We start from the raw sequence: 54,480 nt of genomic DNA, 5'->3' as shown, positions 1-54,480 counted from the left end.
GATTGTAAATCAAGATAGTGGTATTGGAAGGTTTCTTTGGATGAGCTTCAGCGAACACACAAGGTACATCGAAATCATTCCAGACCGTCGCATCGGCACCAAAATCAGTTAGTAACTTTTTCAAAAATTCAGCTGTCTCCGGTTGAGCTTGCTTCTTCGCAGAAACTGATGGTAACGCAATATACTCTTTTAATTGATTAATTGATTCTTGAATTAATGGGTCTGATAATTTTGACATTCGAGTCCCTCCACATTACTTAAAATCGTAATTCCAGGCTGGGTAAGTGGAGCCTTTGTACACTTCTTTAATCTTCTTGGCGATAAATTCAGTTTGATAAGCTTTAACAACTTTCTTGTAAGTCTTGTTGTCTTTCTTATCTTTTGTAGTGGCGATGATATTTACATAAGGTTTTGAATCTTTATTGATAACTTCCTTGTATATAGCATCTTCAGGTTTTAAGTTGGCATCTTGCGCAACATCGTTATTAACAACCGCTGCTGCTACATCAGAAAGTGAGTGAGCTGTTTGTGCAGCATCTAAAGGAGTAATTTTCAAATTCTTCTTGTTCTCACTAATATCTTTAGTTGTATACATGTTAGCTTTTTTTAACTTAATAACGCCAGCTTGTTGAAGGACACGTAAGCCACGATCTTCATTGGTAGCATCACTAGGAATTGTGACTTTGTCACCCTTCTTCAACTCACTTAAACTCTTAATTTTATTTGAGTAAATACGTTGTGGTGCGATGTAAGTATCACCAATTGAAACGACATTTCCGTGATTAGCTTTGTTCCAATCATTCATGAAATGATAATTTTGGAAAGCATTAATGTCTAATTCTCCTTGAGTCAATGCCTTGTTAGGAGTGTTGTAGTCATTAAACTCTACAAGCTTTAACTTAATCCCTTGCTTCTCCAACTTGGATGCTAATGGCTTCCAGATTCGATCATCTGACCCGTAGATTCCCACCTTAACTGTTTTCTCATTGGAATTATTGTTGCTACAACCTGCGAGTACGAAAAAAGCTAATGCTGCTGATAAAACCAAAAATATTTTTCCAAACTTATTTAACCTTTTCATTTAATCCACCCCTGAATTATTTAAGGTTAAGATTCCAAGCTGTTACCGCATTATCACCGTAAATCTTGTGAATTTCTTTGGCGGTTTCTTTTGACTGGAATGCTTTAACCACTTTCTTATAGTTCTTATTATTTTGTTGCTTCTTGTCGGCCACGATAATATTGATCCATGGCTTAGACTGTTTTGTTATCTTCTCACGATAAACTGCATTCTTAGGATTAAACTTTGCATCTGCGGCAACGTTTCCGTTAACAACCGCGGCAGTTACATCATCCAATGATCTGGCAGTTTGTGCTGCATCCAAGGTAACAAATTTAATATTCAATTTATTTGAAATCACATCTTTAGTAGAGGGCAATTTCTTATTTTTCAATTTGATAAGTCCTGCAGATTCCAAAAGTTGAAGAGCACGAGCTTCATTTGAAGAATCATTTGGAATGGTTATTTTGGCATTCTTTTTGATTTGGCTGACTTTAGTAATCTTATGAGAATACATGGCCATCGGTTGAATAATTGTGTAACCAATTGGAACCAAATCTGTGTGATGTGCTTTATTCCAAGTATCTAAGAAGTAAGTATGTTGATAGGCATTCATCTCAAGTCCACCTTGAGCAAGAGCCATATTAGGCTGATTGTAATCATTGAATTCAGAAATCTTTAAATTGATTCCTTCCTTCTTAACTTTCTTCTTAACGACTTCCCAGATTGGATCATCTGATGGGTTAATACCAACTCTTACGGTATTGCCACTATGATTGTTTCCACATCCTGCTAAAATAACTAATCCAAACATTGCTACAAATAATACTAGTGAGATTTTCCATCCCTTTGAAATCTTGTTCATTGCGTTCCCCTTAATTCAATTACTATTACGATATTATCAATTCGAAAAAATGGTTCTTGGCGGTTTTTGCTAATTTTTGAATAATCAAATTCCTCCCCTTAAGAACTTTCATTCTCAAAGTTAGAAAATATTAGAAAACAAAAAAGTCGCTTCTAATCGAAATCCTATTTGAATTTCGTTCTAGAAGCGACTTAACGCGGTACCATTCTAATTTGAGATGAGTTTACACTCGTCTCCTCGTCAACGTACAAAAAGTGATTATACGCGTGTATTATAATGGATACCAGCCATTGCATCTTTATCATTTAAGACTCAGCGCACCAATCACAGGTCATTTTCATAAGAACCTTCCACTACCTCTCAGCAACTGGTAGCTTTCTGTGGTTCAGGATTCTAATTACTTCCCCTGATCGAGTTGTTTAAATTAATATTTTTCTAACTAATCGTTGAATTGATAATACAATTTGACAATAAAATTGTCAAATTTAAATAATAATAGTAGGAAACGAAATTTTTATTATAGCTTTAAATTCCAAGCAGGTAATGTTGTACCCTTGTATTGTTTCTTGATATTCTTAGCATTTTCTTCTGATTGATAAGCTTTAACAACTTTCTTGAATGTTGGATTATCTTTGTTCTTCTTATCAGTAGCAATAACGTTCAACCATTCTTTTGATTTCTTAGTGATCTTCTCCTTGTAAATAACTTCGTTGCTTGGAAGATTTGCACTAGCAGCAATGGTGTTATTAACAACGGCAGCATCTGCATCATTCAATGAATGTGCCGCTTGAGCAGCATCTAAAGGTGTGACTGTAATCTTAGTATTGTATTTAGTAATATCTTTAACTGTTGGTAATGCTGCTTTCTTAAGTTGAATCAAACCTGCTGTTTCAAGAAGCTGAAGCGCACGTCCTTCGTTAGTTGCGTCATTTGGAATTGTAACTTTATCGCCAGCTTTTAAGTCGTTGATTGACTTGAGCTTTGTTGAATAAACTCTGAGTGGTGCAATAACCGTCGTCCCAATTGAAACTAGATTTGTATTGTGTGTCTTGTTCCAATTATTTAAAAAGTAAATGTGTTGAAATGCATTAATATCAAGTTCTCCTTGCGACAAAGCTTGATCCGGTTGATTGAAATCGTTGAATTCAACAAGTTTTAAATTAATACCTTCCTTTTTCAATCTCTTCTGAATAGGTTTCCAAATTGGATCATCAGACGTCATTATGCCGACTTTAACCGTTTTTTCTGATGAATTATTTCCACAGCCAACTAGTGCAAACAGTGAAAATGCTGCAACTACTACTAATAAAACTCGACGTAACTTTTTCATGGTGAATCCTCCCTAATTTTTAAATTTAAAACTAAAAAAAACCGCTCCCAAAACAAAAATTAATTTGTTTTAGAAGCGGCTGCCCGCGGTACCATTCTAATTTAGGATAGACTTACATCTATCCCCTTAACAACGTACAGTAATTATACGCGTGTACTGTAATGGGTACCGGCCATTGCCACTTTGTCCTAACGGATTCAGCGCACCAATCACAGGTCATTTTCGTTTGACACTTCAGCTCTCTCTCAGCAAATGAAAGCTTTCTGTATATCCATGTCGAAACTACTTCCCCTGATCAATTTGTTTGGTTAATAGTTTTAATATTTAAGATGTGCTTAATGATAAACACTTAAAATTTAATTGTCAACAGTTTTATTAAAAATATTCTCATTTAATTGTGAATTGATTTAATTTTTCTAAAAAATCAAGTCATATCTTACCCATAATTTTCTATTATCTGGTATTCTTAACTTGTAATATAGATAGTGATTTAAGAATCTGAGGAGGTTCATTGGATGAGTAAAAAATTCACTCAATTTTTTCTCAATTATTTCAAATCTATTCACACTCCATTTTCACCGGTTTATATTTCATATCAGACTAAGATAATTCGTAACTCAAATAAAGCTTTCACAAAGGAGCCTCCCTAGAGAAGCTCTTACATGATGATGACATTTAAATAGTAAAGACCACTTCTTTTGAAGTGGTCTTTTTTGATAGATTCAACAAAAAAAGGAAATTCCCCTCAGATGGAATTCCCTTTTTCATAAATATTCAAATGTAATTAATTATCCAACAACTGAAACAGATGCTGTTGTAACACCGTATGAAGGAATACTTGAATTAGGCATAGCAACATCTAATTGTTGTGGATTGCTGTATGCAAATGTTCCTGTATCATTAACGGTTCTGTATAATACTTGTCCATCAGACAATGTAATCTTAAGTTGTGTTCCCTTAGGGAATACTGATAAGTTTGCGGCTACACCAGAGTAACCCATGTTTGAACCTAGTACTGCGGGATCATAGAAACTAATCTTAAATGAACCAGCTTGTTGTGTTGTGCTAGGTGCATATGTTTGAGTTGCAGGTTGTGCAGCTGCTTGTGTGTTTGCTTGTTGTGATTGTACATTTTGTTGTACGGCTGATGTTGTTGGCAATGTGATAGTTTCACCTGGATAGATGATATCGAATCCGCCAACTTCACGGCCATTTGCTTGCTCTAATGAAGCAATTGAAACACCGTTGTCTTTAGCGATGCTCTTGTATGTGTCACCGGCAACAACTGATACGTGACTGCTGTCTACTGTTGTAGCGGCTTGAGAAGTACTTGTTTTAATACCAAAGATTGTTAGGGCCATGGCACCAACAAATGCTAGTGATAATACTTTTTTCATAAATATAAATACATCCTAACTTTTTAAAGTTTAGCTCTTGGCTATGTGAAGTACTATAACAGCTCAATGTTACATAAATAATCCGTCAACGTTACATTTTATGATTTTTATGTAACCTTGGTAACATTATTGTAATATTGGGATATAATTTTTGATCTAAAAGTTGATTAATAGGCAATCACGTAACTTGCTCAATTTATCTCAAACATGCTATATTTAATAACATGAATAAAAATTATTTGAGAATTACCTGGAAAATAGTTCTAATGTTGATTTCATTAGAACTCATAGCACTTAGTATTAACATGTTTTTTGAACCAAGTAAGGTTGCAGCGGGTGGAGCAACTGGACTAGCAATTCTAGTATTTGAAGGATTTTCGATTCCAACTTCACTGACGGTTTTCTCCATTAATATCGTTATGTTAATCATTTCCTACTTCTTTTTGGAAAAAATGACGACAGTTAAATTGATTTTCGGAAGTTTTGTCTTACCACTCTTGTTATTTTTAACACCAGTCTTTGATATAATTTCGCCAGTATTTCCTTCCGTTGTAGTTGGAAGTGTCGTTTTTGGAATCGGATTAGCCATTTTGTACACCTTAGACATGTCAAGTGGTGGGACAACTGTTCCACCAATAATTATCCATAAGCATTTTGGTGTCGATCGCTACATTACACTATTTATCGTTGATGCCCTGGTTTGTATCGGAAACATCTTCGTAACTGGCTGGATAAATTTTGGATTAGCAGTAATGTCAGTCGCAATCTCCAGTGCGGTAATTAAATTCTGCACTATTATAGAAGAAAGATACTTGAATTTTTAACAAGTGACTTCGCTAATTTACTTAATAAATGAAAAATGCCTCGTAATATTCAGATTAAAATCTGAAATTACGAGGCATTTTCTTATTGATAAATACAATTACTTTTTGAAAAAGGTTTAACAAATAAATTGGCCTAGCTTCTTCATTTCATTGAAACGTTGTGCCTCTGATTCAGGAGTCACATTTCTCCAGTCCACTACCGAAACAGTATTACCTAAAATTCCTGTGTTATCGCTCAATATCAGAAAACCATGCGTATAATCAAGCTTCAGACCATCACTTACCAAGTAATCCTCATAAGATGCCATAGATAAGTCGAAATCAGCATTATTTTCTAACTCTACATTAAATTTAGAATCTGGCTGATTCACAATAATTAATTGAAACTTATCTGCCATTGCACAGGTAGCACCAATACTTGAATATTTATTTGAGCCATCGTCAGTCGTCAAAATCACTGTGCTTCCGGCTGGAATTTTATCACTTAAATATCGTTTTGCTTCAGGTTTTATTTCGATTTTCATCCTTGAATCCCTCCAGTATGTTTGTATATCCCAAAAATGAGATTTAACAAATCAATAATTCCAATTTAATTCAGAAGAGTCCAGGAATCAAATATTCTGATTGTAAGTTCTCTCTACCGAAAACAACATATCAATATTAATCCGTAAAAAAAACAAAACACCACCTCTAATACCTAGGTGATGTTTTGTTCATTTAAAATCATATTTCTACTTTAACTGTATTAGTTTCAATTAGGATGGCTAGTCAACTCGTCCATTATCACTTGAAACAAATTCATTTGTTGAAACTCGATAATGAAGTTTTCCGTTGATCATGAGTGATCGATCAGTTGCCCACTTAGTATTTGATGCTAACCCACGATTTTTGATTTTCTCTCCATTTGAATTTACTAGATCCGTAACCTTGTATTTAGGAGTAGTTAAGACCTTTGAAAAACCTGTATATACATATGCATCTTTTTCGCTCACCCATTCATTTGAAGAAACGCGATAATATTTGATACCATCATTAATTTTTTCTTTATCACTGCGCCAATCTGTTCCGCCTGAAAGTGATCTGCGTGTTGCCTTTTTCAAATCAGAATCATATAAAGAAACTGATTTTTTGGATGCGTGTATTGAGATTGTCTTATCAGAATTATTATCCAAATCAACCAAAATTTCGGTACCATCTGTTGTTGCTGCCATCGCTTGTGTAACGGCAGACTTCGTGTCATTTTTGTTACCAGATGGTTTAAATTTGATTGTTGCTAAACTACCGACAGACTGGTCATCAACACTTATTGTTAATTTCAATATATCATCGTCAATTGTTTGACGTAAAATTTTATTTCCGGATGCTGCGTTTAAGCTATCGACATTTTGACCATTTAGATCAATTCGCATATCCACTGCGTTAATTTTTCGATTTTTCAAGTTAGTTAATCCAAGTTCGACTGTATCACCCTGACGGGTTAATTGTACCGTTTCAACATTACGGTCCTTCTTCGTCAACTCAGATTGGCTTAAAAATGCTGATTCATCAAAAACTCGACTATCTAACATGTGTGATGGTTGTGGAACTTGTAGAGCATTCAGTACTAACGCAGTAATATCTGCATTACTACCACCTTGTAAACGGCGACCACTATCTACAGTTTCACCACCAACTGCCATGAAGATATTACGATCAGGCTCATCATTAGGACCATGGTTCGTCCCTGCTCCACCGTGATCGGCATTAGCAATGACTAAAGTATCATGAATATGACCAGTAGCTTCTAAGTTGTCCATAACTTTTTTGAACAGGCCATCATACTGTTGATATTTTTCCCAATAATTGTCATTATACCAGCCCTTGCTGTGGCCTTGACCATCCATATAATCACTTTGCATATAAACCATCGATGTATTCTGGAAGTCGGATGTGCCAATATAATCTGCAACGTCATCAAATGACTTCAAGGATGCTGATTGTTTCGTTGTAACTGCAGCATCTGGTTCAACAATAGAGTTAACAATTGGTCCCCATTCTGAAAAGGCAGCTGCTTTTTGAGTAGGATTATTCTTTTGTAAAACCTTAAATACTGAAGGGAAAAGTGGTGTTCCTTTTCCAAAGTCAGCAAAGTATTGTTGACCCATTGTTCCGTTAGTTCCTTGGTATGCCTTAGGCAAAGTATCCCATGGTCGACCATGTAACATGGAAATATAGTTTTGAGCAGAAATAGCTGGTACAACAGAATGTGCTGATGTACTCATCGCAAATTGCTTGTTAAATAAGTTCATCGTATAAGTATTTTTACGTTTCTTCATCAAATTAGGATCAGTCGTCCATACTGGTTTACCGGCTTCTTTACCAGTTCCAGTCGCATAAAAAATACCATTTGGATCCCATGGATTACCACCACCGTCGGTCGTCAAAACAATAACGTGCTTATATGGCTTGATCTCTGATCTAGCTGCAATTTCTGACTTTGTATTTTCTGGAGCTAAAGCGATATCGCCAACTCCAATAATACCGTCACCGTTATAGTCCAAAGGATCTTGTGCTTGTATGTCCACTGACATTGATGATCCTAGTTGAATCGTGCCTTGGTCTGTTGGTTGTTCAAAATGAATATCTGCTTTTCCAGTGGCGCCTTCTATTGCTCTAAAATTAATGTGTGCTAAACGTGTCTTAGCATAATACAAGAAATCAGCATCAGAAAGTTCAGCAGTTGTAGTAATTCTTAATCGACCATCATCTACTTTTGTAACTACTGTTTTGTTGCCCTTTAGTGTCCGATCAGAATTGATATAGGAAAATTTATTAGAATTATAGACTATGTCAAAGGACAAACTTCTAACTTTTTCTTCTTTCAATTGTCGCGCATGAACATTTAAGCCATAAATTGCACCGGCAGCAATTTGTTTAGGACCAACTAATCTAGTCTCCACAGTTTGTTCAACCGCCATTGGAGCTGATTGACGTCCCTGAATATCTTCATTAGTGAATGTAGTTGTTACCACATTAGTTTGATCTTCAGATTGTTGTGATGAAGGTGTATCCCCCATAGCGGCAGGTGTTTGCACAGTTGCCTCTGTTTCTGGTACTACTGCTGCAATTGCAGGAGTTACAGTAGTGGTTAAAGTTGCTGTACAAATTAATAATGTCGTTAAAATGCGAGGTTTCATTAAATTTATCTCTCCAAGTTTTCTTTTAAATTAAATTTGTTGACTAATGCTTTTTTCATTTGAACAAAAAATACAACTTTTAAGAATTAGATTTCGGTTATTGCTTCCAAAGGTAGATTTATGGCAGTCGAATCTGATTTCACTTTATTTATTCAGTCAATTATTGCTGAAAAGAACAGAATATATCAGCAATCGACCACCTGCAGTTATATTTAATCTCAAGGAAAGAACACCATAATAATTAAGTTTGTTTTCAGATATTTCTTCAAATGAAATTGTTTTATCATATCCTCCTTTAAATTATTTGTATAAATTAAATTTAGCATGCAGATAAACAATATAAAAATTTAAATTTCAATAAAATGTATAAGTGACAAAAATAATTTTGATAATATGCGAATAAAAACGTGTATTATTTTTATTTTGTTCGTATAACCACCCAATTGTAAGCGATTAGCACATTCCAAATATGTTGTGATAAATATTCAATTAGTCGTTTTTAGAAAAATAATATTTATTAAATATATAAACAAATAATATTAAAATACCTGGAATATCCACGATTCTGCGAATTTTAACGAAAAAAACCATACCTAACTTAATGTCAGATATGGATTTGAAAATTGTATTTAGATTTTTTAATTCCTAGAAAAATTTATTTCTATCCATTCAAATATTTGTCGACGGTGCTAATTATCGAAATACTTTAAGACTACATTCTTGTTGCCATAAATAAGTCTTACGAATAGTTGGTATTAATTGATTAAGAACAAGTTATCAGTTAATATAGAACAGTATCAATATTTCGGGGATGTTCTGGATTCGACATGTGTAATAGCGTGTGGGCCGCACTTCGTTTTTTTGGGTTCGTAAAACCAATCAGTTTAATTATAACTGCAAAAAATAATAATTCTTACGCTCTAGCTGCTTAATAACAGTCTAGGCGTGATCCGACCTGGTTTCGCTCAAGGGCCAGAATTGGGTCTCAAATTAATTGAGCTACGTTTAACTATCCCTTCTGAATAGCTAAAAAGAGACTTATCAGAATAGTCATTGTGGCTTGCCTTGTTGTACGGCGTTCACGGTGGCAAAACTTTAAATAGTATAACTATGAGTGTAGAAGTTTACATAGCATTATGCTTGGACAGGGGTTCGATTCCCCTCATCTCCATTTTTTAAATTTCATTACGTTTTATAAGGGCGCAAACCCTTGATAACACAACGTTTTTATTTTTTGAGGTTTTACGAAATTTCGTAGGATTTCATACTCATGGTACTCAAATGGTACTCAAAAAAATAGTAATGTGGGAACAGCGAAGCAATAGCGAATGAAAAACACGTCTAAAATAGGCGTGTTTTTTTGTTGTCAATTATTAAAATAACATTGCCTTAAAATTGATATCTTTTTGACTATCAATTATTAATCGATTTAACGGAACATCTTGAGAATTAAACGTCATATACTTTCCTTAAAAAAATAACCGCCCTTCAGATGAAAGACGGTCAATAATTTACGATACCGAATTGGAATAGTCTCCAATTGTGACTAGGGGTAGATTTAAGCCTCTACCTAGCAACGTAGCGTATCGCCAACTACATTATATACTGAATAACATTAAGCAAGAGGCATTTATAAACGACTTGCTTCAACAAACATATTAACAGGTAGTTAATCAAGTTTCAAATTTTTTTGATCATAAACGCTACACTGATGAACAAAAAAAATCAAGAAATTATCCTCAATTCAAGTTTAATAAAACTCTCATCACTTATATAACAAAAAAATACCCACACCTAAATTAATAGATGTGGGTATTGTTGCCGTTCCAAAGACTAGTATATCATGCTTATCCCTTAAATCCACTACCTTGCTGAAATTTAACTGGGATATATTCATCTGTGGAAACTTGGTAGCACCAGCCAACATTAGGTACTTTAAATAGTTCTTCACCGGTTGCCCATGAAGTGCCACCTTTAAATACTTGGTTGCTGTCTTTTATGCTTTGACCTTTAGAATTGTATGCATTAACTCCGTAACCGTCTAAATAGTTAATAACAATCTTGCCCGCCTTGTCAGTGACAGACTGTGGAATGTAAGTATCATTGCCGATTTTAAAGTATGCTTTTTTATCACGTACTAGAATATCAGCTGATTGCCATGCCGTGCCACTAAGGATATCAGTCCCAATATGAGGAACGCCTTTGCTACTTGTTGTGGTAAATGCTTTGAAGTAGTCAGCCGTCACAGTCACCACATTATTAATAGTGGCTTTCTTCTCTGGTTCGGGATCGTCATCAAATCCGTTTGCAAGGTCATATGCTAGCTGTGATTTAGTGATACCCATGCTTGCAAAGTAAGGGTAAGGATCAACGTGGTCACCGCCAAAATTATTAGTTACCCATTGATGTGTCTTGATTCCATTGCCCCCACTGTCTAGAGTGAGCGGGATACCGTAAGCATTAGCGTAGTAGCGAGCTACTTCCACATACAAACGATAGGCTTCTCTAAATTGGTGTTTGTCGCCAGTGCGGGCAAACTCGATTTGTACTGGTGCGTATGGATTAGCCGTTAATGCTCCCCACGATACGTAGCCTGGTTCACCGATTTGGTAAACTTGTGCCTTGCCGTCCATATAACCAACAAAAAACTGGACGTAAGCACTGCCATAGTTGTTATGCATATACTGAACCTCATGCAGTAACGCTTGTGGATCTCGTTTGTCGTTATCATTACCTGATTCGTGGAGGATAATAAAACGGTTAGAAGCTAGCCGTGTATCACCTTGATAATCGTCTAATGTGTATGTCTTATTAATGATATTAGGATTAAACATATTCTATCCTTTCATATCCAGATTTTTTTGTTCTTTGGTTGGTTTCCATTCGGTAGAATAACCACCCGCTACGCCTTTAAATCCTGTAAATAGTCCTGCTGTACTTGCACCAACTAAAAAGCCAGCAAATCCGCTTTGATAAAGACTTGAATCATTTTGCATAAAGCCGACAAACAGACCAATTAACACCCCCAAAATCATTGATACAAACGGTAAATACTTGTTTGCTAATTTAATCTTACTGATCTTGATTGCTTGAGTAATTGCATACACCGCAACACCAATCAATGTAAGTTCTCCTGCACTAATCAAATTTAAACCTAAAATATAATCCATGTTTTTTCCTACCTATTGTTATTTATTATTTTTAATACCACGCAAGCCAATCTGTCCAATTAATTGTGATTGCTCCTTTAACTCTTCAATTTGTTCGGAAAGTAAAGTAATTGAATGATTTAGCCGTGCAATTTCCGATTCTAATTGAACTATTTTTATATCCCGAGTTTGAATATCGGCTAGTTGTGCCTTTAATTTGTCGATAAGTTCACCATCGGTTTCCTTGTCCGGTGCCCTTTGGTTAATTTTCGCCACAATCACCCCCATAACGAGCGAGATAAGCATTCCCAAAACAGTAACCCAATCATGTTGCATTCTATCCACCCGCCTTTGCTGTATGAAAAATCAATACGATCACAAAGGCGGTTAATCCTGCACCGATCGAAAATTGATGTAACTCAATATCTATTTGAATAAATGTAATAAAAAAGAACACCCAGACGGTACTTAGTAGACCGACAAAAATGTTCTTTATGTCCCAAAGTCTTATATTCCAAATGGAAATTAAAATTCCCACAGTTGCTAGGCACATAAGTAAAGCAAACATGAACGATGTGTCTAATAATCCTATAAAGCCCAGCCATGGGGGTGCCTGACTTAAAATATCTCTCTGGCTTTTTACAAACAAACCCAAATATGCAGTACATATTGATAGCCAAAACCATATCCAGTTGCGTTGGTAATGTCTGCCAATATGTAACAATTGTTCTTTCATTGTTACCTCCTAGTCGATTGAGCTTAGATCAATTAAATTATTTTCTCCAACGTTAATTGTTACGATTTCCCCATCAGAATTTTTGATTTTGATAGCCCTAATTGTCTTTGTTGCTAATTCCGCAACCTTTGATAAATCGTTCATATTAGCCCTCCTAATAAACCGTTATGGAGTCGAGTAGGAAACTAACCAAGCCACTAGACGCCGAACTTGCAACGGCATTGAACTGATAATCAAGCATGAGTTTGCCGTCCTGTTCATGAAAATAGTAATCGAAATATGCAGACCTTATCGAAACCATTGCAATGTCTGGAACATCTTGCAAATACATGTAACTTCCTAAACTTGAACTCTCAAACGGATAACGAACACCTTTCCCGACCATAGTTTTAAGTTGAGTTTTTGTGAATGAAACTCCGTCATCAGTCAATGTTGGTAGACCCGACGTTGAGGAACTGATCGGGCTTTCTCGTGAAAATAGCTTTGAACTTGTGATCTCACAACCATTCAATGCTGAACCAACCAATATGTTTGTTTGTGCTTTGGAATGCTTGACGGTCAAACCATTAGGAATATTACTTAAATCAGACTTTATTCCTTTAAGTTCAACGGTTGCCATTTTGTTGTTTGATTGATAATCAAGAATGGTTGTCTGTGGAACTGCTACGCTGTCCCCTATGTTGATAGGTGTCGAGGTTGCAAAGTCGGATAAATCAAGAACTCCGTTTTGATCGGGTGTCCGAGTTATGATCGTACCTGCATTTTTTGGATCGTTGATTTTGACTCCAAACGCCGAACGAACCACTGCACGAGCCGTTGTTGTTAGATTATTCTCTGCCATATTAAACAGCTCCTAACGTATGAATTTTCGCCAAAACGTCTGGATCAGAAATTTTGTCGTCTGTGTCCAAGTCCATTTCGTTCACAATTCCCGTGATTACTTCTTGTGCTTCGGTTTTCTTGATAACATTATTGTCATCAATCAACTTTGTTATGTCCGCAAGTTTTGAGTCTAAATCGTCGATTTGCTTGCGAATATCTTCGGTGTCTAGTTCCGCATTCTTTGCTGTTTCTTGAATAGTCTGATACACGGAACTAATCTCATTGACAACGCTCTTTGCGTCTGAAATAAGCGAATTGCTTTCCGTACCGCCTACACCGTCCGCCCTCTGTACATAAATAATAAAGTTAGAGGTTGAGCTACCGTCAATTCTGAAATATGTTGCCGTTGTTGATCCGGAGGACTGATAAATCTCCGCAGGTAGTTTGTATGTAAACCCAATCGGCTTGCCTAAAATATCGTTGAATATTTCAAAGTTCGATTGTTCTTTGTCTTGTATGACTTGTTCATCAAATTTCGTGCAATCAAATTCAAATACACTGTCGGTTGTGATCGTGAGTCCCTCGTCCAATGTAACTTTGATCGTGTCTTGACTGTCGTCTTGTCTGATCCATACAGGTTGAGCGATATATCTTTTTGCTTTGCTATCATCTAGCGTTATCTCTGTAACTGTCATGCTTTACCTCCTATGAGTATTTTTTAATTCTTGTTCGGATCATATCCTCGATACCGCTTTGCCTTGCCTCTGGTGTGAGGGCAAATGTTGAGCCGGCAACAACGGTGGAATTGTGAATATTTAATAGATTTCTATTGATCTCTGTTATTCGTTCCTCGACGTAAACGTCTAGCCGTTCATCATACAAATAGATTGTGTCCCCAATTCCGACAGTCCCAATTTGATTGAACGACGTTTCTAATTTCCGTTTAGGTGTACACATTGTTAATAGTTTCATGTATGTTCTGGACAACAATCTTGATGAGAGGACTTCGTCATCAAATGTAACAACACCAATTCGTGGACTTCCGTCGCTGTACCCATAACTTGCGGTTGCGGACGGAACTTCCACATAGCCTTGACCTTTTGGTTTGTTGACTGGTGCCTTGGGACTTGTCCATTCAACTTGCGTGAAATCAACTATTCGCTCTGTGGTTGCCCCACCTGTCGAGGTTGTCGAGTTGTCCTCATCTGTGATTATTTCGTTGTCATCTTGTGCCGCTGTGAAATCAACATCAATGTAATTGACGTATTGGTTTGTAGACACTCGATAATACTTTTCGTGAGTGCTTGCCTTTTCCATATACATATCTGTACGCCATTCACTATCTTGTCCAAGTCGTCTGCCTGTGTATGGAACTAATTCACGGGTGTATAAAATAGCAAAGGTCTTATTTACCTTGACTGTTCCGGGGCTTGGTACGTCGTTCCATTGATCCGAAACGGGGGCGTCTGGTTCTTCTATTTTGAGTGTTGCTCCATAGCCGACCAACGCTGTATATATTCCCGACCTATCCTCGGTGTACTTTGATCCGGTCAAGTCTTTTCTTACGTCAAAATGTAGGTCGGTTCTATCTTCTCCTAATTGTTTGTACACGTTTATTGCTCGTTTTGTGATCGTGTTTCCTTGGAATTGATACACAAAATCAAACTCAAAGCCCCAATCTTCAACGGCTTTGCTAAGTACCGAGCTAACTGTTACGTCCTCATCATCAAACGACTGTGGTTCGTACTCGTCGTGATCGGGCGTAACTCCAACGATCCATGTTTTTTCATTCGGCAAAGCATAGATTAATTGATCCAGTAACTCATCAACGTACAACAACCCTGTGGTGTCGTCTTTTCCCCATATCTTGCCGACCCAAGTTGCTGTCATGTCCTCATACATTGTTTCAAAGCCTTTGAAATTGATTTCTGAAACTGTCATGTCAAAGGTGGTAATGGAATACAGGTGTGCAAAATCGGGGTCATTTGCATAAGTGGGAACTGCAACATACCGGCTTTTTTGAGCCAACTCACTATTTCTCTTACTAAACGGAATAGAACAATCTAATTCGTTTGCCTTGTTGATTTGAATTTTCTCTGTTCCACTAAGTTGACGATCAACAATTCCGAGTAGTGATTGAGTTTCGTCCAAAAAATAAAGTAATGTCATAACAGTTTCCCTCCTATTTTAATAGTGACCGAGCAATTTCGACTTGTAACAATTGTGCTACCTTTCTTTATTGCAAAGTCTTGTATTTGACTTATGTACATCAGTTTTGCAGGTGTTGGTTGTCCAAAGTAATAAACATATTTATTCTCTGGATCATTAGGAATAACCGTTACCTCGTCCCTATTTGAATATGAACCCTCAATAAATATTTCATGCCCGTTCCCGTCTTGAATGTATGTGTTTTGAACGTCGTCCGTATAATTGAACGTGATTTCTTGTGGTTGTGTGTAGTACGGAATTTCGTTTGTGATCGTGAACGTTCCACTTCCTGTGATTTCATACGGGTGTTTTGGATATTTGAACGGGTCAATACAAGTGATCGTGAATGTTGAAAAGCCCTCATTCACACCGGACGGAAATTCTTCCACGGCACTAACTGCACCTATCCAGTAATACTCTGGTTCATCACGGAAATAGAACTTGAAAACTTCCCGTGTAAACAATTGTTGGTTCAATAAATTAAAACTGTAACGGAACTCCGTCGAGTTCTTTGCAGCTAGTAGATATTTGACCTTTATTTCTCTTGTCGGTAGTCGTCTGTTTAAGATGAAACCGCCGTCGTAATAATCGCTCTCATGAACGTTTAATTCCGGCGTAGCTAATTCCCTACCACTTACTTGAACTGTCTGATAGCCATTCACAATGCTTTCAATCGGCAAGTCTGTGTCCATGAAATACATTGCCTCCGTCGGCATGAATAAATCGTCATCATTCGATACACGATCAAGATTTCTAAATTTATACATGAACTAGAACCCCCTCCCGAAACGTTGTTGAATGTTTAAATCTTGTTGACTTGTAATGTCATCAGTAAATGTTGAGAACGAAGAACCGCCCATTGTTAGGTTGATATATGCCGGTTGAGCTGCAAGAGTCATATCTCCACTAACACTTGCTTGCATTCCTGTTTGCAACTGTCTGTTTGCTGAATTGATGGCTCCGGAAATATTGCTAATCCCAATATCTGGTTGCATTAGTTCACTGATTCTATCTGCCATACCAGAAACATGGGATTTTACCTCTTTAAATCCATGGACTAATCCGCCATTTAATCCACCCATGATTGCATTACCGGCAGGAATTAACAGTTTTCTATCATACTGGATTGGACCCTTGTGATCTTTTATCCAACTACCAATACCACCGATAAACTTTTTGACACTTTCAAAAGCTGAACGCAGTCCCTTTTCAAAACTCTTGATAATTGCACGGCCTGCCTCTCCTAGATCTATATCACCTAATTTATCAAATAGTCTTTTTATCGAGTTTATAACATCAGAAACAATTTTCCTCATAGCATTCATTGCGTTAGATAGTGCCTCTTTCATACCACTCCAGACGTCCTGAGCAAATGATTTAATGCCGTTCCAGGTATTTGTCCAAAAAGTTTTAATTGAATTAAGGACTGCTGAGATGACAGACAGTACTGCAGTGATACTTGCTTGAATAACAGCTATAATTCCATCCCATATTGCTTGGGCAACAGACATTATCCCATTCCAAATACTCGACCAAATAGAGGCAATCGCACTTAACACAGAAGAAATGATGGAGACTATTGCACTTAAAACAGTAGAGATCACTGTGGAAATCATATTCCAAACCTCTGAAACAATAGAAACGAGTGCATTCCATGCTCCACCCCAATCTCCTTGAATTACTGCCATAACCAATTGAATCACGCTGGCAATTACATTCAATGCAGTTGAAACAACCGTACTGATAACTGTCCAAACGGATTGAACAACCACTACTAAAATCTGCCAACCCGTTTGGAAAATGGTTTGCATTATTGTCATGTATGTCTGTACTACGGTAACTATTGTTGTCCAAACCGTGGTAAATATTGTTGCTATCCCAGACCATAATGCCGTGAAGAATGGTGCAATCGGTGTCCATATCATTTGTATGAATTGAACTAAGGTGTTCCACAAGTTTTGAATGGAGCTAATTATTGGAGTTAGTCCTGTGACAATAGAATTCCAAACATTAGTAAAAAACTCACCAATGCTGGAAAACAGTGTTGTAAGAAAGTCGACTAACCCTTGCCAAGCCTGTTGAATAAACCCAACTGTGGTTGAAACTATTGTTTTGCCTGTTTTTGTTGTGGTTAAAAATGCAACTACGGCACCAACGGCACCCGCTATTGCAGTTACAATTAATCCAATTGGTCCAGTTAATGCAAATATTCCAGCCGCCAAAACAACTAATCCAGTTCCAGCTAAAATTAGCTGACCTTTCGTTGTCCCTAATAAATCGTTAAATAATTGGAATACACTAGTTGACGAACTAACATCTACTCCCATTGCTTGTAATCCACTTGATATACCTTGTATTGCACTGTCAAAGCCACCATGAATGGTCTTAGCAATGTTATCAATAGCCTGTCTAAATGGTTCTGACGTTGTGTAAGCCTTGTAAAAAGCAACCGCTAAAAGCGCAATTCCTGCCGCTATTAATCCAATTGGACTGAGAATAAAACTAAATGCTGAACCTAGGTTCTTTAATCCAATAACAGTTGCATTTAGTTGGGGAGCAATTGTACTAAATGCCATTAATCCCATGACACCAGTCGAAACCGCTGTTAATAAACCTGAAAGTGGTGAGAGTGAACCCCCAAAATTCTTAAAATTACTAATTACACCCGGAATAGATCCATTTAGTTTTTGAAAACCTGCGTCAATAAGATTTTGTCCCTTGTTAATGTTATCCGCCATTGTTGGGAATCCGTTGCTTGTCAATCCTTTATCAATTGCAGTAAGCATATTTGCCATACCACGAGTTACCGCATTTTGAAGGTTATCAAAACTTGTTTGAATACCTCCCGAAGCGGTCCGGGCTTGACTAGCGAAACCACTGACGCCACTGTCTAGTTCAACAAATTTTTGATTCAATTGATCCACAGTTATTGATCCGTCCTGTAAGGCGGCATATAAGTCATTTGTTGCACTTCTACCGGCATAACCGAATGCCTCAGCGACCTTTTTGAGTGCTGACGGCATGGTTTCTTGTAGCGTACGCCAGCTCATTAGATCTACCTTACCCGACGATAGCATTTGAGTATACTGCTGTAATCCACGGGCGGCGTCCGCTGCACTTGATCCACTCGCAAGGAAAGCGTCATTCAATGCGATTGTTGTCTTTGCAGCCGTGTCAACGTCCCCAGTGATAGAGGCGAATTGTTGCGTGGTTGAAACAACGTCATCAAGAGCGGTAGGCAAGCCTTTGATACCATTTTGCAAAGTGTCCATTGACTTGCTTACGTCCTTAGCTGAATAGCCCAATTGCTCCATTACCTTTGGATATTGGTTCAAGGTATCGAAACGGGAAATAGCTCCACTAACCGAGTTCTTAACCATATCAACCGCTTTACCGACAAGTTGCATTGCTCCGATACCTGCTGCAATGTTCAAAATTGAGCTACGAGCTTGATCGGCTTTTTGACTCAACCCGTCCATTGATCGGTTTGCACCGTCGAAACTTGATCCGGCATTCTTGCCGAACCCATTCAATGAGTTTGCAGCATTCTTCAATGTGTTTGAAAAGCCTTTGTCTTGTAGTGATAGAACACCCTCAACGTTAAAACTTTGACCCATAATTCCTCCTCTCTAGCAAAAAAGGGACAACACGAAATTTAATTCGGTTGCCCCTTTTGTTTTTGCTTCTCTTTTTGTTTTTCTCGTTCTCTGTATATTTGTAGTATTTCGTCCTGTTCCCTTTGTTCTGACTCATGTTCTGACTCATTAAGGGGAATGTAATTAGGATCAAAACTCTTGTGAACATTATTTTTGTAAGCTGTCGAGTCGAAAAATTCATCAAACTTCGTGTACTTCGGTTTAGGGTGCTTAGATGAACCCTTGGTTGCCTGTACTGTCTGATTGAGCCACGCTTGCAAAGCAATGTTCTCTTGTTCATCTATCCGTGTGATCTGGTACGCCTCTAAACGCAAGAAATACTCCTGTATGCTCATTTTGGATATTTCGACTAGGTCTGTTAGTCCAAAACGAGAAATTGCATTCAAGAGCATTTCCCTGTACGTTTGCTCGGAACTGATCGGCTTTTTATTGCCGTCTAGTTCTGTGTTAGCTTGTTGACTGAAAAGCGAACCACTGGCGATTTTTTTAGTTCTGCCAAAACGTCCGTGAATAGTTTTTCAATTTGCTTGTCTGTTTGTGATCCAACTGCATTTGCTACGTCGTCATAACTTGGACGAGGGTTATCGGCATGAGTTGCACAATAGAGAGCGTTAATCAATGCAAGCATGTCCCAACCTTTCAATGCAGGTAATGTTCTTGTGAGAGCCATTCCCATTGAAATGCCTTGCACGTCAACACCTGCAACCTTGTCGAGTTCTCTCAAAAAACCGATACCGAAATTCAATTCAAATTCTTTGTCGTTTACTTTAATGTTCATAATTGTTCTCCTAATTAGTTAGTTTTTATTCTGTGGCTGGTGCTTTTGGTTGGTTTGCTCCGTCGGCTTCTTCGTCGTACTTAGTACCGCCTGCGGTGTCGTTGTCGTCCTTAGCAATATCCAAACCACGGAAAATATAATCAAAGTCGGCTTGTTGATCGTCTGAAAGTGAAAGCCAACCGTCTTTTGGTGTGCCGTCAACTGTGAAAGTAACATCACGTGTTGAAAGGTCATCGGCGTCGTTGTCGTTGCTATCTTCGTTTACTGAACCTCTCATATACCATGCGTAAACTTCCTTTGTTGAACCGTCCGTATTTGTCTTGATACGGTCTTTGTTTACGATCCATGCCTCAACCTTGCGACCGTCAAATAATGCGTGTCTGATTTTATCAGCAATGAAATGGTTGTTGTTTACGAACTCAACTTCAAGTTCTGTCTCAACGCTTGATTGAGAGGAAACTGATCCATCTTTAGTAGCTGTTGAATCAGAGTCAACACTTGGGTCAAAACTCAATGATGTCTGATAAGGAACAAGTTGAGCCTCCATCTTTGCTTGGTCCTCTAAAAGACGGACAAACAATACTGCATTTTTACCTTGTAATTTAACTAATTGTTCTGCCATGTTTTAACTCTCCTTTAAATTATTTCAAAATGTAAATTCATGATTCCATGTAAGAGGATTTGACCCTCAACACTGTAATCTGTAACGAGTCTTGTTTCTGATCGTTGCATATCAAAAACAGTCGTGTAATTCTTGGTGCTTTTAATTTTTACCGCCTCATGTAAGAAGTCATTCATCATATTGGATATAACTGCACGATTGCTTGCGTTATTCCATAAATCAATATCAAGTTCTAAATTGCCATCTAAGCTGTTTTTCGTGCTATCAGGTGTAAGAGAAGTATCTCCAATAATAACGAACGGGTAAGGTACGTTTTCCTCTTCGGTAGGCAAATAGTCGTAGGTGTCAAACCCTTTATTTGTCGAATATTTAAAAAAATAATTGAATATTTCTAACTCTGGGGAAAATATCATGATCCCTCCGCCGCCTTTTTTATTCTTGATAGAAATACAGGGTAAACACTATCCAATGCAGGCTTTAGAGTCGGTTCTTTTGCCATGAAACGAGTTCCAAGTTCGACGTATTGGAAATATTCCGTTTCCGGTCTAATAATTCCCTTTAGTCCGCTGTCCTCAAAGTAGATATTTGTCATCTTCTTTGTTTGACCCGTTGAAATTCGTTTTCCTGCCTTGCTACCGCTCTTATACGTCTTGGTGTATGTAGTTCCCATATTCCGTTTGGTTTTCTCTTGTACCTCAACCGTGGACTTCCTAACGACACTGACAAACCTCTTCATGTCTGACTGTTCGGTTAGTTTGACCTTTGCTTTGTTCAGTCCGACAAACTTCACTTTCATTCCCATTAGGAAATACCAACTTGGAAACTCTTCACTTTTGAGGTGGAGGTTTTAGTTTTCTTGATCCAGTGTTGCGTATCATTCCCAATCAACAAAAAAGACCAGTTGAAATTGATACTTTCAACTAGCCTTATTGTTTTTGTTTGAATGTTATAGTTGCCGAACGTTTCAACATTACGTTGAACGCCGTTGTCTGTTACGTTTGCCCAACACTTGAACACTTCTGTTGGTGTTGAGTCATGTTGACCTGTTTCCGGGTTGTATTTGTTGCTCGGATCAGTGTAAAACGTGATCGGAGTATCAAATCGCATTAGTATTTCCTCCCGAATGAATACGGGTCAACAAACTTGATCGTAGGCAACGGGTTCTCTGAATGTTCTTTCAAATAGTCCGTAATGTCGTTTTCAAAGCCCGAAAAGTCATCATCACTAAACGTAATACTTTCTCCGTCCTGTGAATAAGAGGTCATGCCCTCGTTACTCATGCGGTTGTATCGTCTGATAGACACCTCAAACAATATAAATTCCAAAGAGCTTGGCACGTCCTCTGTGGTATGTAGTTTAGACTTCAATCGTTGAGTAGTTCGTTTAATGATTAGGTTTAACAGCTTATCACGATCATTATTTGAAATAGACAAGGCGGTTTTAATGTCATCTAGTAGCGTAGTTTCTTCTGCCATATTTCCACCTATCCTTTCGTCGTGAATGTTGATGAATGAATAACTTTGTTTCCTTTTCGTAATTCCATGACTTGCTCTGATCCTGCTTTAAGACCTGTCAAATGGACTGTATCTCCCAATTTAAAGTCTTTTTTAATTAGCTTGTCATTACAATATAAGTCTGCCATTTAAACACCCCTAACGTCTGCTGTTGTCTTTGTAGCGTTTGCTACTTCAACTCCGGCAACTTCGGGACTAGCTGGGAGAGTCTGTTCCTGCCTCTGCTGAAATAGTAGATACAATGATACCGTCCAAACGTTCTGGTAATAGCAAGAGAGCGTCTGCAACAACACTTTCGTATGATAGTGAGTCGTTCTTAGGTTCGTGAGCAATTCCAACGAGTCCTGTTTGATCGGTTGTAAAGTTGAATGCTTGTGAGAGTGATCCACCGTTCAATGTTGCAAAGTATAAGTTTAGGTTTTGTGAAGCTGTAACGTAAATTGTACCTGCTGGAACGTTGTTACTCATGATTAAAGTATTTACACCAAGGAAATTTTGAATGTAAGTCATACCGAATACTGTTTGAACTGTTACAGGTGCTGAACCAATGTAATCATAAAAATCAATAGGGTTGACTAATGCAACAGAGGTAACGTCCTCGTCCTCGAATGCAACTGCGAGTTGACCCAAGCCTTTTGCAAGTGATTGTTGAAAGCCTGCTCCTGTTGCCTTACCAGTTCCGTTTGCAAATTCGTCGAACAATTCTTTCTTGATATTCTTTTGAATTGCTTTGAGTAGTTCGGAGTCTGTGTCTGCAACTGCACCTTGAAATCCACTTGATTGAATTGCTTCCGCAGTTACATTCTTGCGCCATTTGTTAAAGGTTAATTCCTTAGTGTCTGATAGTTCTTTTTTGACTTCTGATAATGGAATAACTTCGCCCTCTGCAACCTTTTCGTCTGCAAGAGTAACTGTTGACTTGTAAATCTTCACTGTTGATCCTAATGCAAGAGCTTGTTTGCGTGTGATACCGAGAACTTTCATTAATGTTGTAAGTCCCTCGTTGAATTGTTCTACGAAATCAACTGATTGTGGAATTAACTTGTCTTTTGTAACTGTCTTTTCGTCTACTGCCATGGTGTCCATGACCTCCTAATTATTTATATTCGGGGAATAGGTTCATATTCTCCGCAATTTTTTCTTGTCGTTCTTGTGGATCAACGATTGCCATAATTTCATCACGTGTGATCGTGGAACGTTGACCCGAAATTCTTGGTGTTGCTCCCTTTGTTAGTTCCTTGGTTGTTTCGTCTTTGATTGATTGAATGAACTTAACCAATTTACCAACGTTGGTTTTTGTGCTGTCGGCTTGATCGGTTGTAACCAAGTCTAATGCCTCGTCGCTTGCTGTGATCCCTTGTTCTTTGAACATTGAACTAGCGGTATCACGCATTCGATAAGTTGCAAGTTCCGCCTTTGCTTTGTCTGCCTCGGCTTGTACTTGCTGTAATTGATACTTTTGTTTCTCGTCGGAGTTCATTTTTGCTAACTTCTTAGCCTCGTCAACTTCGTGTTGTCGTTTCTTTTCCGCTCTGTCCAACTTTTGTTGAACAATTGCGTTGACCTCCTCATCAGTGTATTTTTTTCCACCGGTCTTTTCTTGATCGTCGTTGTTATCTTTGTGATCGTCTGTCTTATTTTCTTCCGGTGTTGCAACCCCTGTGTTTCGGTCTTGTTTGTTCAACTCTTCGGTTGATTGAGTATCTGTTTGGTTATCCATAAATAAATTCTCCTATCCATTAGCTTTTAACGTGGATCAATGCTTGCACATTCCATATCTTTTAAAGTGATAAATGCTTGCACTTTGCTACACCATAGCTTTTTACGTCTTCAATGCTTGGACGTACAAAAAAAGCACTCAACCGTTTTGGTTGAATGCTTAATATTTGATACTTACAAAATCATATCTTTTGGATCAGTAGGTTTGAACGGTTGTTTGTTCAAAATTGCTTTTTCCATTTCGCTACATGCTTTTTCAATGTCGTTGTCAACGGAATAATTCGACGCCTTTCGCATTGGAAATATCTACATTTAATTTATTAGAATTTGCGTCAACTTTGCTACTTGTATCATTTTTTCGTTCCTTTGGTGTTGGTGGTTCGTTCTCCTCATCATCAACAGGAACTGTCGAGCAGCGACAATTGGGATGTACAGGAATATCTGGGGCGGGATTATCTCCACCTCCCATCAATTCAAATACTTTATTGTCTAGCGGTTTGCATACAGAACATGCTGTCGGTTCCGCAATCCATTTTACTTTGTCAAAATCATTTTCCATATACAAAATACGACTGTATTGGTCCGCAACCCTGGCTGACTCAGTTCTAGCAATCCGAGAAGCAGCATAACTAGCATTCTTTACCTTATCATCAATCAGCGACCGGAGCCGTGAACTCAATTGATCAGCATTCATACCCATTACCAAACTACGTGTAATGATATTGTCTAGTTCGTTTTTCAACACGTCTTGGTTCGTCCAAATTCTGTCCGAGAACTTTGCTCCGTGATATGAACTATATATCAACGTTTCCATTCTCCGTTCTGTCATCTTTGGAACCGTCTCACCAAGTATTCCCGCTTGTCGTACACGCTCGTCCTTTAATTCAGTAACAAGTCGTTCACGAAGTTTGTCGCTTAACTCGTCTGTTTCCGCCAAGAGATCAACGCCAATTTGACTTTTAAGCATTTCCAAACGATTAATTCGCATAGTCGCATTGTAAATCCTCAACCTTTCATTTGCTTCGTCAGAGAAGTCTTGCTCCTCCACCATCTTTTTTGCGGTGTCTTGAAATCCTTTAACATCAAAGTTGGAGACTCGTTTTTTCGCTTCATCTATACTGATACCCTCTTTGTTTGCATATCGTGTATAAAATTGAGATATATCTTTATCTATTTTGTCTAATGATTTGTTATAGATTTCATCTATCTGCTTGTCAAAATCAATGTCTTGTTTTTGTTGTTGATCTATCCACTCACGCTCTCGCTTTTCCCAATATCCCATAATTATTCACCTTGTTCACTGGTTGTTGAATTGTTAAATCCGTAATCAGTTGCAGGGTTATTGTTAACTGCGTTTCTTGTTTGTTCGTTTTGTTCTTCTTGAATGCGAGTTATTTCCGCCTTAGGATCACTGACAACTGACAGCGTAGACAATGCGGTTTCAAGTGAGGTAATGCCGATCAAGTTCTTTGCTGTTTCTGCTTCCTCTGCGACGTTGTTCGGAATATTACGGGTAAATCTGAACGTTATGTCCATTGGTTCGCCATAGGGCAATTGAACTCCTAATACTGAAAACATTTCACGTAAGTTCTGTGTAAATTTACGTTCTTTGTTAACAGCAAGGTTACTCATTGATTGCATTTTGTATGCTAACGCCGTTCCCGAGGTTGAACTCCCGAATACGTCATCACTAATATTCGCAATCATACTAATTTGATAAATCATTGTCGTTAGTCGATTGAGGATATTTTCTTGATTACCGTCTGCGTCTGGTTTCTCGAGGAACTTTGCGTCAACGTCGTATTCTTCACTAGCGTTTTTAGTCACGATCAAACGGTTCTGTTTGATATTGAGTTGTTCTTCCTCCGTCAAATCAAAGTTCTTTAGGAACAAATAAGCGTGTGCAAAGTAATCAATATCATCTAGCTTGGCACTAAATGCCTTGTCGTATGCGTGAATTAATGTAATGACTGGATCAAACACTCCCATGCGTTCCTCATTATCGAAGAACTCGACCGCAGGCACTTTGCCTTTGAACACCAATAGTTTTGAGTCTGTGATCCTAATATCATCAATATAAGTGAACGAGTCGGCTCTATTTGAATAGTATGCCGTTCCTGTAATCTCGTTCTTTGCATTCTTGCCATATGTAACAAAGGCAATAGGCTTTTTGTTGATCGTGTCATCATAAATCATGAACGACTGATCCGGAGAGAGAACGGCTGTTTTTAGTTCGCTGTTCTCGTTGTTGTATGCCAACATGAACGCTTTGCCGTAGATACTCGACTGCTTGGAAACCTCTGCAAGTTTGTCAACGAATGAATTATTTCTGATCCACGCTTGTAGAACTTTGTCCTTGTCTTGATCGTCCACTTTGATAGTTGGTGGAATACCAATAAAATAACCATTCAATGTGTCAACGAGGTTCTTTGGAAAGTTGACAATCAAATGGTTGTTATCTTGCATATTTTGAGCTATCTCGTCATCAAAGGCTTTGGTTTGCCCTTTATATTCTCGTAGCTTGTCTTTGTACTGCTCTTCGTAGTTTGTTCTGTGATAGTTGATGAAACTTCGTAAATCTTCCCGAGTGAACTCTTCGTCTACTGGAAAGAGGTACTCGTCGTTATCACTGACAATTCCTCTTTGTAATAGCATTTGCTACCTCCTAAAATAATAAGTTCCTGTGGACTTTCGCTTGAACCTTTCCCTTGCCGTTGATTTCTTCGACAGCATATCTCGTTGCGTCTGCCCAATGGTTGAAAAGGTCAACAGGCTTGTTTGTGTACTCTCCTGTTTTCTTGTCCTTTTGCCATGTGTAGTTCTCTAGTCCCTCAATGACTTTTTGACAGCGGTCATCAACGATCAACTCGTACTGTTGCATGAATTGAATACCTTGAATGATTGAGTCTTTGCCTTTGTTGGACTTCCGAACACGTTCAATTCCGTTACGCCGTAGTTCATCAATACTCTTTGGTTCTGCGGCGTCGGCTGTGATTACTTCTTTTGAATATCCCATTGACTTGATTACGTCGGCTATTTGATTGTTCATCATTCCCGTTTTGCTGTATTCCTCAATGAAATACATTTTTTTGTTCTTGTCGTCCACCTTTACATGAATAAAGAACGACGGGTCATTCGTATAACCGAAATCAAGTCCGAACATGCTCGGAACGCTTTGTAGTTCGGGAGAGTCACTGTTCAAGCGACGAACTTCGTAATTAGGAAAGATTAGTTTGTCGAGTGTTGCAAACTCTCCAAGAGCATATATTCGATACCAAACGGGGTTTGTTGTTTTGAACTTCTCGATATTTCTCCGAGTTTGATCGTCAACAAACTTGTTATCTTTGTAGCTCGATTGATGAATGATCGTGTCCGGCTGTTTATTTTTGAAGAAATACTGATAAACCCAATTAGCTTTTGATACCGGGTTGAACATTAGAAATATTTGCTTGTTAGAGTGTTTCCTTTCACGTACACGCAATGTAAGTTGCTCGTAGTCCTCTTGACTGAACTCGGTTGCCTCTTCCATTACAACGTCCGACAGTCCCTTGATTGACTTAATCTTTTCTTGATCGTCCATGCCTTTGAAAAGGAACATTGCTCCATTCGGCAAAGTGATCTCGAAATTTGTCTTGTTGATCTTGCAATAAGGCAACAACTTCCATTCGGATAGTCGAATAACAACGTCCTCATAGATTGAGTCACGTAATCGACTCCCAACCTTTCGGAGGAACAATACTTTGCGAGGGTGTTTCCATTCTTTCAAGGCTTTCAATACTACCTTTTGAACAACGCCGTGTGACTTTCCACTTGCTGCTCCCCCGTACCAAACCTCTGTAAAGTGTTCATAGTCATTCAAACTGTCAAAGACTGATCGGTTGAACTCTTTTTCGGGGTGCATGAATTTAATATCAATTGTCATCTTCTGGATAATCTCCAATATCAATTTCAATATTGGTTCGGTTCGTTGTGTTGACGTTATCAGTAAACAAGGCATGTCGTTTCCCGATCAACTCCGCAGCCTTGATCCTGTCTTTTGCTGTGACAGGCACGTTCTCGTACAAACCTTTTGCGGTTGCCACCGTTTCCTTTGTCTGTCCTCGCATGGTCTTTGATAGGAACTCCATTACTTCGGTTGCGTCGGCAATGCTTTCACTGTGCATTGAGTCCACCTGCTCTTGTATAGCCGATTTAATGTCATCTTTTGTAAGCAATCTATTTGCCTGTTGTCTTGCCGATTTCTCTGCGTAACCGGCTCTTAACGCTGCCTGTGTTGCATTTAAATCTTTGATGTATTCATCAACGAATTTCTTTTGTTGTGCATTCAAACTCAACTAGCACCACCTCCTTAGTAATGAAATTGAGCAACAAAAAAACACCACTCGAATGAGTGATGTTTCTTCAAGTCGCTACTACTCTACTTTTTGACCTTGCGGTCTATGCGAGCCTCGGGAATCGAACCCGAGCATAGAAATGTGATAAGAAAAAAGGTGTTGGTATTTTTAGGAGGAAACCGCCAGTACTCGCCTAATAAAAACAGTAACCGTTATCATAAGTTACTGCGTGAAACTTGTCGTTTTTTTTAAAGGTCGTTCTGCAGTTAGAGACAGGCTGTTTTTGTGTTATAAATTATTTTCTTTCAAATTTTTCTATACTATCAATTTACCCCATTGACAAGGTTCATAAATACCCTTTTTTGTGCAATTATTTGTCTATAATTTCAGGGCTAATCAGCCCTTTCTCAATAGCTAAAAGTTCAAGCATTTTATATCTCTTGTTGTAAATGGTTCTAACAGAATAATGTAACCTATCCGCAATCTCATACCACCCTAGGTAATCACTATTGACAAATCGCATATTGTAAATCATTAACTGCTCATCACTCATCTTGTCAATAGCCCGTTCACAATCATCTTTTAAATTAAATAGGCGTTGAAGTTCTTTATCTTCGTCTTTTTTTATTGTCAAAGTTTCTTGTGGCTTTATGATGATGCTTGATCTACCACCCTCTGGATTTCCGTTACTTTCAGTCCAAGGATGTTCAATAGCAACAACTCTCACAGCAATGTTGGTATTAACTTGTTGATACTCTTTAAAGTCCTCTTCAAGCTCAAGCAATCTACTCTTACTTAATTGTTTAATGGTTATTCCCCCTCGTCCTTAATGAACACACCATTTAAAGTCTTCCCTTTACGATTCTTGATCGTATCAACTGCAAGTTCCAAGCAATCTTTTAAATCGAATCCTGTTTGTTGACAGAGGATAATCATGACAACCATCACATCACCAATCGAATCCGGGAAACCTGAGTTAGCATTTGAGAAATCATGATTCTTATATGCTTCCTTTAACTCATCAATCTCTTCTTGCAGCTTATTCAATTGTTTCGCTGGGTCATTATTATCTAAGCCACGTTCTTTTGACCATTCTTGTACTGCTTTAATTAAATCGTTGTCCATTAGTCTTCTACCCTTTCTAACATTGGTTCGTATGCTGGGTTAATTGATAACCATTCCTCTTTGGTATTTTTAACCGGACGATAAAAACATAATGGAGCCCAAATTAATTTGTTGTTGATATCGTCATGGTAAATAACGCTGTTCGTATTAGTGTCATGAACAATATACAGTTTATTAGGAAAAACAGCAGTTCCCATTACCACGTTATTAATGTCGGCCATAAAATCAAACTCTTTTGTGTGCTCCATTGTCATGTACTTTGCTTGTAAACTCCCGATACCGTGAGTTTCTGGCATGAGCAACTTACCTATTGCATGTATAGGGCTATCGTAAGCTTTTCCAAGTTCTTTTAGTTCCTTTAGTTCGCCTTCCGTGTAATTTAATTTTAATTTATATTTCATCGTCTTCCTCCACTTCATCGTCTTCCACCTCTTCCATAAATGGCACAAATTTTGGATCAATAGCTGTAACTCTAATTCTCATTCGAGCTATTTCATCATCAATAGTTTGGTAATCCTCTAACTGTTGCTCTAAATATTTTAATGTTGTTTTCCTTAGCTTTTCCATATGTTACCTATCCAACCTTTTTCCCTTCAAACATATCAAGGCAGAAGTAAGTGTCTTTGAGTAGATTTCTAACTTGTTTTAAAGTTAAAAATTTATTCTCTTTCGGAATAGAAACATCATTGCAATTTGTTCCAAGAACGGGAACACCATCAATACCGTCCTTAAATAAATATATATCTTTCCCTGTTTCTTGAGTGAGAGTTGGTTTTAATTTCCAGAGGTACCGTGGATTAAAAAAAACACCGTCACCTCTCCAGTAATCAACCATATCAAAAATTATCTGTTCTGGTGTCTGTGATTGCATATATTTATCTTTCAAATACGTTTGGTTTTCTCGATCATATAAAACATCTAAAACATCATCAAAATCATTTTTTTGATTTTTTTGCCATTCAAGTTCTTCAATCTCTTCTTCGGTCCACCCTGTAATAGTTCTCATCAGTCAACCGCCTCCAATCTATCTAGTGCTAGGATATGTAACCAAAATTCTGGACGTATACAGTCCTCGGATAATTCAATCGGTCTACCAACTAATGCATAACCCGTTGTATATGGCAGTAAGTAGCCGTAAATATATCCGTCATGAAAATACGGGTCTGATTTGTCTAGCCAATACAAGTCATCTATATCTTCATCAGTTAGTTTTAATCTGTATTCTTGCGGTTTAATCATTCTTCCACCTCCAACTTTCTGCCACACATAGGACAATAATTAATAGGAGTTGTAAAGCGTTCCCAATTCATGCACTCATTTTCAACCCGATCAGTGATTATATTTTCATCTATAACCACTGAAGTGTAATTAATGTCAGATGAATCATCAGAAACAATACCAAAAGGCTTTGAGTTCATTGGGTCACAATATTCACATGCTACTGGATTTAGTTCCACGATAGCCTCATCACAAGCCTGCACGCCTCTTTTATATTCGCCACTAGTTTTCAAAAGATTCTTTGATATGACTTCACGGGCAATTTGAATTGATTTAATTGCACTATTTTCCATGTATTCGTTCCCTTCTTAATTGTTCAATTTTTTCTTGTTTCAATCTCCTTTTTTTATCGACGTATTTTTGATAGGTCTTTGCCCGCCGTACACGTTTCCAAGCAATATCATTGATCAATTTAAATCGCATAGCCTTATCAAATTCAGTTTTGTTGATTTCATACAAATCAATGATTGTACGTTTTGGCGTGCCACTGTCTAATTCTTTTTGTATGTAATCCCATCTGAAATTTTTTGCTCGTTCACTCATTTCATTTCCAATGCGATCTTCCGCCCTAATCTTCATCAATGTTGGGTGGTTTTCTGGCACGTTTCGCATGTTTCCAAATTCTTCTTCTAATTCTATTACCCATTCAACAATTTTGTTCATGAATTAACTAGAACGGCAAAATAATATCAATTATTAATTCGTTCTTTTCCCTTTCTGTGAGATGTCGTCTTGCTAATGCGAATTCATTCGGTAATTGCATCTCATGCTTTATTACATATGCAATTGTTTTTTCTATGCTGTGTTGTTGATCTTCAAAAATCCTAGACATATGTTCTTTGTAAATACTTTTAAAGTTCAAGTTGGTTTCTCCTTTCAAAGGCTTGTTCATCTCTTTTGATACGTTCCATTTGCTTGCATAATTCTTCATCGCTGATCCGTAGTGCATCAGCAATTTCAATATTCGTGTATCCATTTGCTTTCATTTGGTAAATTGCCAAGGGGATATTTTTCATATGGTTGATTTTCCTTTGTGTGGCGGTGTCAATGGTTGCATTACATTCTCAATTTCAACAATTGGAATACCTGTATCTGTTTTTAAGATGTTGTCTGTTTCATCAAAAAATATTTGTCCATCAACAACCGTTATTTTTCTAGGTAACTCATTTTTTATCTTTCTTCATGTCATTCACCTAAAACGGTAAATCATCGTCTGTGATATCAGCTTGTTGTGTGGACTCGTTTTCATATGTTCCGTTTTTATTCATGCCGTTAACTTCTTCATATGTCTTTTGTTTTGACTCGCTTCCTTGCGTTGTCCACTCGGTTGGTTTTGCTGATGGCTGTGCATTGCTTGGTTGTCGTTGCTCTTTATTTGCTGGTTGGTTATTGCTTGATTTTGGTTCAAGTAATGAAAAGTTCTCTGCTAACACCTCAGTAATAAATACTCTATTTCCTTGATCGTTCTCATAGTTCCTGGTTTGAATACGACCATCAATCCCCACTAATGAACCCTTGTGGGTAAAATTAGCAAAATTTTCCGCTGCTTTTCTCCACATAACACAATTAATAAAGTCCGCCTCACGTTCTCCGTCTGCGTTTGTATATGTTCTATTAACGGCGACGGTAAAACTTGCTACGGCGTGCCCATTTGCTGTGTAACGCAAATCTGGATCTTTCGTTAATCTTCCTGTAATCACTGCTCTATTAATCATCTGAATCACGTCCTTTTTGTATTTGGTTCGCTGTTTTTACAATCAAAGCTAATTCATCAAGTGTTATCGGTTTCCCAGTGTGTAGAAAAAAGCACTGTCGTAAACTTCTTCAATAAAACGTTGGCTTTCATCAACTGTTAATTTTTTCAATTGTTACCTCCACCCTTGGTTGTTCGTCATAATCCTTTGTTGCGTTGATCTCGACAATTTGACCATCATCAAACCATGCGCATTTGAGACCATCAAAAACCGATTTAATATAATTATCCAAGTCTGATTTAATTGCTGGCTTGACTTCGTGGCTTGCTCGCCGTTCGTGTTCTTTATTTGATATTGACTTTTGAATGCTTCTATAAAAATGCAATTCCACTTTTAAGGGTTCACCCCGTTCAAAAAGTTGCTCATTATTAAATTCTTTTCGATATTGTTCTTCGATGTTTTTTTTATATTCTGCATATTTTGGTGGGGTGTATGTTCCCCGTCTCGTGATTCTCGGCCTTTGTGCTGCGACTGGTTCACCCTCAATCGTCATTTTTAAAAACATTCTCTTTAATCTCCTTCAAAAGCCAATTCATATTGAGCAGTTCTCCATCAATTTGTTTATGCACCGTTTCAAGCTCTGAAATAGCCATAATTAAATGTTCCTCAATATCCGTATTACCTCGATAATCAGAAACATCGTTTAAAAGTTGGTGATACCGTCCATATATGACTTTTAAATATTTGATTTGACTTAGGATAGGATCGTGAATAATCAAAAGTTGATTATTTGCATAAGCAAGACTGTCTCTTTCCACGTTTTGAATTATTGGTAGCTCTGATATAAATTTTTCTGTTTCCATTTCTAAACCTCCCTCATGTCTTTACCATCAAACACAATTACGTTCTCAGGCTTTTTGGTAAGCAATCGACTTATAATCTTTCCGTTGTACATTCGTTGTAATTCACTACCTGTGTTGTTTGTTGTAATGATGTTTGCTTTGTTTTTTCGATAATCAGCAATTCGGAATAATACTTCTTGTGTAAATCTCGTTGCGGGTTGTATCTCTTTACCCGATGCAAAACTTGTTTCGCTTCCTAAATCATCAAGTACTAATACATCGCATTTTTCAATACATTTTTCGATTCGATAAACGTCATGTTTTTCAATATTGTATTTATCTGTAACGGCTTGACGTTCTAAATTGATCAACATTTCAACACTTACAAACAAACATGAAATGTCAGTTTCCAAGGACTTTAATCCGTTCAAAATGCTAACTGCCAACATGGTTTTGCCTCTTCCGGCTTTACCAGTGAATAGGTAGTTCGATGTATTGCCTTTATATATTTCATTTGCGATATTTCGAGCCTGTAAGAGTTCTTGTTCTTGCTCCGGTGTATCTGCATCAAAGTCATCAAAAACGCTTTTCAGATCATCAATATCACTAACAAGCGAACTGTTAAACATTCGATATTTCTCTTGTGCTTTATATCTTTTGGTTATGTTAATCTCGTCTTGTTTTCGTCTTTCGTCCATATCGATATTCTTCACGTTATCCCAATCAATGTTGATATCTTTTTTCTTGAGGTCTGCCAACAGTTCACTCATGATTGTTCCTAAGTTTTCCATTTCGCCCTCCTAGTATGGTAATTTGTCCGATTCATCAACAGAGTATGGTTCATTCTTTGTTTTCGGTTTTTGTTCTGCCTTTACATTGCTTAATGTGAACAAGCTATGATCAAGCCAGTTTTTTAAAATCCCATCTGCATAATTCCAAGATAGTTTATTGCTAAGGGCTGCCTTTTCAATTGCGAGTTGAACAATCTCATTGGCTTCAATTTCATTAGTTCCTTGATTAACGAAGTCATTGATTCGATATTCTATGTTTTGCTGCACTAATGGATTTAGTACCCCAATGTTTTGTTGATACACTGTAAGAGTTTTTTGAAAAGCAACAGCAGGTGGCCCTATTTCTTTACTCTGCTTTTGTTTACTTTTCTTTTCTTTCCTTTCCTTTACTTTACTTTGTGTACTAATGTCAACATTTACCCCACTTGAACTGGGGTTATTGTCAACATTAACTACGCTTGAAACTAGGTTATTGTCATCATTAACTAAATAACGTAATTTTGGTTGTTCTTTTCGTCTTTTTGTAGCTTCTAAAAACGTTGCTTGAACTCTCTTGCTTGTGAGAATTTGATACTCCTCAAATGCTTCTTCGCTGAATGTGTCGTACGAAATTAGTCTATTGATTAGTTGATCCATTTTTTCAATAGTCATTCCGTCAATTCGATTTACCAATTGCATTTGACTCAACCTATCCCACTTCAGAAAATAACCATTCCGATAGATAGCCGATAAGAGGTAAAGAAAAGCAACAACACCCTCACTTCCAAACTCCCCCATGATTGCTTCGACTTTTTCATTTGTTGGAAAATCAACGTCGAGTGGAAAGTAATCCATGCCATTTTTAATAGGTCTTGCCATCTCGTCCTCCTAATTAATAAGGTTTTCCATGCTTGTAATTTCCCCTAGTGTTGCAGTTTTTCGACAATAAGCACATTTACCACAACGTATTGGTACTTCAAATCCGCTCTTTACTTTTTCAAATCTTGGCTGAAGTGTTTCAATCTCTTCTTGGGCCTCTGCTAGTCGCTTCTTAGGAATCGAGATAACAGCCTTTGCGGGTATTTCTTGTTTACTTACTGCAATAATATAAGGTGTACACATGACTCCATATTGTTGATAAATTAATTGCTGGTATACATACATTTGCAACGGATAATTATATTCGTCCATAAATGATTGCCACATACGTTTTTCTTCGTTCCAATATTTACGGTCTATTTCCCTAGTTGTTTTTAAATCAAGAAATATTTTGCGGTCTAGGTTCAAACAATCAATTTTGCCTTTCCAATTAACGCCTTCAATTTGGCCTTTAACGATTGCCTCTTTTTTGCCCTGATAAAGATTGTTAAACATTGGATCATCAGTAAGCGTTGCAATCATTGAGTCAGCAACCTGATAATCTTTTAACAGTGTGCCCCGCTTTGTGAACATGTCACCTTCGTGTTGTTTAATGAAATTCTCGTGAGCCGTATGGCTTTCAAAGTAAGAATGCAAGTAATTGCCAACCAATAGAGCTTTTTGGTTTATATCTGGTTTGTATATATCATTTAGTTGTGCCACAGTTGCAGCTTCACATTTTTCGAAGTTCTTGAAAAATGTTGCCGATTGATAATACCTATCTGATTCAATTGAATAATATGTTTCTTTATTCAGAGTCTTTTGAATTGGTTGTTGAGTCATTGACGTTTGCCTCCGTTGCATTTCCATTGATCAGCTGACTAACATCAGTTGCGGGCTCTTGTTCTTGTGCTTCAATATCTTTGATGTCGTTTGTGCTGATTGTTGTTGCCTGCTCGTCGCTCTCGTAAGCTTTTTGCATTTCCACACTCATCGGTCCCCATTTACTGATTAAGTTTCTTAGAACCGTTTTGAGTGCCATTGCGTCAAAGTTAGTTGCCCAAACACCACTCGGTTTTGACTTTCCACTCATTTTTGAAAAATTTTGTCTGTGGTCATCAATTTGTTTACGTGTCCAGTACACAGTTTTTTCGAAGCCACTAGTTAACTCAAAGTAACCAACGTATCCAACGGGTTTTTCAGAGGAATCACGATCCTTAAAATGAGGTTCATAATCCAATTGCTCGGTTAACGGGTTGTAACTTTGAAACTCGTCTTCATACACTGCGACGGCGTTCAGATGTTTGTACTGCCCGGTTCTCTGTGCCAATTGGATATATCCTTTGTAACCCATCTGAGGTTGTGCCTTACCGCCATATGGAACTAACCACATGTATCCCAAGTCTTGATTAATTGGCAAGTCTAAACTGGCTGCCACCATAGCCGAGGCAACAACGCTCATTTGATCAACATTCTTCAAAGATTGATTACTATTCACAACATTAATAAGTGATGTAACAAATTGAGCTGATTTGTTACCTAACACAGATTCAAATTTTTCAACGATCTTTGGTTCTTTTACTAATGTCTGGATTGGTAATTTTGCTAAATTGTTTACCATTTTTTTATCCCCTTTTTCTTATTGTGTTAAAATGAACATATGATTTTTTTGAAGTATTCCTGTCCTTTGCCATTGCAGTGGCAAGGGACTTTTTTTGTTCCCAATACAAGTTGTAAATATCTTTTGTTGGTACTCTCTCAAAGCCCCAACGACCGACGTTTACAACTCTCGGGTATCTTGTTGAACAACACTTTGTAATTGCTGTGTATGCCAAGCCCGTTTTGATTGAGGCTTGTCGGCAACTCTCGAAAATTCCTTGTATAATTCCGTTCTCGTCGAACCAAACTATTGAGGTATCTTTTACCGAGTAACCAAACTCGTATGCTTTTCGTCTGCGTTGATTTTCACTTATCGTGATCCATTCCAAATTGTCTGCTCTGTTGTCTTTGGTGTTTCCGTTTAAGTGATCCACAACAAGCACTTTGTCTGTTTCCGGCTTGATGCAAAACAACTCGGCAACTAACCTGTGAACGTCAAAGGTTCTGATTTTTCCGTTGTCATCTCGAAAGGACGTTTTCAAGTAAGCAGTCCGTCGTCCGGGTTTTGACAACTTCCGAATTTGTCCGGTTACTGTACTTTTGACTCTTCCAAGGTTTGAAACCTCATATCGTTCAAAATTAGGCACTTTTTTCCATTGCTCCATATCTACCACCCGTTCTCTTCGTCGCAAGGTTCTGCACCGGGGTAATATGGTTCGCTTTCTTCCTCTGTTTGAGTTAGTGATCCGTAGGCTGTTTCATCTTGTAGCCATTCATCAAACCTGTTCATGTGTTTGCCCCTCTTTCTTGTAAATGTTTTCTCTGAAATTCTTATCTCCTGCTTTGTTTTCTGGTTCGTCGTGATCCATTCCGTAAAAATCTGTAATATTTTCAATAATTCCTTTGAACGACTTGTACTTTGTAAATAAATAAGTGATTAAACTTGATACTCCTGCGATCACAATTGCATTACTGATTAGCTGTTCGAGTGTGACTTTTATCATGTTTCCTCCTGTTGTTGTCGTTCCTGTTCCCACATTTTTTAATGATTGAGCATAAATTCGTCTAGCTCTTTTTTGTAATACCTAACAACACCTTTTACCGTGTGACTTGGTAAACCCTCCAAGATAAAACCGTCAAATGTGTTGTTTGAAACGTTCATATATTTAACTGCTTCGTATTTCTTCATATATGTTTTTGCAATCAGTCCGTTATCTCTTTTAAAATCGGCAACTGCCTTTCCAACAACTCCATATACTGATTTCATCAATTCGTGCTCTTGCTGTTCGGTCAAAGTTATTTCCATCATTCGGCCTCCTGTTGCAAGTAGTAAGTTTCCATTACCGAGATTCCAGATTTTATTTCATTGATAAGTTCCAAGCTTGTACAATCTCGCTTGCGATCCGTGTTGTATACCGGTCTTCCTGTAAACAATGCGTCCACATACTCACCTACAATCTCCTGTGCTGTCGAAAAATTCTCGTACGTCACTTTCATAATCATTCCTCCTATCTAGAAATAACTGAGTTATTTTCCAGAAACTTATTAATAAAATATTGTTGGCCCTTACCAGTAACTTTTGGAGTTTTTGTTACTACCGTGACTCCGTCTGAATTAACATGGCTTGACTCTTTAATCTTGAATAAGCCTAAGTCCATCGATTTTTGAGTTGGAGAATTATAATCTGCGCCTTTGCGTTTGATTAAGTACCCGTTATCTCTCATCCATTGGAATAAACGTCTTGCACCAGTATCAACACCATTACCTTTGATGATTTTGGCAAGATCACCAACTAAGATAGTGGTATGTGATGTTGCTACCGAATCTGCAAATATTGCCTTAGGTTTCATCACTTCTAACTGTTCCTGTTGGTCTGCCGCCAAACGTAAAGCTTCAGCCATTGTCGATGGAATTTTGAAACCACCTGTTTTGATTTGCTCTTCCATCTTGTTAAAGGCCTCAATATATTGCATCTTGAATCTAAGAGCTTTTTTGCCTGTGAATCCCATAGCTAATAATGTGAAGCCGTCTCGATTCATGTAATACATTGGGTATTGTTTTCCGCGATTTTCATGTGTAGATTTTAAAAATATTTGGCTGCTCAAAACTGAGCTGTCAGATTCCAATAGATGTTCGATGTCACGAATTATATTTTTATGTTCTTTATTAAACGTTTCTGCAACTTGTAAACTGCTAGTTACTGCTTGTTGATCTTTCATAATTACTAAATCGTTCATTTTTTATTTTTCCCTTCCTAAAACTTTTGATTCGCAATTATATTTTTCAATCAATGAATCCGTTCTTTATTGGGAACGTCCTTTGTAAAAAAAATCCCGAGCTCATCCCTTGAGAATCCAAGAATAGTGGCCATTTTAGCTAATTCATCAGCACCAATCGATACGAAACCATTTTCACGTTTTGCATAGGGTGTTCTTGTGCTCCAGCCCATGCGACTCGCCATTTGATCTTGTGTGATTCCTCTTGCAATTCGTTCTGCTTTTAATCTTCTCAAATTGATTGTCATTGTCAATCACCTCCGTTCTCTTTCGAGTACGATACTTACTATAAAGGGTATGTTCTCGTTTGTCAACACTTTTTGCTAAATTAAATACATAAAGATGTTTTATTCCTATGTATTGTATTCTTTTGGGAACGATGATATAATAGAAACATGTTAAGGAAACATAGTATTTAAATAGTTTTAGGAGAAAATTATGAGAACTAACGATGAAATTATGAATATATTAGATGATTTAAAATCAAAACAAAATTTATCTATAAGTGAAATAGCACGCAGAACCGGTATGGCTAAATCAGCTGTTTCCAGATATTTTAATAGAACAAGAGAATTCCCTTTAAATCGCGTAAATGATTTTGCCAAAGCATTTCATATAGAACCTGATTATTTATTGAATATCGATAACTCTCAATCTCCTAAGCATAAAACTGCAATGATTCCTATACTAGGCGAAATTGCATGTGGAGATCCAATAACTGCAGAAGAAAATATAGAAGGATATTTGGAGGAGCCTGAGGACTCGCTCCCAAGTGGTACCGTATTCTATCTAGTTGCTAAAGGTCATTCAATGGAGCCTACCATCCCTAATGGCTCCAATGTCTTAATTAGAGAGCAACCAGAAGTTGAGGACGATGAAATAGCTGCAGTCCTAGTTAATAGTGATACAGAAGCAACTTTGAAACGGGTTAAACATTCTGGGAACATTGTAATGCTTATGCCAGATAACAAGGACTATGATCCAATTATAGTAACCAAAGACAGCCCTGCTCGTATTCTTGGCAAAGCAATCAGATATACAACTGAACTGTAGTTTAATGTCCAAACACTGATGACAATAAAAGCTGACTATTGGGAGGAATTACAAATTATGAAAAGAGAAGAAAATAAGAAAAAACCTTTCTATAAGAAATGGTGGTTCTGGTTAATCGTTGCATTTGCAATTATTATTGTAGGAAATACAATCTCCGACAGTGGAAATAAAACAACACCTGAAAGTACAAAGACCGAAAAAACTACCCCGAAAGCTAATACAAAAGAAACAAAAGAGGCAGAAAAGAAAGTAAAAAACTTCTTTAAATCTGATGATTCTAAAAAAGAAGATAATGTACCAGCTGAATATAAATCAGCACTAAATAAAGCTAAAACATATTCGAACCTTATGTATATGTCGAAACAAGGTATTTATGACCAACTAACTTCTGAGTACGGAGATAAATTTTCTGCCGAAGCAGCACAATATGCTGTAGATAATCTAAAGGCTGACTACAATAAAAATGCACTTAAAAAAGCTAAATCTTATCAAAAAGACCAAGATATGTCATCTGAAGGCATTAGAGATCAATTAACATCAGAATATGGCGAAAAGTTTACACAATCTGAGGCGGATTACGCAGTACAGCATTTAAACGACTAGGAGCAAATAATGACAAAACTACTATGGAAGACTTTTATATTTATAATCAGCTTTATAATAATTGTTAGAGTTTTATTTGATCCATCAATGTTATTTTACACAATTCCTTTTATTATAATATTAGCAGTAATATTATTGGGATTATATAAATTTGGAAGGCCCTATTTTGATAAGATGCTTGGATTTTTAAAAGTAAAAACTCCAGAATTAACAAAAAATGTATCTCAAAAAACCACAGGATACATTAAAGAAAAAAGCACTGAAAAGAAAAATAAAAAACTGGATTTAGATAAATTAGAAGAAATGCATAAACTTGTTGAAAAAGGTGTTTTAACACAAGAAGAATTTAACAAGAAAAAAGAGGAAATGCTATAAATTCTCATTAAATAAGCCACCCTAGGCTTATTTATTTTTACTCAAATTACGTTTTTGGAGGTGTAATTATGGCTCAAATATACAAAAAGCAAGGTTCTTGGGCTTTTCACGTTTACTACAAAGATGATCAAGGAAAACGCAAATAGCCCTCTTCAAACACAAGAGGACGCAATGAACGATAAACTACTACCAAAGAAAAAAACACAAGGTGTAGTAGTGTTTGAATTAGAAAACACAAATAAAGTAACAGTTAAATTTTCTAATTCTGATTTCAAGAATATTGGATCAAAAACTTATAATGTTCAATAGCATTTAATTGTTCATGTCGTTTCTTCCCTGTTCCCACGGTGGGAGACTAAAATATGACGAAAATAAAAAAATACACAAAAAAAGACGGATCAACCGCCTACAAATTTAATATTTATTTAGGTATTGATCCGAAAACCGGAAAGAGCAAAAGAACAAATCGACATTTTGCAACTCTCAAAGAAGCAAAAGTTGAATTAAAAAAACTAGAGTATCAAGCGACACAAGGAATTATAGAACATAAAGAAACAAATATAACCTTTGAAGAGGTTTATAATGAATGGTTCGAGGGGTATGTGAATACTGTTCGTGAAAGTACGTGGTACAAAAAGAAAAAGATTTTTGAAAATCACATATTACCGGCATTTGGCAAATATCGAATTAGATCAATCACTACTGCTCAAATACAAAGTGAGCTAAACAAATGGTTTAAGTCGACTACCAACAATTTCAAACCTTGGTTTTATTACACCAGTGCTATTTTCAAATATGCTATTCAGCAACAGTACATTACTGACAACCCAGCTAAAAGAGTTATCATGCCACGAAAAACTGAACATATTGAAAAAGAACCAAACTTTTGGAATAAAGATGAGTTGAAAACCTTTTTCGATTTTATTGATTCAAAAAAAGAGTTAGAACGTTACACATTGTTTAGAATACTTGCATTCACTGGTATTAGACGTGGTGAATGTTTAGCATTAACGTGGAATGACTTTAACAACACCGAAAACATTTTGCAAATCAACAAAACACTGACGCAAGGTATTGGAGGAAAGCAGATAATTCAAGACACAAAGACAATTAAGGGAACTCGTACCATTCCCCTAGATACAACCACAATTAAATATTTAAACCTCTGGAGAATTCAGGATCGCAAGGAATTGTTGAAAATGGGTTTTAATATTGGTAAAGGTTCACAGTTAATTTTTCATAGTAATACTAATCACTTTAAATCATTAAATACTCCAAAGAAATGGTTAGATTTAATAATGAAACGTGTGAACAGTGAACAAACTTTATTACACCCAATAACCATACATGGTTTTAGACATTCCTACGCAAGTGCATTGTTTGCCTCAGGAGCAACTATTAAAGAGGCTCAAACATTGTTAGGACATGAGGACGCTCAAACAACATTAAACATATACACTCACGTAACAGCAGATCAAAACAAAGAAGCAACGGAAAAACTGGTTAAGTTCCTGAACTTCTAAATGGTACTCAAAATGGTACCTAAGCGAAAAAACAGCCCTTGAGAAGCCTTGTAACTACTGATATATCGGGAGTTATTAAAATTAGTATCCGATTCCCCTCATCTCCATTTTTTAAATTTCATTACGTTTTATAAGGGCGCAAACCCTTGATAACACAACGTTTTTATTTTTTGAGGTTTTACGAAATTTCGTAGGATTTCATACTCATGGTACTCAAATGGTACTCAAAAAAATAGTAATGTGGGAACAGCGAAGCAATAGCGAATGAAAAACACGTCTAAAATAGGCGTGTTTTTTTGTTGTCAATTATTAAAATAACATTGCCTTAAAATTGATATCTTTTTGACTATCAATTATTAATCGATTTAACGGAACATCTTGAGAATTAAACGTCATATACTTTCCTTAAAAAAATAACCGCCCTTCAGATGAAAGACGGTCAATAATTTACGATACCGAATTGGAATAGTCTCCAATTGTGACTAGGGGTAGATTTAAGCCTCTACCTAGCAACGTAGCGTATCGCCAACTACATTATATACTGAATAACATTAAGCAAGAGGCATTTATAAACGACTTGCTTCAACAAACATATTAACAGGTAGTTAATCAAGTTTCAAATTTTTTTGATCATAAACGCTACACTGATGAACAAAAAAAATCAAGAAATTATCCTCAATTCAAGTTTAATAAAACTCTCATCACTTATATAACAAAAAAATACCCACACCTAAATTAATAGATGTGGGTATTGTTGCCGTTCCAAAGACTAGTATATCATGCTTATCCCTTAAATCCACTACCTTGCTGAAATTTAACTGGGATATATTCATCTGTGGAAACTTGGTAGCACCAGCCAACATTAGGTACTTTAAATAGTTCTTCACCGGTTGCCCATGAAGTGCCACCTTTAAATACTTGGTTGCTGTCTTTTATGCTTTGACCTTTAGAATTGTATGCATTAACTCCGTAACCGTCTAAATAGTTAATAACAATCTTGCCCGCCTTGTCAGTGACAGACTGTGGAATGTAAGTATCATTGCCGATTTTAAAGTATGCTTTTTTATCACGTACTAGAATATCAGCTGATTGCCATGCCGTGCCACTAAGGATATCAGTCCCAATATGAGGAACGCCTTTGCTACTTGTTGTGGTAAATGCTTTGAAGTAGTCAGCCGTCACAGTCACCACATTATTAATAGTGGCTTTCTTCTCTGGTTCGGGATCGTCATCAAATCCGTTTGCAAGGTCATATGCTAGCTGTGATTTAGTGATACCCATGCTTGCAAAGTAAGGGTAAGGATCAACGTGGTCACCGCCAAAATTATTAGTTACCCATTGATGTGTCTTGATTCCATTGCCCCCACTGTCTAGAGTGAGCGGGATACCGTAAGCATTAGCGTAGTAGCGAGCTACTTCCACATACAAACGATAGGCTTCTCTAAATTGGTGTTTGTCGCCAGTGCGGGCAAACTCGATTTGTACTGGTGCGTATGGATTAGCCGTTAATGCTCCCCACGATACGTAGCCTGGTTCACCGATTTGGTAAACTTGTGCCTTGCCGTCCATATAACCAACAAAAAACTGGACGTAAGCACTGCCATAGTTGTTATGCATATACTGAACCTCATGCAGTAACGCTTGTGGATCTCGTTTGTCGTTATCATTACCTGATTCGTGGAGGATAATAAAACGGTTAGAAGCTAGCCGTGTATCACCTTGATAATCGTCTAATGTGTATGTCTTATTAATGATATTAGGATTAAACATATTCTATCCTTTCATATCCAGATTTTTTTGTTCTTTGGTTGGTTTCCATTCGGTAGAATAACCACCCGCTACGCCTTTAAATCCTGTAAATAGTCCTGCTGTACTTGCACCAACTAAAAAGCCAGCAAATCCGCTTTGATAAAGACTTGAATCATTTTGCATAAAGCCGACAAACAGACCAATTAACACCCCCAAAATCATTGATACAAACGGTAAATACTTGTTTGCTAATTTAATCTTACTGATCTTGATTGCTTGAGTAATTGCATACACCGCAACACCAATCAATGTAAGTTCTCCTGCACTAATCAAATTTAAACCTAAAATATAATCCATGTTTTTTCCTACCTATTGTTATTTATTATTTTTAATACCACGCAAGCCAATCTGTCCAATTAATTGTGATTGCTCCTTTAACTCTTCAATTTGTTCGGAAAGTAAAGTAATTGAATGATTTAGCCGTGCAATTTCCGATTCTAATTGAACTATTTTTATATCCCGAGTTTGAATATCGGCTAGTTGTGCCTTTAATTTGTCGATAAGTTCACCATCGGTTTCCTTGTCCGGTGCCCTTTGGTTAATTTTCGCCACAATCACCCCCATAACGAGCGAGATAAGCATTCCCAAAACAGTAACCCAATCATGTTGCATTCTATCCACCCGCCTTTGCTGTATGAAAAATCAATACGATCACAAAGGCGGTTAATCCTGCACCGATCGAAAATTGATGTAACTCAATATCTATTTGAATAAATGTAATAAAAAAGAACACCCAGACGGTACTTAGTAGACCGACAAAAATGTTCTTTATGTCCCAAAGTCTTATATTCCAAATGGAAATTAAAATTCCCACAGTTGCTAGGCACATAAGTAAAGCAAACATGAACGATGTGTCTAATAATCCTATAAAGCCCAGCCATGGGGGTGCCTGACTTAAAATATCTCTCTGGCTTTTTACAAACAAACCCAAATATGCAGTACATATTGATAGCCAAAACCATATCCAGTTGCGTTGGTAATGTCTGCCAATATGTAACAATTGTTCTTTCATTGTTACCTCCTAGTCGATTGAGCTTAGATCAATTAAATTATTTTCTCCAACGTTAATTGTTACGATTTCCCCATCAGAATTTTTGATTTTGATAGCCCTAATTGTCTTTGTTGCTAATTCCGCAACCTTTGATAAATCGTTCATATTAGCCCTCCTAATAAACCGTTATGGAGTCGAGTAGGAAACTAACCAAGCCACTAGACGCCGAACTTGCAACGGCATTGAACTGATAATCAAGCATGAGTTTGCCGTCCTGTTCATGAAAATAGTAATCGAAATATGCAGACCTTATCGAAACCATTGCAATGTCTGGAACATCTTGCAAATACATGTAACTTCCTAAACTTGAACTCTCAAACGGATAACGAACACCTTTCCCGACCATAGTTTTAAGTTGAGTTTTTGTGAATGAAACTCCGTCATCAGTCAATGTTGGTAGACCCGACGTTGAGGAACTGATCGGGCTTTCTCGTGAAAATAGCTTTGAACTTGTGATCTCACAACCATTCAATGCTGAACCAACCAATATGTTTGTTTGTGCTTTGGAATGCTTGACGGTCAAACCATTAGGAATATTACTTAAATCAGACTTTATTCCTTTAAGTTCAACGGTTGCCATTTTGTTGTTTGATTGATAATCAAGAATGGTTGTCTGTGGAACTGCTACGCTGTCCCCTATGTTGATAGGTGTCGAGGTTGCAAAGTCGGATAAATCAAGAACTCCGTTTTGATCGGGTGTCCGAGTTATGATCGTACCTGCATTTTTTGGATCGTTGATTTTGACTCCAAACGCCGAACGAACCACTGCACGAGCCGTTGTTGTTAGATTATTCTCTGCCATATTAAACAGCTCCTAACGTATGAATTTTCGCCAAAACGTCTGGATCAGAAATTTTGTCGTCTGTGTCCAAGTCCATTTCGTTCACAATTCCCGTGATTACTTCTTGTGCTTCGGTTTTCTTGATAACATTATTGTCATCAATCAACTTTGTTATGTCCGCAAGTTTTGAGTCTAAATCGTCGATTTGCTTGCGAATATCTTCGGTGTCTAGTTCCGCATTCTTTGCTGTTTCTTGAATAGTCTGATACACGGAACTAATCTCATTGACAACGCTCTTTGCGTCTGAAATAAGCGAATTGCTTTCCGTACCGCCTACACCGTCCGCCCTCTGTACATAAATAATAAAGTTAGAGGTTGAGCTACCGTCAATTCTGAAATATGTTGCCGTTGTTGATCCGGAGGACTGATAAATCTCCGCAGGTAGTTTGTATGTAAACCCAATCGGCTTGCCTAAAATATCGTTGAATATTTCAAAGTTCGATTGTTCTTTGTCTTGTATGACTTGTTCATCAAATTTCGTGCAATCAAATTCAAATACACTGTCGGTTGTGATCGTGAGTCCCTCGTCCAATGTAACTTTGATCGTGTCTTGACTGTCGTCTTGTCTGATCCATACAGGTTGAGCGATATATCTTTTTGCTTTGCTATCATCTAGCGTTATCTCTGTAACTGTCATGCTTTACCTCCTATGAGTATTTTTTAATTCTTGTTCGGATCATATCCTCGATACCGCTTTGCCTTGCCTCTGGTGTGAGGGCAAATGTTGAGCCGGCAACAACGGTGGAATTGTGAATATTTAATAGATTTCTATTGATCTCTGTTATTCGTTCCTCGACGTAAACGTCTAGCCGTTCATCATACAAATAGATTGTGTCCCCAATTCCGACAGTCCCAATTTGATTGAACGACGTTTCTAATTTCCGTTTAGGTGTACACATTGTTAATAGTTTCATGTATGTTCTGGACAACAATCTTGATGAGAGGACTTCGTCATCAAATGTAACAACACCAATTCGTGGACTTCCGTCGCTGTACCCATAACTTGCGGTTGCGGACGGAACTTCCACATAGCCTTGACCTTTTGGTTTGTTGACTGGTGCCTTGGGACTTGTCCATTCAACTTGCGTGAAATCAACTATTCGCTCTGTGGTTGCCCCACCTGTCGAGGTTGTCGAGTTGTCCTCATCTGTGATTATTTCGTTGTCATCTTGTGCCGCTGTGAAATCAACATCAATGTAATTGACGTATTGGTTTGTAGACACTCGATAATACTTTTCGTGAGTGCTTGCCTTTTCCATATACATATCTGTACGCCATTCACTATCTTGTCCAAGTCGTCTGCCTGTGTATGGAACTAATTCACGGGTGTATAAAATAGCAAAGGTCTTATTTACCTTGACTGTTCCGGGGCTTGGTACGTCGTTCCATTGATCCGAAACGGGGGCGTCTGGTTCTTCTATTTTGAGTGTTGCTCCATAGCCGACCAACGCTGTATATATTCCCGACCTATCCTCGGTGTACTTTGATCCGGTCAAGTCTTTTCTTACGTCAAAATGTAGGTCGGTTCTATCTTCTCCTAATTGTTTGTACACGTTTATTGCTCGTTTTGTGATCGTGTTTCCTTGGAATTGATACACAAAATCAAACTCAAAGCCCCAATCTTCAACGGCTTTGCTAAGTACCGAGCTAACTGTTACGTCCTCATCATCAAACGACTGTGGTTCGTACTCGTCGTGATCGGGCGTAACTCCAACGATCCATGTTTTTTCATTCGGCAAAGCATAGATTAATTGATCCAGTAACTCATCAACGTACAACAACCCTGTGGTGTCGTCTTTTCCCCATATCTTGCCGACCCAAGTTGCTGTCATGTCCTCATACATTGTTTCAAAGCCTTTGAAATTGATTTCTGAAACTGTCATGTCAAAGGTGGTAATGGAATACAGGTGTGCAAAATCGGGGTCATTTGCATAAGTGGGAACTGCAACATACCGGCTTTTTTGAGCCAACTCACTATTTCTCTTACTAAACGGAATAGAACAATCTAATTCGTTTGCCTTGTTGATTTGAATTTTCTCTGTTCCACTAAGTTGACGATCAACAATTCCGAGTAGTGATTGAGTTTCGTCCAAAAAATAAAGTAATGTCATAACAGTTTCCCTCCTATTTTAATAGTGACCGAGCAATTTCGACTTGTAACAATTGTGCTACCTTTCTTTATTGCAAAGTCTTGTATTTGACTTATGTACATCAGTTTTGCAGGTGTTGGTTGTCCAAAGTAATAAACATATTTATTCTCTGGATCATTAGGAATAACCGTTACCTCGTCCCTATTTGAATATGAACCCTCAATAAATATTTCATGCCCGTTCCCGTCTTGAATGTATGTGTTTTGAACGTCGTCCGTATAATTGAACGTGATTTCTTGTGGTTGTGTGTAGTACGGAATTTCGTTTGTGATCGTGAACGTTCCACTTCCTGTGATTTCATACGGGTGTTTTGGATATTTGAACGGGTCAATACAAGTGATCGTGAATGTTGAAAAGCCCTCATTCACACCGGACGGAAATTCTTCCACGGCACTAACTGCACCTATCCAGTAATACTCTGGTTCATCACGGAAATAGAACTTGAAAACTTCCCGTGTAAACAATTGTTGGTTCAATAAATTAAAACTGTAACGGAACTCCGTCGAGTTCTTTGCAGCTAGTAGATATTTGACCTTTATTTCTCTTGTCGGTAGTCGTCTGTTTAAGATGAAACCGCCGTCGTAATAATCGCTCTCATGAACGTTTAATTCCGGCGTAGCTAATTCCCTACCACTTACTTGAACTGTCTGATAGCCATTCACAATGCTTTCAATCGGCAAGTCTGTGTCCATGAAATACATTGCCTCCGTCGGCATGAATAAATCGTCATCATTCGATACACGATCAAGATTTCTAAATTTATACATGAACTAGAACCCCCTCCCGAAACGTTGTTGAATGTTTAAATCTTGTTGACTTGTAATGTCATCAGTAAATGTTGAGAACGAAGAACCGCCCATTGTTAGGTTGATATATGCCGGTTGAGCTGCAAGAGTCATATCTCCACTAACACTTGCTTGCATTCCTGTTTGCAACTGTCTGTTTGCTGAATTGATGGCTCCGGAAATATTGCTAATCCCAATATCTGGTTGCATTAGTTCACTGATTCTATCTGCCATACCAGAAACATGGGATTTTACCTCTTTAAATCCATGGACTAATCCGCCATTTAATCCACCCATGATTGCATTACCGGCAGGAATTAACAGTTTTCTATCATACTGGATTGGACCCTTGTGATCTTTTATCCAACTACCAATACCACCGATAAACTTTTTGACACTTTCAAAAGCTGAACGCAGTCCCTTTTCAAAACTCTTGATAATTGCACGGCCTGCCTCTCCTAGATCTATATCACCTAATTTATCAAATAGTCTTTTTATCGAGTTTATAACATCAGAAACAATTTTCCTCATAGCATTCATTGCGTTAGATAGTGCCTCTTTCATACCACTCCAGACGTCCTGAGCAAATGATTTAATGCCGTTCCAGGTATTTGTCCAAAAAGTTTTAATTGAATTAAGGACTGCTGAGATGACAGACAGTACTGCAGTGATACTTGCTTGAATAACAGCTATAATTCCATCCCATATTGCTTGGGCAACAGACATTATCCCATTCCAAATACTCGACCAAATAGAGGCAATCGCACTTAACACAGAAGAAATGATGGAGACTATTGCACTTAAAACAGTAGAGATCACTGTGGAAATCATATTCCAAACCTCTGAAACAATAGAAACGAGTGCATTCCATGCTCCACCCCAATCTCCTTGAATTACTGCCATAACCAATTGAATCACGCTGGCAATTACATTCAATGCAGTTGAAACAACCGTACTGATAACTGTCCAAACGGATTGAACAACCACTACTAAAATCTGCCAACCCGTTTGGAAAATGGTTTGCATTATTGTCATGTATGTCTGTACTACGGTAACTATTGTTGTCCAAACCGTGGTAAATATTGTTGCTATCCCAGACCATAATGCCGTGAAGAATGGTGCAATCGGTGTCCATATCATTTGTATGAATTGAACTAAGGTGTTCCACAAGTTTTGAATGGAGCTAATTATTGGAGTTAGTCCTGTGACAATAGAATTCCAAACATTAGTAAAAAACTCACCAATGCTGGAAAACAGTGTTGTAAGAAAGTCGACTAACCCTTGCCAAGCCTGTTGAATAAACCCAACTGTGGTTGAAACTATTGTTTTGCCTGTTTTTGTTGTGGTTAAAAATGCAACTACGGCACCAACGGCACCCGCTATTGCAGTTACAATTAATCCAATTGGTCCAGTTAATGCAAATATTCCAGCCGCCAAAACAACTAATCCAGTTCCAGCTAAAATTAGCTGACCTTTCGTTGTCCCTAATAAATCGTTAAATAATTGGAATACACTAGTTGACGAACTAACATCTACTCCCATTGCTTGTAATCCACTTGATATACCTTGTATTGCACTGTCAAAGCCACCATGAATGGTCTTAGCAATGTTATCAATAGCCTGTCTAAATGGTTCTGACGTTGTGTAAGCCTTGTAAAAAGCAACCGCTAAAAGCGCAATTCCTGCCGCTATTAATCCAATTGGACTGAGAATAAAACTAAATGCTGAACCTAGGTTCTTTAATCCAATAACAGTTGCATTTAGTTGGGGAGCAATTGTACTAAATGCCATTAATCCCATGACACCAGTCGAAACCGCTGTTAATAAACCTGAAAGTGGTGAGAGTGAACCCCCAAAATTCTTAAAATTACTAATTACACCCGGAATAGATCCATTTAGTTTTTGAAAACCTGCGTCAATAAGATTTTGTCCCTTGTTAATGTTATCCGCCATTGTTGGGAATCCGTTGCTTGTCAATCCTTTATCAATTGCAGTAAGCATATTTGCCATACCACGAGTTACCGCATTTTGAAGGTTATCAAAACTTGTTTGAATACCTCCCGAAGCGGTCCGGGCTTGACTAGCGAAACCACTGACGCCACTGTCTAGTTCAACAAATTTTTGATTCAATTGATCCACAGTTATTGATCCGTCCTGTAAGGCGGCATATAAGTCATTTGTTGCACTTCTACCGGCATAACCGAATGCCTCAGCGACCTTTTTGAGTGCTGACGGCATGGTTTCTTGTAGCGTACGCCAGCTCATTAGATCTACCTTACCCGACGATAGCATTTGAGTATACTGCTGTAATCCACGGGCGGCGTCCGCTGCACTTGATCCACTCGCAAGGAAAGCGTCATTCAATGCGATTGTTGTCTTTGCAGCCGTGTCAACGTCCCCAGTGATAGAGGCGAATTGTTGCGTGGTTGAAACAACGTCATCAAGAGCGGTAGGCAAGCCTTTGATACCATTTTGCAAAGTGTCCATTGACTTGCTTACGTCCTTAGCTGAATAGCCCAATTGCTCCATTACCTTTGGATATTGGTTCAAGGTATCGAAACGGGAAATAGCTCCACTAACCGAGTTCTTAACCATATCAACCGCTTTACCGACAAGTTGCATTGCTCCGATACCTGCTGCAATGTTCAAAATTGAGCTACGAGCTTGATCGGCTTTTTGACTCAACCCGTCCATTGATCGGTTTGCACCGTCGAAACTTGATCCGGCATTCTTGCCGAACCCATTCAATGAGTTTGCAGCATTCTTCAATGTGTTTGAAAAGCCTTTGTCTTGTAGTGATAGAACACCCTCAACGTTAAAACTTTGACCCATAATTCCTCCTCTCTAGCAAAAAAGGGACAACACGAAATTTAATTCGGTTGCCCCTTTTGTTTTTGCTTCTCTTTTTGTTTTTCTCGTTCTCTGTATATTTGTAGTATTTCGTCCTGTTCCCTTTGTTCTGACTCATGTTCTGACTCATTAAGGGGAATGTAATTAGGATCAAAACTCTTGTGAACATTATTTTTGTAAGCTGTCGAGTCGAAAAATTCATCAAACTTCGTGTACTTCGGTTTAGGGTGCTTAGATGAACCCTTGGTTGCCTGTACTGTCTGATTGAGCCACGCTTGCAAAGCAATGTTCTCTTGTTCATCTATCCGTGTGATCTGGTACGCCTCTAAACGCAAGAAATACTCCTGTATGCTCATTTTGGATATTTCGACTAGGTCTGTTAGTCCAAAACGAGAAATTGCATTCAAGAGCATTTCCCTGTACGTTTGCTCGGAACTGATCGGCTTTTTATTGCCGTCTAGTTCTGTGTTAGCTTGTTGACTGAAAAGCGAACCACTGGCGATTTTTTTAGTTCTGCCAAAACGTCCGTGAATAGTTTTTCAATTTGCTTGTCTGTTTGTGATCCAACTGCATTTGCTACGTCGTCATAACTTGGACGAGGGTTATCGGCATGAGTTGCACAATAGAGAGCGTTAATCAATGCAAGCATGTCCCAACCTTTCAATGCAGGTAATGTTCTTGTGAGAGCCATTCCCATTGAAATGCCTTGCACGTCAACACCTGCAACCTTGTCGAGTTCTCTCAAAAAACCGATACCGAAATTCAATTCAAATTCTTTGTCGTTTACTTTAATGTTCATAATTGTTCTCCTAATTAGTTAGTTTTTATTCTGTGGCTGGTGCTTTTGGTTGGTTTGCTCCGTCGGCTTCTTCGTCGTACTTAGTACCGCCTGCGGTGTCGTTGTCGTCCTTAGCAATATCCAAACCACGGAAAATATAATCAAAGTCGGCTTGTTGATCGTCTGAAAGTGAAAGCCAACCGTCTTTTGGTGTGCCGTCAACTGTGAAAGTAACATCACGTGTTGAAAGGTCATCGGCGTCGTTGTCGTTGCTATCTTCGTTTACTGAACCTCTCATATACCATGCGTAAACTTCCTTTGTTGAACCGTCCGTATTTGTCTTGATACGGTCTTTGTTTACGATCCATGCCTCAACCTTGCGACCGTCAAATAATGCGTGTCTGATTTTATCAGCAATGAAATGGTTGTTGTTTACGAACTCAACTTCAAGTTCTGTCTCAACGCTTGATTGAGAGGAAACTGATCCATCTTTAGTAGCTGTTGAATCAGAGTCAACACTTGGGTCAAAACTCAATGATGTCTGATAAGGAACAAGTTGAGCCTCCATCTTTGCTTGGTCCTCTAAAAGACGGACAAACAATACTGCATTTTTACCTTGTAATTTAACTAATTGTTCTGCCATGTTTTAACTCTCCTTTAAATTATTTCAAAATGTAAATTCATGATTCCATGTAAGAGGATTTGACCCTCAACACTGTAATCTGTAACGAGTCTTGTTTCTGATCGTTGCATATCAAAAACAGTCGTGTAATTCTTGGTGCTTTTAATTTTTACCGCCTCATGTAAGAAGTCATTCATCATATTGGATATAACTGCACGATTGCTTGCGTTATTCCATAAATCAATATCAAGTTCTAAATTGCCATCTAAGCTGTTTTTCGTGCTATCAGGTGTAAGAGAAGTATCTCCAATAATAACGAACGGGTAAGGTACGTTTTCCTCTTCGGTAGGCAAATAGTCGTAGGTGTCAAACCCTTTATTTGTCGAATATTTAAAAAAATAATTGAATATTTCTAACTCTGGGGAAAATATCATGATCCCTCCGCCGCCTTTTTTATTCTTGATAGAAATACAGGGTAAACACTATCCAATGCAGGCTTTAGAGTCGGTTCTTTTGCCATGAAACGAGTTCCAAGTTCGACGTATTGGAAATATTCCGTTTCCGGTCTAATAATTCCCTTTAGTCCGCTGTCCTCAAAGTAGATATTTGTCATCTTCTTTGTTTGACCCGTTGAAATTCGTTTTCCTGCCTTGCTACCGCTCTTATACGTCTTGGTGTATGTAGTTCCCATATTCCGTTTGGTTTTCTCTTGTACCTCAACCGTGGACTTCCTAACGACACTGACAAACCTCTTCATGTCTGACTGTTCGGTTAGTTTGACCTTTGCTTTGTTCAGTCCGACAAACTTCACTTTCATTCCCATTAGGAAATACCAACTTGGAAACTCTTCACTTTTGAGGTGGAGGTTTTAGTTTTCTTGATCCAGTGTTGCGTATCATTCCCAATCAACAAAAAAGACCAGTTGAAATTGATACTTTCAACTAGCCTTATTGTTTTTGTTTGAATGTTATAGTTGCCGAACGTTTCAACATTACGTTGAACGCCGTTGTCTGTTACGTTTGCCCAACACTTGAACACTTCTGTTGGTGTTGAGTCATGTTGACCTGTTTCCGGGTTGTATTTGTTGCTCGGATCAGTGTAAAACGTGATCGGAGTATCAAATCGCATTAGTATTTCCTCCCGAATGAATACGGGTCAACAAACTTGATCGTAGGCAACGGGTTCTCTGAATGTTCTTTCAAATAGTCCGTAATGTCGTTTTCAAAGCCCGAAAAGTCATCATCACTAAACGTAATACTTTCTCCGTCCTGTGAATAAGAGGTCATGCCCTCGTTACTCATGCGGTTGTATCGTCTGATAGACACCTCAAACAATATAAATTCCAAAGAGCTTGGCACGTCCTCTGTGGTATGTAGTTTAGACTTCAATCGTTGAGTAGTTCGTTTAA

The 54,480-nt window shown here is 37.8% G+C and carries 77 protein-coding genes and 1 other RNA gene (1 of these 78 only partly in view); 7 read left to right on the top strand and 71 right to left on the bottom strand.

Annotated features, from left to right (window positions below; translation table 11 throughout):
* From ABM34_RS00355 to ABM34_RS00335, 5 genes are all read right to left on the bottom strand, one after another.
* Positions 1-238, bottom strand: the 5' end (the start) of a protein-coding gene (locus tag ABM34_RS00355) for a M20/M25/M40 family metallo-hydrolase (RefSeq protein ID WP_048702394.1). 1,100 nt of this gene lie to the left of the window's left edge; only the first 238 of its 1,338 coding nucleotides appear in the window; the start codon lies at positions 236-238; the stop codon falls past the left edge of the window.
* 15 nt (positions 239-253) lie between these two features.
* A complete protein-coding gene (locus ABM34_RS00350) occupies positions 254-1,081 on the bottom strand; it encodes a MetQ/NlpA family ABC transporter substrate-binding protein (protein WP_048702393.1) in 828 nt (275 codons plus the stop codon).
* A gap of 16 nt (positions 1,082-1,097) precedes the next feature.
* Positions 1,098-1,916: a MetQ/NlpA family ABC transporter substrate-binding protein gene (locus ABM34_RS00345; RefSeq protein ID WP_048706278.1), complete on the bottom strand. Its 819-nt coding sequence runs from the start codon at positions 1,914-1,916 to the stop codon at positions 1,098-1,100.
* Between the two features lie 526 nt (positions 1,917-2,442).
* Positions 2,443-3,255: a MetQ/NlpA family ABC transporter substrate-binding protein gene (locus tag ABM34_RS00340; RefSeq protein WP_048702391.1), complete on the bottom strand. Its 813-nt coding sequence runs from the start codon at positions 3,253-3,255 to the stop codon at positions 2,443-2,445.
* A gap of 788 nt (positions 3,256-4,043) precedes the next feature.
* Positions 4,044-4,652, bottom strand: coding sequence for a DPBB and LysM peptidoglycan-binding domain-containing protein (locus ABM34_RS00335; protein WP_048702389.1), 609 nt, complete (start codon positions 4,650-4,652; stop codon positions 4,044-4,046).
* A 266-nt stretch (positions 4,653-4,918) separates the two neighbouring features.
* Here ABM34_RS00335 and ABM34_RS00330 point away from each other — a divergent pair, with 266 nt between their 5' ends.
* Positions 4,919-5,476 carry a YitT family protein gene (locus tag ABM34_RS00330; RefSeq protein ID WP_048702387.1) on the top strand — a complete coding sequence of 186 codons (558 nt, stop codon included), beginning with the start codon at positions 4,919-4,921 and terminating at the stop codon, positions 5,474-5,476.
* Between the two features lie 116 nt (positions 5,477-5,592).
* Here ABM34_RS00330 and ABM34_RS00325 read toward each other — a convergent pair whose 3' ends face one another.
* Together ABM34_RS00325 and ABM34_RS00320 are read right to left on the bottom strand one after the other, a co-directional pair.
* Positions 5,593-6,000 (bottom strand): iron-sulfur cluster biosynthesis family protein, encoded by a 408-nt coding sequence (locus tag ABM34_RS00325; RefSeq protein WP_048702386.1) that lies wholly within the window; start codon positions 5,998-6,000, stop codon positions 5,593-5,595.
* Between the two features lie 240 nt (positions 6,001-6,240).
* Positions 6,241-8,652, bottom strand: a complete 2,412-nt coding sequence (locus tag ABM34_RS00320; protein WP_064505389.1) for an alkaline phosphatase family protein — start codon at positions 8,650-8,652, stop codon at positions 6,241-6,243.
* A gap of 807 nt (positions 8,653-9,459) precedes the next feature.
* On the opposite strand from ABM34_RS00320, the gene ssrA reads away from it, so the two are divergent.
* Positions 9,460-9,826: a transfer-messenger RNA gene (gene ssrA / locus ABM34_RS12980) on the top strand.
* Between the two features lie 673 nt (positions 9,827-10,499).
* On the opposite strand, the gene ABM34_RS12890 is transcribed toward ssrA, so the two are convergent.
* From ABM34_RS12890 to ABM34_RS00100, 47 genes are all read right to left on the bottom strand, one after another.
* Positions 10,500-11,486, bottom strand: a complete 987-nt coding sequence (locus ABM34_RS12890; protein ID WP_053084431.1) for a peptidoglycan recognition protein family protein — start codon at positions 11,484-11,486, stop codon at positions 10,500-10,502.
* A gap of 3 nt (positions 11,487-11,489) precedes the next feature.
* On the bottom strand, positions 11,490-11,822 hold the full coding sequence (locus ABM34_RS00310) for a holin (protein ID WP_048702347.1): 333 nt from the start codon (positions 11,820-11,822) through the stop codon (positions 11,490-11,492).
* Between the two features lie 18 nt (positions 11,823-11,840).
* Complete coding sequence (locus ABM34_RS00305) at positions 11,841-12,137, bottom strand: hypothetical protein (RefSeq protein ID WP_048702344.1); 297 nt, start codon at positions 12,135-12,137, stop codon at positions 11,841-11,843.
* 1 nt (position 12,138) lies between these two features.
* Positions 12,139-12,537, bottom strand: coding sequence for a hypothetical protein (locus ABM34_RS00300; RefSeq protein ID WP_048702343.1), 399 nt, complete (start codon positions 12,535-12,537; stop codon positions 12,139-12,141).
* A 9-nt stretch (positions 12,538-12,546) separates the two neighbouring features.
* Positions 12,547-12,681, bottom strand: a complete 135-nt coding sequence (locus tag ABM34_RS13455) for a hypothetical protein (protein WP_257719939.1) — start codon at positions 12,679-12,681, stop codon at positions 12,547-12,549.
* Positions 12,682-12,691: 10 nt separating this feature from the next.
* Positions 12,692-13,378: a hypothetical protein gene (locus ABM34_RS00295; protein WP_048702342.1), complete on the bottom strand. Its 687-nt coding sequence runs from the start codon at positions 13,376-13,378 to the stop codon at positions 12,692-12,694.
* A gap of 1 nt (position 13,379) precedes the next feature.
* Positions 13,380-14,054: a hypothetical protein gene (locus tag ABM34_RS00290; RefSeq protein WP_048702341.1), complete on the bottom strand. Its 675-nt coding sequence runs from the start codon at positions 14,052-14,054 to the stop codon at positions 13,380-13,382.
* Between the two features lie 10 nt (positions 14,055-14,064).
* Complete coding sequence (locus ABM34_RS00285; protein WP_048702340.1) at positions 14,065-15,528, bottom strand: phage tail spike protein; 1,464 nt, start codon at positions 15,526-15,528, stop codon at positions 14,065-14,067.
* Positions 15,525-16,334, bottom strand: coding sequence for a distal tail protein Dit (locus tag ABM34_RS00280; protein WP_048702339.1), 810 nt, complete (start codon positions 16,332-16,334; stop codon positions 15,525-15,527). The genes ABM34_RS00285 and ABM34_RS00280 overlap by 4 nt, the downstream gene beginning before the upstream one ends.
* A 3-nt stretch (positions 16,335-16,337) precedes the next feature.
* The gene (locus ABM34_RS00275) at positions 16,338-19,184 is read right to left on the bottom strand and encodes a phage tail protein (RefSeq protein WP_048702338.1); all 2,847 of its coding nucleotides are present in this window, start codon (positions 19,182-19,184) and stop codon (positions 16,338-16,340) included.
* 38 nt (positions 19,185-19,222) lie between these two features.
* Positions 19,223-19,609 carry a hypothetical protein gene (locus ABM34_RS00270; RefSeq protein ID WP_048702337.1) on the bottom strand — a complete coding sequence of 129 codons (387 nt, stop codon included), beginning with the start codon at positions 19,607-19,609 and terminating at the stop codon, positions 19,223-19,225.
* A gap of 50 nt (positions 19,610-19,659) precedes the next feature.
* Positions 19,660-20,001: a tail assembly chaperone gene (locus ABM34_RS00265; RefSeq protein ID WP_048702335.1), complete on the bottom strand. Its 342-nt coding sequence runs from the start codon at positions 19,999-20,001 to the stop codon at positions 19,660-19,662.
* Positions 20,002-20,026: 25 nt separating this feature from the next.
* A complete protein-coding gene (locus tag ABM34_RS00260) occupies positions 20,027-20,623 on the bottom strand; it encodes a phage major tail protein, TP901-1 family (protein ID WP_048702333.1) in 597 nt (198 codons plus the stop codon).
* 14 nt (positions 20,624-20,637) lie between these two features.
* Positions 20,638-21,036 carry a hypothetical protein gene (locus ABM34_RS00255; RefSeq protein WP_048702331.1) on the bottom strand — a complete coding sequence of 133 codons (399 nt, stop codon included), beginning with the start codon at positions 21,034-21,036 and terminating at the stop codon, positions 20,638-20,640.
* Complete coding sequence (locus ABM34_RS00250; RefSeq protein ID WP_048702330.1) at positions 21,033-21,425, bottom strand: hypothetical protein; 393 nt, start codon at positions 21,423-21,425, stop codon at positions 21,033-21,035. Before ABM34_RS00250 ends, ABM34_RS00255 begins: the two co-directional genes overlap by 4 nt.
* A complete protein-coding gene (locus ABM34_RS00245; RefSeq protein WP_048702329.1) occupies positions 21,425-21,730 on the bottom strand; it encodes a hypothetical protein in 306 nt (101 codons plus the stop codon). The genes ABM34_RS00250 and ABM34_RS00245 overlap by 1 nt, the downstream gene beginning before the upstream one ends.
* Positions 21,730-22,098 carry a phage head-tail connector protein gene (locus tag ABM34_RS00240; protein ID WP_048702384.1) on the bottom strand — a complete coding sequence of 123 codons (369 nt, stop codon included), beginning with the start codon at positions 22,096-22,098 and terminating at the stop codon, positions 21,730-21,732. The genes ABM34_RS00245 and ABM34_RS00240 overlap by 1 nt, the downstream gene beginning before the upstream one ends.
* A gap of 8 nt (positions 22,099-22,106) precedes the next feature.
* Entirely contained in the window at positions 22,107-22,265 is a 159-nt protein-coding gene (locus tag ABM34_RS13110; RefSeq protein ID WP_157023166.1) for a hypothetical protein, read from the bottom strand.
* A gap of 67 nt (positions 22,266-22,332) precedes the next feature.
* A complete protein-coding gene (locus ABM34_RS00235) occupies positions 22,333-23,214 on the bottom strand; it encodes a hypothetical protein (RefSeq protein ID WP_048702382.1) in 882 nt (293 codons plus the stop codon).
* 19 nt (positions 23,215-23,233) lie between these two features.
* Positions 23,234-23,857 carry a DUF4355 domain-containing protein gene (locus tag ABM34_RS00230; RefSeq protein WP_048702381.1) on the bottom strand — a complete coding sequence of 208 codons (624 nt, stop codon included), beginning with the start codon at positions 23,855-23,857 and terminating at the stop codon, positions 23,234-23,236.
* Between the two features lie 173 nt (positions 23,858-24,030).
* Positions 24,031-24,153 (bottom strand): hypothetical protein, encoded by a 123-nt coding sequence (locus ABM34_RS13450; RefSeq protein ID WP_257719938.1) that lies wholly within the window; start codon positions 24,151-24,153, stop codon positions 24,031-24,033.
* Positions 24,125-25,138, bottom strand: a complete 1,014-nt coding sequence (locus tag ABM34_RS00225; protein WP_048702379.1) for a minor capsid protein — start codon at positions 25,136-25,138, stop codon at positions 24,125-24,127. Before ABM34_RS00225 ends, ABM34_RS13450 begins: the two co-directional genes overlap by 29 nt.
* 2 nt (positions 25,139-25,140) lie before the next feature.
* Complete coding sequence (locus tag ABM34_RS00220; RefSeq protein WP_048702378.1) at positions 25,141-26,511, bottom strand: phage portal protein; 1,371 nt, start codon at positions 26,509-26,511, stop codon at positions 25,141-25,143.
* A 10-nt stretch (positions 26,512-26,521) separates the two neighbouring features.
* The gene (locus ABM34_RS00215; RefSeq protein WP_048702376.1) at positions 26,522-27,778 is read right to left on the bottom strand and encodes a PBSX family phage terminase large subunit; all 1,257 of its coding nucleotides are present in this window, start codon (positions 27,776-27,778) and stop codon (positions 26,522-26,524) included.
* Entirely contained in the window at positions 27,768-28,190 is a 423-nt protein-coding gene (locus ABM34_RS00210; RefSeq protein ID WP_048702375.1) for a terminase small subunit, read from the bottom strand. The genes ABM34_RS00215 and ABM34_RS00210 overlap by 11 nt, the downstream gene beginning before the upstream one ends.
* Before the next feature lie 370 nt (positions 28,191-28,560).
* Positions 28,561-28,974: a hypothetical protein gene (locus tag ABM34_RS00205; protein WP_048702374.1), complete on the bottom strand. Its 414-nt coding sequence runs from the start codon at positions 28,972-28,974 to the stop codon at positions 28,561-28,563.
* Positions 28,975-29,000: 26 nt separating this feature from the next.
* Positions 29,001-29,315: a MazG-like family protein gene (locus ABM34_RS00200; protein WP_048702373.1), complete on the bottom strand. Its 315-nt coding sequence runs from the start codon at positions 29,313-29,315 to the stop codon at positions 29,001-29,003.
* A complete protein-coding gene (locus ABM34_RS00195; RefSeq protein WP_198141153.1) occupies positions 29,315-29,734 on the bottom strand; it encodes a hypothetical protein in 420 nt (139 codons plus the stop codon). Before ABM34_RS00195 ends, ABM34_RS00200 begins: the two co-directional genes overlap by 1 nt.
* Entirely contained in the window at positions 29,706-29,882 is a 177-nt protein-coding gene (locus ABM34_RS13105) for a hypothetical protein (RefSeq protein ID WP_157023164.1), read from the bottom strand. Before ABM34_RS13105 ends, ABM34_RS00195 begins: the two co-directional genes overlap by 29 nt.
* 7 nt (positions 29,883-29,889) lie before the next feature.
* Positions 29,890-30,321: a hypothetical protein gene (locus tag ABM34_RS00190; protein ID WP_048702371.1), complete on the bottom strand. Its 432-nt coding sequence runs from the start codon at positions 30,319-30,321 to the stop codon at positions 29,890-29,892.
* Entirely contained in the window at positions 30,321-30,554 is a 234-nt protein-coding gene (locus ABM34_RS00185) for a hypothetical protein (RefSeq protein ID WP_048702370.1), read from the bottom strand. Before ABM34_RS00185 ends, ABM34_RS00190 begins: the two co-directional genes overlap by 1 nt.
* On the bottom strand, positions 30,551-30,886 hold the full coding sequence (locus ABM34_RS00180) for a hypothetical protein (RefSeq protein WP_048702369.1): 336 nt from the start codon (positions 30,884-30,886) through the stop codon (positions 30,551-30,553). The genes ABM34_RS00185 and ABM34_RS00180 overlap by 4 nt, the downstream gene beginning before the upstream one ends.
* Positions 30,876-31,256, bottom strand: coding sequence for a hypothetical protein (locus ABM34_RS00175; RefSeq protein WP_157023162.1), 381 nt, complete (start codon positions 31,254-31,256; stop codon positions 30,876-30,878). The genes ABM34_RS00180 and ABM34_RS00175 overlap by 11 nt, the downstream gene beginning before the upstream one ends.
* 188 nt (positions 31,257-31,444) lie before the next feature.
* A complete protein-coding gene (locus tag ABM34_RS13100; RefSeq protein WP_157023159.1) occupies positions 31,445-31,609 on the bottom strand; it encodes a hypothetical protein in 165 nt (54 codons plus the stop codon).
* 177 nt (positions 31,610-31,786) lie between these two features.
* Entirely contained in the window at positions 31,787-32,308 is a 522-nt protein-coding gene (ssb, locus tag ABM34_RS00160; protein ID WP_048702365.1) for a single-stranded DNA-binding protein, read from the bottom strand.
* A gap of 130 nt (positions 32,309-32,438) precedes the next feature.
* On the bottom strand, positions 32,439-32,852 hold the full coding sequence (locus tag ABM34_RS00155) for a RusA family crossover junction endodeoxyribonuclease (protein ID WP_048702364.1): 414 nt from the start codon (positions 32,850-32,852) through the stop codon (positions 32,439-32,441).
* Complete coding sequence (locus ABM34_RS00150; RefSeq protein WP_048702363.1) at positions 32,830-33,150, bottom strand: hypothetical protein; 321 nt, start codon at positions 33,148-33,150, stop codon at positions 32,830-32,832. The genes ABM34_RS00155 and ABM34_RS00150 overlap by 23 nt, the downstream gene beginning before the upstream one ends.
* Before the next feature lie 2 nt (positions 33,151-33,152).
* Complete coding sequence (locus ABM34_RS00145; protein WP_048702362.1) at positions 33,153-33,920, bottom strand: ATP-binding protein; 768 nt, start codon at positions 33,918-33,920, stop codon at positions 33,153-33,155.
* A 9-nt stretch (positions 33,921-33,929) separates the two neighbouring features.
* The gene (locus tag ABM34_RS13095) at positions 33,930-34,778 is read right to left on the bottom strand and encodes a Lin1244/Lin1753 domain-containing protein (protein ID WP_053084433.1); all 849 of its coding nucleotides are present in this window, start codon (positions 34,776-34,778) and stop codon (positions 33,930-33,932) included.
* A gap of 9 nt (positions 34,779-34,787) precedes the next feature.
* Positions 34,788-35,600: a PD-(D/E)XK nuclease-like domain-containing protein gene (locus ABM34_RS00135; RefSeq protein WP_083988226.1), complete on the bottom strand. Its 813-nt coding sequence runs from the start codon at positions 35,598-35,600 to the stop codon at positions 34,788-34,790.
* Complete coding sequence (locus tag ABM34_RS00130) at positions 35,566-36,378, bottom strand: recombinase RecT (protein WP_048702360.1); 813 nt, start codon at positions 36,376-36,378, stop codon at positions 35,566-35,568. The genes ABM34_RS00135 and ABM34_RS00130 overlap by 35 nt, the downstream gene beginning before the upstream one ends.
* Before the next feature lie 4 nt (positions 36,379-36,382).
* The gene (locus ABM34_RS12880) at positions 36,383-37,021 is read right to left on the bottom strand and encodes an NUMOD4 motif-containing HNH endonuclease (protein ID WP_053084432.1); all 639 of its coding nucleotides are present in this window, start codon (positions 37,019-37,021) and stop codon (positions 36,383-36,385) included.
* Between the two features lie 2 nt (positions 37,022-37,023).
* On the bottom strand, positions 37,024-37,146 hold the full coding sequence (locus ABM34_RS13445) for a hypothetical protein (RefSeq protein WP_257719937.1): 123 nt from the start codon (positions 37,144-37,146) through the stop codon (positions 37,024-37,026).
* Positions 37,133-37,360 carry a hypothetical protein gene (locus ABM34_RS00120; protein WP_048702359.1) on the bottom strand — a complete coding sequence of 76 codons (228 nt, stop codon included), beginning with the start codon at positions 37,358-37,360 and terminating at the stop codon, positions 37,133-37,135. The genes ABM34_RS13445 and ABM34_RS00120 overlap by 14 nt, the downstream gene beginning before the upstream one ends.
* A 38-nt stretch (positions 37,361-37,398) precedes the next feature.
* Positions 37,399-37,665, bottom strand: coding sequence for a hypothetical protein (locus tag ABM34_RS00115; RefSeq protein WP_157023157.1), 267 nt, complete (start codon positions 37,663-37,665; stop codon positions 37,399-37,401).
* Positions 37,666-37,864: 199 nt separating this feature from the next.
* Positions 37,865-38,593 (bottom strand): phage antirepressor KilAC domain-containing protein, encoded by a 729-nt coding sequence (locus ABM34_RS00105; RefSeq protein ID WP_048702354.1) that lies wholly within the window; start codon positions 38,591-38,593, stop codon positions 37,865-37,867.
* Between the two features lie 50 nt (positions 38,594-38,643).
* Positions 38,644-38,880, bottom strand: a complete 237-nt coding sequence (locus tag ABM34_RS00100; RefSeq protein ID WP_048702353.1) for a helix-turn-helix domain-containing protein — start codon at positions 38,878-38,880, stop codon at positions 38,644-38,646.
* 190 nt (positions 38,881-39,070) lie between these two features.
* On the opposite strand from ABM34_RS00100, the gene ABM34_RS00095 reads away from it, so the two are divergent.
* The 5 genes from ABM34_RS00095 (at position 39,071) to ABM34_RS00080 (ending at position 42,186) form a co-directional block, all read left to right on the top strand.
* Positions 39,071-39,685 (top strand): LexA family protein, encoded by a 615-nt coding sequence (locus ABM34_RS00095; protein WP_048702352.1) that lies wholly within the window; start codon positions 39,071-39,073, stop codon positions 39,683-39,685.
* A gap of 57 nt (positions 39,686-39,742) precedes the next feature.
* Positions 39,743-40,288: an Ltp family lipoprotein gene (locus ABM34_RS00090; protein WP_048702351.1), complete on the top strand. Its 546-nt coding sequence runs from the start codon at positions 39,743-39,745 to the stop codon at positions 40,286-40,288.
* Between the two features lie 9 nt (positions 40,289-40,297).
* The gene (locus ABM34_RS00085; protein WP_048702350.1) at positions 40,298-40,663 is read left to right on the top strand and encodes an SHOCT domain-containing protein; all 366 of its coding nucleotides are present in this window, start codon (positions 40,298-40,300) and stop codon (positions 40,661-40,663) included.
* A 123-nt stretch (positions 40,664-40,786) separates the two neighbouring features.
* On the top strand, positions 40,787-40,972 hold the full coding sequence (locus ABM34_RS13090) for a DUF5067 domain-containing protein (protein WP_470290494.1): 186 nt from the start codon (positions 40,787-40,789) through the stop codon (positions 40,970-40,972).
* Between the two features lie 53 nt (positions 40,973-41,025).
* Positions 41,026-42,186, top strand: a complete 1,161-nt coding sequence (locus ABM34_RS00080; RefSeq protein ID WP_048702349.1) for a tyrosine-type recombinase/integrase — start codon at positions 41,026-41,028, stop codon at positions 42,184-42,186.
* Positions 42,187-42,969: 783 nt separating this feature from the next.
* Here the strand turns inward: ABM34_RS00080 and ABM34_RS12875 are convergent.
* From ABM34_RS12875 to ABM34_RS13015, 17 genes are read right to left on the bottom strand one after another with little or no spacing between them, the layout of a single operon-like run.
* Positions 42,970-43,956: a peptidoglycan recognition protein family protein gene (locus ABM34_RS12875; RefSeq protein ID WP_053084431.1), complete on the bottom strand. Its 987-nt coding sequence runs from the start codon at positions 43,954-43,956 to the stop codon at positions 42,970-42,972.
* A gap of 3 nt (positions 43,957-43,959) precedes the next feature.
* Positions 43,960-44,292: a holin gene (locus tag ABM34_RS00070; RefSeq protein ID WP_048702347.1), complete on the bottom strand. Its 333-nt coding sequence runs from the start codon at positions 44,290-44,292 to the stop codon at positions 43,960-43,962.
* 18 nt (positions 44,293-44,310) lie between these two features.
* Positions 44,311-44,607, bottom strand: a complete 297-nt coding sequence (locus ABM34_RS00065) for a hypothetical protein (protein ID WP_048702344.1) — start codon at positions 44,605-44,607, stop codon at positions 44,311-44,313.
* A gap of 1 nt (position 44,608) precedes the next feature.
* Positions 44,609-45,007 (bottom strand): hypothetical protein, encoded by a 399-nt coding sequence (locus ABM34_RS00060; RefSeq protein ID WP_048702343.1) that lies wholly within the window; start codon positions 45,005-45,007, stop codon positions 44,609-44,611.
* A 9-nt stretch (positions 45,008-45,016) separates the two neighbouring features.
* A complete protein-coding gene (locus ABM34_RS13440) occupies positions 45,017-45,151 on the bottom strand; it encodes a hypothetical protein (protein WP_257719939.1) in 135 nt (44 codons plus the stop codon).
* A 10-nt stretch (positions 45,152-45,161) separates the two neighbouring features.
* Positions 45,162-45,848, bottom strand: a complete 687-nt coding sequence (locus tag ABM34_RS00055; protein WP_048702342.1) for a hypothetical protein — start codon at positions 45,846-45,848, stop codon at positions 45,162-45,164.
* 1 nt (position 45,849) lies between these two features.
* A complete protein-coding gene (locus ABM34_RS00050) occupies positions 45,850-46,524 on the bottom strand; it encodes a hypothetical protein (RefSeq protein ID WP_048702341.1) in 675 nt (224 codons plus the stop codon).
* Between the two features lie 10 nt (positions 46,525-46,534).
* Positions 46,535-47,998, bottom strand: a complete 1,464-nt coding sequence (locus ABM34_RS00045; RefSeq protein WP_048702340.1) for a phage tail spike protein — start codon at positions 47,996-47,998, stop codon at positions 46,535-46,537.
* Positions 47,995-48,804: a distal tail protein Dit gene (locus tag ABM34_RS00040; RefSeq protein WP_048702339.1), complete on the bottom strand. Its 810-nt coding sequence runs from the start codon at positions 48,802-48,804 to the stop codon at positions 47,995-47,997. Before ABM34_RS00040 ends, ABM34_RS00045 begins: the two co-directional genes overlap by 4 nt.
* A gap of 3 nt (positions 48,805-48,807) precedes the next feature.
* A complete protein-coding gene (locus tag ABM34_RS00035; RefSeq protein WP_048702338.1) occupies positions 48,808-51,654 on the bottom strand; it encodes a phage tail protein in 2,847 nt (948 codons plus the stop codon).
* 38 nt (positions 51,655-51,692) lie between these two features.
* Positions 51,693-52,079, bottom strand: coding sequence for a hypothetical protein (locus tag ABM34_RS00030; protein WP_048702337.1), 387 nt, complete (start codon positions 52,077-52,079; stop codon positions 51,693-51,695).
* 50 nt (positions 52,080-52,129) lie between these two features.
* The gene (locus tag ABM34_RS00025) at positions 52,130-52,471 is read right to left on the bottom strand and encodes a tail assembly chaperone (protein ID WP_048702335.1); all 342 of its coding nucleotides are present in this window, start codon (positions 52,469-52,471) and stop codon (positions 52,130-52,132) included.
* A 25-nt stretch (positions 52,472-52,496) separates the two neighbouring features.
* Entirely contained in the window at positions 52,497-53,093 is a 597-nt protein-coding gene (locus tag ABM34_RS00020; RefSeq protein ID WP_048702333.1) for a phage major tail protein, TP901-1 family, read from the bottom strand.
* Positions 53,094-53,107: 14 nt separating this feature from the next.
* The gene (locus ABM34_RS00015; RefSeq protein ID WP_048702331.1) at positions 53,108-53,506 is read right to left on the bottom strand and encodes a hypothetical protein; all 399 of its coding nucleotides are present in this window, start codon (positions 53,504-53,506) and stop codon (positions 53,108-53,110) included.
* Complete coding sequence (locus ABM34_RS00010) at positions 53,503-53,895, bottom strand: hypothetical protein (protein ID WP_048702330.1); 393 nt, start codon at positions 53,893-53,895, stop codon at positions 53,503-53,505. The genes ABM34_RS00015 and ABM34_RS00010 overlap by 4 nt, the downstream gene beginning before the upstream one ends.
* On the bottom strand, positions 53,895-54,200 hold the full coding sequence (locus tag ABM34_RS00005) for a hypothetical protein (protein WP_048702329.1): 306 nt from the start codon (positions 54,198-54,200) through the stop codon (positions 53,895-53,897). The genes ABM34_RS00010 and ABM34_RS00005 overlap by 1 nt, the downstream gene beginning before the upstream one ends.
* On the bottom strand, positions 54,200-54,460 hold the full coding sequence (locus ABM34_RS13015) for a phage head-tail connector protein (protein WP_417924676.1): 261 nt from the start codon (positions 54,458-54,460) through the stop codon (positions 54,200-54,202). The genes ABM34_RS00005 and ABM34_RS13015 overlap by 1 nt, the downstream gene beginning before the upstream one ends.
* Positions 54,461-54,480 lie beyond the last annotated feature (20 nt).

Source organism: Companilactobacillus ginsenosidimutans (assembly GCF_001050475.1).
GTDB lineage: Bacteria > Bacillota > Bacilli > Lactobacillales > Lactobacillaceae > Companilactobacillus > Companilactobacillus ginsenosidimutans.
Note: the sequence above shows the minus strand (reverse complement) of the source record. Positions and strands in the feature narration are given on the sequence as shown.

Coding starts and splice junctions, on each gene's coding strand:
- ABM34_RS13445 (WP_257719937.1), bottom strand. CDS start 37,146: ATGAACAGGTTTGATGAATGGCTACAAGATGAAACAGCCTACGGATCA.
- ABM34_RS00305 (WP_048702344.1), bottom strand. CDS start 12,137: ATGCAACATGATTGGGTTACTGTTTTGGGAATGCTTATCTCGCTCGTT.
- ABM34_RS00050 (WP_048702341.1), bottom strand. CDS start 46,524: ATGACAGTTACAGAGATAACGCTAGATGATAGCAAAGCAAAAAGATAT.
- ABM34_RS00230 (WP_048702381.1), bottom strand. CDS start 23,857: ATGGATAACCAAACAGATACTCAATCAACCGAAGAGTTGAACAAACAA.
- ABM34_RS00070 (WP_048702347.1), bottom strand. CDS start 44,292: ATGGATTATATTTTAGGTTTAAATTTGATTAGTGCAGGAGAACTTACA.
- ABM34_RS00015 (WP_048702331.1), bottom strand. CDS start 53,506: ATGATATTTTCCCCAGAGTTAGAAATATTCAATTATTTTTTTAAATAT.
- ABM34_RS00235 (WP_048702382.1), bottom strand. CDS start 23,214: ATGGCAGTAGACGAAAAGACAGTTACAAAAGACAAGTTAATTCCACAA.
- ABM34_RS00035 (WP_048702338.1), bottom strand. CDS start 51,654: ATGGGTCAAAGTTTTAACGTTGAGGGTGTTCTATCACTACAAGACAAA.
- ABM34_RS12875 (WP_053084431.1), bottom strand. CDS start 43,956: ATGTTTAATCCTAATATCATTAATAAGACATACACATTAGACGATTAT.
- ABM34_RS00025 (WP_048702335.1), bottom strand. CDS start 52,471: ATGAACATTAAAGTAAACGACAAAGAATTTGAATTGAATTTCGGTATC.
- ABM34_RS00220 (WP_048702378.1), bottom strand. CDS start 26,511: ATGCTATTACAAAGAGGAATTGTCAGTGATAACGACGAGTACCTCTTT.
- ABM34_RS00195 (WP_198141153.1), bottom strand. CDS start 29,734: ATGAAGTGGAGGAAGACGATGAAATATAAATTAAAATTAAATTACACG.
- ABM34_RS13105 (WP_157023164.1), bottom strand. CDS start 29,882: ATGGAAAAGCTAAGGAAAACAACATTAAAATATTTAGAGCAACAGTTA.
- ABM34_RS00135 (WP_083988226.1), bottom strand. CDS start 35,600: ATGACTCAACAACCAATTCAAAAGACTCTGAATAAAGAAACATATTAT.
- ABM34_RS00225 (WP_048702379.1), bottom strand. CDS start 25,138: ATGGGATATTGGGAAAAGCGAGAGCGTGAGTGGATAGATCAACAACAA.
- ABM34_RS00215 (WP_048702376.1), bottom strand. CDS start 27,778: ATGACAATTGATATTAAATTCATGCACCCCGAAAAAGAGTTCAACCGA.
- ABM34_RS00180 (WP_048702369.1), bottom strand. CDS start 30,886: ATGGAAAATAGTGCAATTAAATCAATTCAAATTGCCCGTGAAGTCATA.
- ABM34_RS00260 (WP_048702333.1), bottom strand. CDS start 20,623: ATGGCAGAACAATTAGTTAAATTACAAGGTAAAAATGCAGTATTGTTT.
- ABM34_RS00080 (WP_048702349.1), top strand. CDS start 41,026: ATGACGAAAATAAAAAAATACACAAAAAAAGACGGATCAACCGCCTAC.
- ABM34_RS00150 (WP_048702363.1), bottom strand. CDS start 33,150: ATGGAAACAGAAAAATTTATATCAGAGCTACCAATAATTCAAAACGTG.
- ABM34_RS00335 (WP_048702389.1), bottom strand. CDS start 4,652: ATGAAAAAAGTATTATCACTAGCATTTGTTGGTGCCATGGCCCTAACA.
- ABM34_RS00120 (WP_048702359.1), bottom strand. CDS start 37,360: ATGATAAAAGTCACACTCGAACAGCTAATCAGTAATGCAATTGTGATC.
- ABM34_RS00020 (WP_048702333.1), bottom strand. CDS start 53,093: ATGGCAGAACAATTAGTTAAATTACAAGGTAAAAATGCAGTATTGTTT.
- ABM34_RS00330 (WP_048702387.1), top strand. CDS start 4,919: ATGTTGATTTCATTAGAACTCATAGCACTTAGTATTAACATGTTTTTT.
- ABM34_RS00285 (WP_048702340.1), bottom strand. CDS start 15,528: ATGACATTACTTTATTTTTTGGACGAAACTCAATCACTACTCGGAATT.
- ABM34_RS00290 (WP_048702341.1), bottom strand. CDS start 14,054: ATGACAGTTACAGAGATAACGCTAGATGATAGCAAAGCAAAAAGATAT.
- ABM34_RS00005 (WP_048702329.1), bottom strand. CDS start 54,200: ATGCGATTTGATACTCCGATCACGTTTTACACTGATCCGAGCAACAAA.
- ABM34_RS12880 (WP_053084432.1), bottom strand. CDS start 37,021: ATGGAGCAATGGAAAAAAGTGCCTAATTTTGAACGATATGAGGTTTCA.
- ABM34_RS00085 (WP_048702350.1), top strand. CDS start 40,298: ATGACAAAACTACTATGGAAGACTTTTATATTTATAATCAGCTTTATA.
- ABM34_RS00185 (WP_048702370.1), bottom strand. CDS start 30,554: ATGATTAAACCGCAAGAATACAGATTAAAACTAACTGATGAAGATATA.
- ABM34_RS00060 (WP_048702343.1), bottom strand. CDS start 45,007: ATGAAAGAACAATTGTTACATATTGGCAGACATTACCAACGCAACTGG.
- ABM34_RS00240 (WP_048702384.1), bottom strand. CDS start 22,098: ATGGCAGAAGAAACTACGCTACTAGATGACATTAAAACCGCCTTGTCT.
- ABM34_RS00100 (WP_048702353.1), bottom strand. CDS start 38,880: ATGACAATCAATTTGAGAAGATTAAAAGCAGAACGAATTGCAAGAGGA.
- ABM34_RS00155 (WP_048702364.1), bottom strand. CDS start 32,852: ATGTTTTTAAAAATGACGATTGAGGGTGAACCAGTCGCAGCACAAAGG.
- ABM34_RS00295 (WP_048702342.1), bottom strand. CDS start 13,378: ATGGCAGAGAATAATCTAACAACAACGGCTCGTGCAGTGGTTCGTTCG.
- ABM34_RS00320 (WP_064505389.1), bottom strand. CDS start 8,652: ATGAAACCTCGCATTTTAACGACATTATTAATTTGTACAGCAACTTTA.
- ABM34_RS00300 (WP_048702343.1), bottom strand. CDS start 12,537: ATGAAAGAACAATTGTTACATATTGGCAGACATTACCAACGCAACTGG.
- ABM34_RS00265 (WP_048702335.1), bottom strand. CDS start 20,001: ATGAACATTAAAGTAAACGACAAAGAATTTGAATTGAATTTCGGTATC.
- ABM34_RS00115 (WP_157023157.1), bottom strand. CDS start 37,665: ATGATGGAAATAACTTTGACCGAACAGCAAGAGCACGAATTGATGAAA.
- ABM34_RS00130 (WP_048702360.1), bottom strand. CDS start 36,378: ATGGTAAACAATTTAGCAAAATTACCAATCCAGACATTAGTAAAAGAA.
- ABM34_RS00325 (WP_048702386.1), bottom strand. CDS start 6,000: ATGAAAATCGAAATAAAACCTGAAGCAAAACGATATTTAAGTGATAAA.
- ABM34_RS12890 (WP_053084431.1), bottom strand. CDS start 11,486: ATGTTTAATCCTAATATCATTAATAAGACATACACATTAGACGATTAT.
- ABM34_RS00145 (WP_048702362.1), bottom strand. CDS start 33,920: ATGGAAAACTTAGGAACAATCATGAGTGAACTGTTGGCAGACCTCAAG.
- ABM34_RS13450 (WP_257719938.1), bottom strand. CDS start 24,153: ATGCGAAAGGCGTCGAATTATTCCGTTGACAACGACATTGAAAAAGCA.
- ABM34_RS13095 (WP_053084433.1), bottom strand. CDS start 34,778: ATGGCAAGACCTATTAAAAATGGCATGGATTACTTTCCACTCGACGTT.
- ABM34_RS00245 (WP_048702329.1), bottom strand. CDS start 21,730: ATGCGATTTGATACTCCGATCACGTTTTACACTGATCCGAGCAACAAA.
- ssb (WP_048702365.1), bottom strand. CDS start 32,308: ATGATTAATAGAGCAGTGATTACAGGAAGATTAACGAAAGATCCAGAT.
- ABM34_RS00105 (WP_048702354.1), bottom strand. CDS start 38,593: ATGAACGATTTAGTAATTATGAAAGATCAACAAGCAGTAACTAGCAGT.
- ABM34_RS00310 (WP_048702347.1), bottom strand. CDS start 11,822: ATGGATTATATTTTAGGTTTAAATTTGATTAGTGCAGGAGAACTTACA.
- ABM34_RS00340 (WP_048702391.1), bottom strand. CDS start 3,255: ATGAAAAAGTTACGTCGAGTTTTATTAGTAGTAGTTGCAGCATTTTCA.
- ABM34_RS00175 (WP_157023162.1), bottom strand. CDS start 31,256: ATGAACAAAATTGTTGAATGGGTAATAGAATTAGAAGAAGAATTTGGA.
- ABM34_RS00045 (WP_048702340.1), bottom strand. CDS start 47,998: ATGACATTACTTTATTTTTTGGACGAAACTCAATCACTACTCGGAATT.
- ABM34_RS00250 (WP_048702330.1), bottom strand. CDS start 21,425: ATGGGAATGAAAGTGAAGTTTGTCGGACTGAACAAAGCAAAGGTCAAA.
- ABM34_RS00255 (WP_048702331.1), bottom strand. CDS start 21,036: ATGATATTTTCCCCAGAGTTAGAAATATTCAATTATTTTTTTAAATAT.
- ABM34_RS00350 (WP_048702393.1), bottom strand. CDS start 1,081: ATGAAAAGGTTAAATAAGTTTGGAAAAATATTTTTGGTTTTATCAGCA.
- ABM34_RS00090 (WP_048702351.1), top strand. CDS start 39,743: ATGAAAAGAGAAGAAAATAAGAAAAAACCTTTCTATAAGAAATGGTGG.
- ABM34_RS13440 (WP_257719939.1), bottom strand. CDS start 45,151: ATGAACGATTTATCAAAGGTTGCGGAATTAGCAACAAAGACAATTAGG.
- ABM34_RS00065 (WP_048702344.1), bottom strand. CDS start 44,607: ATGCAACATGATTGGGTTACTGTTTTGGGAATGCTTATCTCGCTCGTT.
- ABM34_RS13110 (WP_157023166.1), bottom strand. CDS start 22,265: ATGGCAGACTTATATTGTAATGACAAGCTAATTAAAAAAGACTTTAAA.
- ABM34_RS00200 (WP_048702373.1), bottom strand. CDS start 29,315: ATGGACAACGATTTAATTAAAGCAGTACAAGAATGGTCAAAAGAACGT.
- ABM34_RS00055 (WP_048702342.1), bottom strand. CDS start 45,848: ATGGCAGAGAATAATCTAACAACAACGGCTCGTGCAGTGGTTCGTTCG.
- ABM34_RS00190 (WP_048702371.1), bottom strand. CDS start 30,321: ATGAGAACTATTACAGGGTGGACCGAAGAAGAGATTGAAGAACTTGAA.
- ABM34_RS13100 (WP_157023159.1), bottom strand. CDS start 31,609: ATGAAAAATATCCCCTTGGCAATTTACCAAATGAAAGCAAATGGATAC.
- ABM34_RS00095 (WP_048702352.1), top strand. CDS start 39,071: ATGAGAACTAACGATGAAATTATGAATATATTAGATGATTTAAAATCA.
- ABM34_RS00280 (WP_048702339.1), bottom strand. CDS start 16,334: ATGTATAAATTTAGAAATCTTGATCGTGTATCGAATGATGACGATTTA.
- ABM34_RS00040 (WP_048702339.1), bottom strand. CDS start 48,804: ATGTATAAATTTAGAAATCTTGATCGTGTATCGAATGATGACGATTTA.
- ABM34_RS00275 (WP_048702338.1), bottom strand. CDS start 19,184: ATGGGTCAAAGTTTTAACGTTGAGGGTGTTCTATCACTACAAGACAAA.
- ABM34_RS13090 (WP_470290494.1), top strand. CDS start 40,787: ATGATCAAGGAAAACGCAAATAGCCCTCTTCAAACACAAGAGGACGCA.
- ABM34_RS13455 (WP_257719939.1), bottom strand. CDS start 12,681: ATGAACGATTTATCAAAGGTTGCGGAATTAGCAACAAAGACAATTAGG.
- ABM34_RS00010 (WP_048702330.1), bottom strand. CDS start 53,895: ATGGGAATGAAAGTGAAGTTTGTCGGACTGAACAAAGCAAAGGTCAAA.